Origin of the sequence: Compostibacter hankyongensis (genome assembly GCF_039541075.1) — a bacterium.
In the GTDB taxonomy this organism is placed as follows: Bacteria; Bacteroidota; Bacteroidia; order Chitinophagales; family Chitinophagaceae; genus Compostibacter; species Compostibacter hankyongensis.
The window spans coordinates 1-50,907 of sequence record NZ_BAABFN010000003.1 but is presented as its reverse complement, the minus strand read 5'-3'; the positions used below and the strand labels follow the sequence as shown (position 1 = coordinate 50,907).

34 protein-coding genes are annotated in these 50,907 nt (G+C 53.9%); 16 read left to right on the top strand and 18 right to left on the bottom strand.

The features are described from left to right. Positions 1–452 precede the first annotated feature (452 nt). Positions 453–2,942, top strand: coding sequence for a TonB-dependent receptor (locus ABD851_RS09055; RefSeq protein WP_344978292.1), 2,490 nt, complete (start codon positions 453–455; stop codon positions 2,940–2,942). On the opposite strand, the gene ABD851_RS09050 is transcribed toward ABD851_RS09055, so the two are convergent. Further along, complete coding sequence (locus ABD851_RS09050; protein WP_344978294.1) at positions 2,939–3,595, bottom strand: protein-L-isoaspartate(D-aspartate) O-methyltransferase; 657 nt, start codon at positions 3,593–3,595, stop codon at positions 2,939–2,941. The two genes, ABD851_RS09055 and ABD851_RS09050, sit on opposite strands and share 4 nt — an antisense overlap. A 98-nt stretch (positions 3,596–3,693) precedes the next feature. Between ABD851_RS09050 and ABD851_RS09045 the strand changes: the two genes are divergently transcribed. After that, positions 3,694–5,421 carry a phospho-sugar mutase gene (locus ABD851_RS09045; protein ID WP_344978296.1) on the top strand — a complete coding sequence of 576 codons (1,728 nt, stop codon included), beginning with the start codon at positions 3,694–3,696 and terminating at the stop codon, positions 5,419–5,421. A 2-nt stretch (positions 5,422–5,423) separates the two neighbouring features. Continuing rightward, positions 5,424–6,374, top strand: coding sequence for a DUF2279 domain-containing protein (locus tag ABD851_RS09040; protein WP_344978299.1), 951 nt, complete (start codon positions 5,424–5,426; stop codon positions 6,372–6,374). Between the two features lie 40 nt (positions 6,375–6,414). Here ABD851_RS09040 and ABD851_RS09035 read toward each other — a convergent pair whose 3' ends face one another. Then, positions 6,415–6,906 (bottom strand): phosphoribosyltransferase family protein, encoded by a 492-nt coding sequence (locus ABD851_RS09035; protein WP_344978301.1) that lies wholly within the window; start codon positions 6,904–6,906, stop codon positions 6,415–6,417. 115 nt (positions 6,907–7,021) lie between these two features. Here ABD851_RS09035 and ABD851_RS09030 point away from each other — a divergent pair, with 115 nt between their 5' ends. The 5 genes from ABD851_RS09030 to ABD851_RS09010 all read left to right on the top strand — a co-directional run bounded on the left by ABD851_RS09030 (position 7,022) and on the right by ABD851_RS09010 (position 17,054). Continuing rightward, a complete protein-coding gene (locus ABD851_RS09030) occupies positions 7,022–8,329 on the top strand; it encodes a 4Fe-4S dicluster domain-containing protein (protein ID WP_344978303.1) in 1,308 nt (435 codons plus the stop codon). Between the two features lie 136 nt (positions 8,330–8,465). Continuing rightward, entirely contained in the window at positions 8,466–9,266 is an 801-nt protein-coding gene (locus ABD851_RS09025; protein ID WP_344978306.1) for a (Fe-S)-binding protein, read from the top strand. Between the two features lie 168 nt (positions 9,267–9,434). Then, on the top strand, positions 9,435–10,418 hold the full coding sequence (gene pfkA / locus ABD851_RS09020; protein WP_344978308.1) for a 6-phosphofructokinase: 984 nt from the start codon (positions 9,435–9,437) through the stop codon (positions 10,416–10,418). Positions 10,419–10,493: 75 nt separating this feature from the next. Further along, positions 10,494–11,984 carry a pyruvate kinase gene (gene pyk / locus ABD851_RS09015; protein WP_344978310.1) on the top strand — a complete coding sequence of 497 codons (1,491 nt, stop codon included), beginning with the start codon at positions 10,494–10,496 and terminating at the stop codon, positions 11,982–11,984. 267 nt (positions 11,985–12,251) lie between these two features. Then, positions 12,252–17,054 carry a translocation/assembly module TamB domain-containing protein gene (locus tag ABD851_RS09010; protein WP_344978312.1) on the top strand — a complete coding sequence of 1,601 codons (4,803 nt, stop codon included), beginning with the start codon at positions 12,252–12,254 and terminating at the stop codon, positions 17,052–17,054. Positions 17,055–17,075: 21 nt separating this feature from the next. On the opposite strand, the gene ABD851_RS09005 is transcribed toward ABD851_RS09010, so the two are convergent. Further along, a complete protein-coding gene (locus tag ABD851_RS09005) occupies positions 17,076–18,278 on the bottom strand; it encodes a bifunctional 3,4-dihydroxy-2-butanone-4-phosphate synthase/GTP cyclohydrolase II (RefSeq protein ID WP_344978315.1) in 1,203 nt (400 codons plus the stop codon). A 274-nt stretch (positions 18,279–18,552) separates the two neighbouring features. On the opposite strand from ABD851_RS09005, the gene ABD851_RS09000 reads away from it, so the two are divergent. After that, entirely contained in the window at positions 18,553–21,837 is a 3,285-nt protein-coding gene (locus ABD851_RS09000; protein WP_344978317.1) for a TonB-dependent receptor, read from the top strand. Positions 21,838–21,989: 152 nt separating this feature from the next. Here ABD851_RS09000 and ABD851_RS08995 read toward each other — a convergent pair whose 3' ends face one another. Next, the gene (locus ABD851_RS08995) at positions 21,990–22,208 is read right to left on the bottom strand and encodes a hypothetical protein (protein WP_344978320.1); all 219 of its coding nucleotides are present in this window, start codon (positions 22,206–22,208) and stop codon (positions 21,990–21,992) included. Between the two features lie 150 nt (positions 22,209–22,358). On the opposite strand from ABD851_RS08995, the gene ABD851_RS08990 reads away from it, so the two are divergent. After that, a complete protein-coding gene (locus ABD851_RS08990) occupies positions 22,359–22,946 on the top strand; it encodes an RNA polymerase sigma factor (protein WP_344978322.1) in 588 nt (195 codons plus the stop codon). Between the two features lie 2 nt (positions 22,947–22,948). Beyond that, on the top strand, positions 22,949–24,034 hold the full coding sequence (locus ABD851_RS08985; protein ID WP_344978324.1) for a S1C family serine protease: 1,086 nt from the start codon (positions 22,949–22,951) through the stop codon (positions 24,032–24,034). A 3-nt stretch (positions 24,035–24,037) separates the two neighbouring features. On the opposite strand, the gene ABD851_RS08980 is transcribed toward ABD851_RS08985, so the two are convergent. From ABD851_RS08980 to ABD851_RS08940, 9 genes are all read right to left on the bottom strand, one after another. Then, positions 24,038–25,687 carry a UxaA family hydrolase gene (locus ABD851_RS08980; protein ID WP_344978326.1) on the bottom strand — a complete coding sequence of 550 codons (1,650 nt, stop codon included), beginning with the start codon at positions 25,685–25,687 and terminating at the stop codon, positions 24,038–24,040. A 320-nt stretch (positions 25,688–26,007) separates the two neighbouring features. After that, complete coding sequence (locus tag ABD851_RS08975; RefSeq protein ID WP_344978328.1) at positions 26,008–26,727, bottom strand: carboxypeptidase-like regulatory domain-containing protein; 720 nt, start codon at positions 26,725–26,727, stop codon at positions 26,008–26,010. Positions 26,728–26,770: 43 nt separating this feature from the next. Next, positions 26,771–28,399 carry an ABC-F family ATP-binding cassette domain-containing protein gene (locus tag ABD851_RS08970; protein ID WP_344978331.1) on the bottom strand — a complete coding sequence of 543 codons (1,629 nt, stop codon included), beginning with the start codon at positions 28,397–28,399 and terminating at the stop codon, positions 26,771–26,773. A 72-nt stretch (positions 28,400–28,471) separates the two neighbouring features. Next, entirely contained in the window at positions 28,472–29,176 is a 705-nt protein-coding gene (locus ABD851_RS08965; RefSeq protein ID WP_344978333.1) for an SGNH/GDSL hydrolase family protein, read from the bottom strand. Between the two features lie 206 nt (positions 29,177–29,382). After that, complete coding sequence (locus tag ABD851_RS08960) at positions 29,383–29,700, bottom strand: HigA family addiction module antitoxin (protein ID WP_344978335.1); 318 nt, start codon at positions 29,698–29,700, stop codon at positions 29,383–29,385. Positions 29,701–29,715: 15 nt separating this feature from the next. After that, positions 29,716–29,994 carry a type II toxin-antitoxin system RelE/ParE family toxin gene (locus tag ABD851_RS08955; protein WP_344978337.1) on the bottom strand — a complete coding sequence of 93 codons (279 nt, stop codon included), beginning with the start codon at positions 29,992–29,994 and terminating at the stop codon, positions 29,716–29,718. Between the two features lie 96 nt (positions 29,995–30,090). Then, positions 30,091–31,089: a DUF6528 family protein gene (locus ABD851_RS08950; RefSeq protein ID WP_344978339.1), complete on the bottom strand. Its 999-nt coding sequence runs from the start codon at positions 31,087–31,089 to the stop codon at positions 30,091–30,093. A gap of 146 nt (positions 31,090–31,235) precedes the next feature. Beyond that, positions 31,236–32,807, bottom strand: coding sequence for a RagB/SusD family nutrient uptake outer membrane protein (locus ABD851_RS08945; protein WP_344978341.1), 1,572 nt, complete (start codon positions 32,805–32,807; stop codon positions 31,236–31,238). A gap of 49 nt (positions 32,808–32,856) precedes the next feature. Then, the gene (locus ABD851_RS08940; RefSeq protein WP_344978343.1) at positions 32,857–35,940 is read right to left on the bottom strand and encodes a SusC/RagA family TonB-linked outer membrane protein; all 3,084 of its coding nucleotides are present in this window, start codon (positions 35,938–35,940) and stop codon (positions 32,857–32,859) included. A gap of 374 nt (positions 35,941–36,314) precedes the next feature. Here ABD851_RS08940 and ABD851_RS08935 point away from each other — a divergent pair, with 374 nt between their 5' ends. The 5 genes from ABD851_RS08935 (at position 36,315) to ABD851_RS08915 (ending at position 42,208) form a co-directional block, all read left to right on the top strand. Continuing rightward, positions 36,315–37,079 (top strand): DeoR/GlpR family DNA-binding transcription regulator, encoded by a 765-nt coding sequence (locus ABD851_RS08935; protein WP_344978345.1) that lies wholly within the window; start codon positions 36,315–36,317, stop codon positions 37,077–37,079. A 20-nt stretch (positions 37,080–37,099) separates the two neighbouring features. Further along, on the top strand, positions 37,100–37,477 hold the full coding sequence (crcB, locus tag ABD851_RS08930; protein ID WP_344978347.1) for a fluoride efflux transporter CrcB: 378 nt from the start codon (positions 37,100–37,102) through the stop codon (positions 37,475–37,477). Position 37,478: 1 nt separating this feature from the next. Then, the gene (locus ABD851_RS08925; RefSeq protein ID WP_344978349.1) at positions 37,479–37,835 is read left to right on the top strand and encodes a DUF190 domain-containing protein; all 357 of its coding nucleotides are present in this window, start codon (positions 37,479–37,481) and stop codon (positions 37,833–37,835) included. Positions 37,836–38,059: 224 nt separating this feature from the next. After that, positions 38,060–39,895 (top strand): glutamine--fructose-6-phosphate transaminase (isomerizing), encoded by a 1,836-nt coding sequence (gene glmS, locus ABD851_RS08920; protein ID WP_344978351.1) that lies wholly within the window; start codon positions 38,060–38,062, stop codon positions 39,893–39,895. A 90-nt stretch (positions 39,896–39,985) separates the two neighbouring features. Continuing rightward, positions 39,986–42,208, top strand: a complete 2,223-nt coding sequence (locus ABD851_RS08915; protein ID WP_344978354.1) for a DUF4954 family protein — start codon at positions 39,986–39,988, stop codon at positions 42,206–42,208. A 162-nt stretch (positions 42,209–42,370) separates the two neighbouring features. Here ABD851_RS08915 and ABD851_RS08910 read toward each other — a convergent pair whose 3' ends face one another. The 5 genes from ABD851_RS08910 to ABD851_RS08890 all read right to left on the bottom strand — a co-directional run. Then, positions 42,371–43,828 carry a sulfatase family protein gene (locus tag ABD851_RS08910; RefSeq protein ID WP_344978356.1) on the bottom strand — a complete coding sequence of 486 codons (1,458 nt, stop codon included), beginning with the start codon at positions 43,826–43,828 and terminating at the stop codon, positions 42,371–42,373. A 99-nt stretch (positions 43,829–43,927) separates the two neighbouring features. Continuing rightward, the gene (locus tag ABD851_RS08905) at positions 43,928–44,929 is read right to left on the bottom strand and encodes a DUF4838 domain-containing protein (protein WP_344978358.1); all 1,002 of its coding nucleotides are present in this window, start codon (positions 44,927–44,929) and stop codon (positions 43,928–43,930) included. A gap of 120 nt (positions 44,930–45,049) precedes the next feature. Continuing rightward, complete coding sequence (locus ABD851_RS08900; RefSeq protein ID WP_344978360.1) at positions 45,050–45,793, bottom strand: carbohydrate-binding family 9-like protein; 744 nt, start codon at positions 45,791–45,793, stop codon at positions 45,050–45,052. A 23-nt stretch (positions 45,794–45,816) separates the two neighbouring features. Continuing rightward, a complete protein-coding gene (locus ABD851_RS08895) occupies positions 45,817–47,553 on the bottom strand; it encodes a RagB/SusD family nutrient uptake outer membrane protein (RefSeq protein WP_344978362.1) in 1,737 nt (578 codons plus the stop codon). 9 nt (positions 47,554–47,562) lie between these two features. Continuing rightward, on the bottom strand, positions 47,563–50,907 hold a 3,345-nt coding region (locus ABD851_RS08890), incomplete at its 5' end, for a TonB-dependent receptor (RefSeq protein WP_344978364.1).

Here is a 50,907-nt window from a genome sequence, read left to right as displayed (position 1 = left end):
TTATTTTCCAAACTATTTCGTCAGCGTCAATGGCCAGCGGCCTTTACTCTTTATCTTTCACCTCTCACAAGACACCCTTCACCTTTCACCCTTCACCTTTTACCTTTCACCTTTCACCTCTCACCTTTTACCTCTTACCTTTCGCCTCTTACCTCTCACCTTTTACCTCTTACCTTTCGCCTCTTACCTCTCACCTTTTACCTTTTACCTCTTACCTTTCGCCTTTCGCCTTTCGCCTTTTACCTTTCACCCCCTCCCGGAATGTTAACAAATGTTAAGACCTTTCCACCCGGCATTTGCGGGCCTCCTGTCGGGTATGCTCCTTTCATCACAATATTTTATAACCCCTCGCCGCTCTGCACTATTTTTGTACTCCTTTTTCCCAAGCGGCAGGTCAGCCGCCGCGGAAAAGAAGACATATTGTCTGGTCATTGACGTCACAACAAGTTGCAATGCGCGAAAGAAAAATATTCCTGGTCGTAATCGGTTTATGGCTGTTATGTCCCTTTGTACTGAAAGCCCAGCAACCCGGCGGACCGGGCGGCGGAGCCCAGAACGGACACGCCTATGGAAAGGTGTTTGACGCCAAAAGCGGCAAGCCCGTCGGGTTTGCCACCGTCGGGATACTGCGTGCAGCCGATTCCGGAACGGTGACCGGCGTGCTCAGCAAGGAGAACGGCAGCTTCGATGTGGAAAAACTTGCCCCGGGCAAGTATCTTCTGCGGATAAACTTCGTCGGTTACGATCCGCTTTACAAAAGCTTCTCCATTACCCCGCAAAGCAGCGACAGGGACCTGGGCAACCTGAAGATCAGTCAAAGTACACATACCCTCGAGGAAACGGTGGTAACGGCGGATAAGAGCGCCTTCAACCTGGCCATCGATAAAAAGGTCTTCAATGTAGAGAAAAGCCTCGTCAGCAAGGGCGGCACCGCCACCGACGCGCTCCGGCAAGTGCCCACGGTGAATGTGGATGTAGACGGCAACGTCACCCTCCGCAACGGCACGCCCACCATCTTCGTAGACGGCCGGGAAAGTCCCCTTACGCTGGATCAGATCCCTTCCGATGAGATACAGGATATCGAGATCATCACCAACCCGTCCGCCAAATACGATGCCTCCGGCATGAGCGGCATCATCAACGTAATTCTGAAAAAAGACCGCAAGCCCGGTATTAACGGCATGGTTATGGGCGGCCTCAGCAACCAGCCCGAATACAACGGGGGGGCAAGCCTGAATATCTATAAAAAGCCGTTTAACCTTTCGCTGAACTATTTCGCCAACTACCGCAAACGTACCCATAAAGGCACCACCAGCCGGCAGAACCTTTCCGACGGCAGCTTCCTGGACCAGAAATCCGATGAGACCGGAAAGGGACCTTTCCAGGTGGGCCGGATCGGGCTCGATTACTTTATGGATAACCGCAATACCTTTAACATACAGGGCGCCATCGGCGGCGGTAACAATACCTCGGACGGAATGCAGTACAACACCTACAGCGGCTCCGGCAAGGTACCGGATTCCTCCAGCATACGCGACACCCGGGAAGACCGCACCTTTCATTTTCTCTCCGGGGAGCTCAACTATACCCATGATTTTGTAAAGGAAAAAGAACAGCTTACCGCCCAGGCCAGCATACGCAGATTCAAAGGTCCGGGTAGCGGCACCTACCAGACCACCTATTTCGGTGAGGAAGGCGAGCAGCTTCGCGATCCTTTCCTGCAGCAGTATGAAAGCGGGGGAAGCGCCACGCTGTATGATTTCCAGTCGGATTATACCAATCCCCTGCGGAACGGAAAAGCCAAGCTGGAAGCCGGAGTCCGGGCCCGGATATCCGACAGCCGGAATTACAGCACCATGAACAACTATGACGATAACGGCAAGGAATATGTAAAGGATCCGCTGGCTTCGTATGATTATAAGTTCCAGCAACGTACTTATGCCGCTTACCTAAATTACGCCGATAAGTTCGGCAAGTTCGGATATCAGGCGGGTCTGCGTTTTGAGCAGTATGAGAACGAAGGCAGAATGCTGGACAGCAATTACTCCTTTTCCTATAGCAAGCCCGGCTTCTTCCCCAGCCTGTTCCTGACACAACAGCTGGGCCAGAACGAGAACCAGCAGCTGCAGCTCAACTATTCCCGCCGGATCGAGCGGCCCGATTTCTGGCAGCTCTCTCCCCGGATCGATTATGAAGATCCGCAGAACCTGCGCCAGGGCAACCCCGAGCTGCTGCCGGAATACACCAACTCCTTTGAGTTTTCCTACAACAACGTTTTCGGAAGCACCAACCTGCTGGCTACCCTTTATTTCAGGAACACCAACAACCTGATCACCTCTTACGTAATACCGATATCCAAAGATACCCTGCTGAGCACCTATGTCAATGCCAACACCAGCAATACCTACGGTGCGGAGATCACGCTCAAGACAGCCCTCACCAACTGGTGGGACGTAACGGCCAACGTGAACGTCTTCCAGACCGATATCGATGCCTCAAAGATACAAAGCAACCTTTCGAACTCCGGCTTCAGCGGCTTCGGCAAGCTCAATTCCGAGACCCGGCTGCCCAAGAATTTTGTCGTGCAGCTCACCGGCGAATACGAAGCGCCCCGCGTGATCCCGCAGGGAAAGATCCGCGGAAACGGCTCTATGGATATCGCCCTCCGGAAAGATTTCCTGAAAAACCGGGCCGCCTCGCTGACACTCAGCCTCTCGGATATCTTCAACACCGAGCAAAGGTTTACCCATACCGTATCGGAAGGATACTTTATCCAGGACGCCACCCGTAAGCGGATGTCGCGGGTTTTCAAGATCAACTTCAGCTACCGCTTCGGAAAGCAGGACGTGGGTCTGTTCAAGCGCAAAGCCAAAACCAAGTCGCAGCAGGGTGGCGGGGATAACAATATGATGATGGATCAGGGCGGCGGAGATATGAACTAATGTCCTTTCCCGCTGAGCATGGGTACAAAGGAAAAATTATCGTAAGCTTCCTCCTCAAAATCATCATCTCCGGTTTTTGTGATCCGGAGCATCCGCTGTCCGGCGGCACCACCGACAGGAATTACCATCATGCCTCCGGTCTTCAGCTGCTCCAGCAGCTTACGGGGTATCTCCGGCGCGGCGGCGGTAACAATCACCCTGTCAAACGGGGCGTAGGTAGGCAGTCCCTCATAACCGTCCCCGTAAAAAAACTTGATAGTCGGGTAGCGGGTACGGAAAATAAAATGCTTTAGCTGTTCGTACAGCTTTTTCTGTCTTTCGATGGTATATACATGAGCGCCCAGCTCCGCCAGCACGCAGGACTGGTAGGCGCTGCCCGTACCGATCTCCAGCACCTTGTCAAAAGGCTTTACTTCCAGCAGCTGGGTCTGGTAAGCTACGGTATAAGGCTGGGAAATGGTCTGCCCCTCCCCGATCGGGAAAGCCCGGTCCTCATAGGCGATGGACTCGAAGGCCGTATCCAGGAAAAAATGACGGGGTATATGCTGGATAGCCTGCAGCACGGCTTCATCGGCAATTCCTTTCTCACGCAGACCTTCCACCAGCTTTGTCCGCATTCCCTTGTGCCGCCAGGTATCTTCATACTTCCTCATGGCGCAAAAATAGCAATTGGACAGGTATAATTTTAGGACATTCGTATGGGTATTCTCTTTTTTTGTCTTTATTTTACTCTGTAATCTTAAATAATCCCATGGAAGCAAATATTCAGGAAAAAGCACAACAGTGGCTGGACGGCCCTTTTGACGAGGCCACGAAAAGCGAGATCAGAAAACTGCAAAAAGAAAATCCGGAGGCCCTTGCCGACGCCTTTTACAAGAATCTGGAATTTGGTACCGGAGGTTTGCGCGGCATCATGGGCGCCGGCACCAACCGCATCAACAAATATACCATCGGCATGGCCACCCAGGGCTTTGCCAACTACCTGAAAAAATCGGTGCAGGGCGAGATCCGCATCGCCATCGCGCACGACAGCCGCAACAACAGCCGCAGCTTTGCCGAGATCACCGCCCAGGTAATGGCGGCCAACGGCATCCGCGTTTTTCTCTTCGAAAGCCTTCGCCCCACGCCCGAACTGTCCTTTACCATACGGCACCTGCGCTGCCACGGCGGCGTGGTCTGCACCGCCTCCCACAACCCCAAGGAATACAACGGTTATAAAGCCTACTGGAGCGACGGCGGGCAGCTGGTGCCGCCCCACGATAAAAACGTAATAGATGAGGTAAACAGGATCACTTCCCCCGAAGCGGTAAAATGGGAAGGACAGGCCGATAACATCACCCTTATCGGACAGGAGGTCGACGATGCCTACCTGGATATGGTAAAAGCGCTGTCGGTAAATCCGGACATCATCAAAAAGCAGCATGACCTGAAGATCGTTTATACCCCCATACACGGCACAGGCATTACCCTCGTGCCTGAGATCCTGAAGCGGTTCGGCTTTACCAGCCTGCACATCGTAGAGGAGCAGGCTACCCCCGACGGCAACTTCCCCACCGTGGTCTACCCCAATCCCGAAGAAGCCGAAGCCATGAGCCTGGGGCTGAAAAAAGCCGAGGAGATCGGAGCGGATATCCTGCTGGGAACCGACCCCGATGCAGACCGTGTAGCCGTTGGCGTTAAAAATCATAAAAACAAATGGATACTGCTGAATGGTAACCAGACCGCCGTACTGCTGTTCAACTACCTGATCAGCGCCCGCAAGCAAAAAGGGATCAGCAGCGATAAGGATTATGTCTGCAAGACCATCGTGACCACCGACCTGATAGACCGCTTTGCAAAAAGCCACGGTATCCGCTGCTTCAATGTGCTGACCGGCTTCAAGTGGATCGCCGAAAAGATCCGAGAGCATGAAGATGAGCTCAACTTCGTCTGCGGAGGAGAGGAATCCTACGGCTATATGATCGGCGACAAAACCCGGGATAAGGATGCCATATCGGCCGTAGCGCTTATCTGCGAGATGGCCGCCGTGGCCAGGGACCGCGGACAGACGCTTTTTGACGAGCTGATCTCCATTTACCAGAGAGAAGGCATGTACCTCGAAAAGCTGCTGTCTATCACCCGCAAGGGGCGCGACGGTGCGGCGGAGATCGCTGCCATGATGCAGCAGTTCCGGGAAAACCCTCCGCGGGCGGTCAACGGCTCTCCGGTTACCGCTATTTATGATTACCAGCTACAGCAGGCAAAAAATCCGAAAGACGGTACAACGGCTCCCATTACCGGTCTCCCGAAATCGAATGTCCTGCAGTTCCTGCTGGCGGACGGCAGCAAGATCTCCGCCCGGCCCTCGGGCACAGAGCCCAAGATCAAATTTTATTTCAGCGTACAGGACGCCCTGCCCGATAAAAGCAGATATGATGAGCTGGATGAGCAGCTGGCCGGCCGGATCGCGGCCATCATAGACGACCTGAAACTGCAATAGCGATGCGCCGCTGCCTGGAGGCCTGCCGTCGCCTGCGGCTCATTGCCGGGATCATGCTTTGCGGCTTCGCGGGCAGGGCGCAGCCGCTCTCCCCTCCCGATACGGTGGTGCCGGGCAGGGTATGGACGGTAGCCGGCGCAGGCATCGCCTTGTATGGCGGCTCCCTGCTGCTGCTTAACCAGTACTGGTACAAAAATTATCCCCGCAGCCATTTTCATTTTTTTAACGACGGTCCGGAATGGTACCAGATGGATAAAGCCGGACATGCATTTACGACGTATACCCTGAGTCGTTATGCCACATCGGTTTGGGAGTGGACCGGCATGACACCCCGAAAAAGCGCATGGATAGGGACCCTTACCGGATTTGGCTACCAGACCGTCGTAGAAATACTGGATGGCTATTCCGCACAGTGGGGGTTCTCCGCAGAAGATATGCTGGCCAATGCGGCCGGCGGCGCCCTGCTGGCGGCGCAGCAGCTGACCTGGGGAGAGCAGCGCATACAGCTGAAATTCTCCGCCCATACCGAATCCTACCGCCGCGATCCCGTATTGCACCGGCGTGCCGAAACGTTGTTCGGAGCCCCTTTTATGGAAAACATCCTGAAGGATTACAACACGCAAACTTACTGGCTGAGCGTCAACCTGCGCGCATGCCTGCCCGGAAGCAACCTGCCGCCCTGGCTGAACCTGGCCTTCGGTTACGGCGGCAAAAACATGTTTGGCGGACGGGATAACATCTGGACGGACGATGAGGGCATCCACCGCGACTACAGCCATCTTCCGCGGCTACGGCAATTCTATGTTTCCCCGGATATTGATTTTACCAAGATACACAGCCGCCACAAAGCCGTGCGCGTGCTGCTGCAGGTGCTCAATACGATCAAGATACCGGCGCCGGCGTTGGAGATCACGTCCAAAGGAAAGGCGCGCTTCCATCCCCTTTATTTCTGAAGCAGGGCGGACTGCACTGCCGCTCCCGCAGGGTACCGGCTCATGCCAGGTAAACCGTCCGGATGCAGCCGTCCCGGATATCCACAGAGATATGCTCCTGCAACGTGGTGGAAAGCGAATACCCGATATAATCCACCAGTACGGGAAATGATTTATGCATGCGGTCCACCAGCACCGCCGTCTGTATTTTCTCGGGCAGCTTTTCCAGCAGCGGCTTCATGGCATACAGCAGGGTACGTCCCGAGTTGGCTACGTCATCCACCACCACTACGGCCGTGCCGTCGAAGTCCGTCGCCGGCACCACCTTTACATCCAGCGGACGGTCCTTGTCCAGCTCCAGGGCAACGGTCCGGATGCGGAAGCCGGCGATCTCCTGCAGCACGGCGGCCAGCATGCCGGCCAGCACCGTTCCGCGGTCCGGAATACCGGCCAGTATGATCTCGGATTTGTCGCTGTTCCGCTCATAAATTTCATAAGCCATCCGGCGGACCTTCCACCGGATTTTTTCCTCGTCCAGGATAATTGTCTGCATAGCCGCAATATTATACATTTTCCGGTATAACGCCATCGTTATATACCGGCATCGGGTACCTGGTTTTTTGGGCTCAATGGACAATTCATGTAAATTAGCCCGGTAAACACAGACCATGCCTCTCCTACAGCAAGTTGCGTTTATCCTTCTACTGACCGTCGCCGTTTATCTGTTTGTCCGGAAAGTGCGGGAAATCAGGCGCAATATATTCCTGGGCAGCAGCACGATGCGCTCCGGATCGGAGCGGCAGCGCTGGCGTAATGTGCTGCTGCTGGCCCTGGGGCAGAAAAAGATGTTCCGGAAATGGATACCCGCCGTGCTGCACCTGCTGGTATATGCCGGCTTCCTCATCATCAACATCGAGATACTGGAGATCGTGCTCGACGGTATCCTGGGCACCCACCGGCTTTTTATGGTCCCGATGGGCGGCAGCTATGTTCTGCTGATCGGTTTTTTTGAAATACTGGCGGTGCTGGTCATCCTGGGATGCGTCTTCTTCCTGGCCCGGCGGAACATCCTTCGGATCCGTCGCTTTCACAGCCCCGAAATGACCCGCTGGCCCAGATCGGACGCCAACATTATCTTGCTTGCCGAGATCGTGCTGATGCTGCTCTTCCTGACCATGAATGCCGCCGACCAGGCCGCACAACGAACCACAAACCCCGGATTGCGGACCGGCACTTTTCCGGTGAGCGGTCTGCTCGCCACCCTGTTCGGCGGGTGGTCTGCCTCCGCCCTCCGGGCCCTGGAGCGGACCTGCTGGTGGCTGCATATTGCGGGGGTGCTGGCCTTCCTGAACTACCTGCCTTATTCCAAGCACCTGCACATCATCCTGGCTTTCCCGGCGGCCTATTACAAGCGGCTGACGCCTTCCGGCGAGATGACCAATATGCCGGCGGTACAGCGGGAGGTAAAGCTGATGCTGGACCCCTCCGCCGCGGCGGACAGCGCAAGCGACGCCCTGCCCGCAAAATTCGGGGCGCGCGACGTTGCCGACCTAAGCCGGAAAAACCTGATGGATGCCTACAGCTGCACCGAATGCGGGCGCTGCACGGCAGCATGTCCGGCCAGCCAGACCGGGAAGCGGCTATCTCCCCGTAAGATCATGATGGATACCCGGGACCGGCTCGAAACGCTGGGAAAGACAAGTCGGGACGCCAGCCCGCCTCAGGATCAGGAAAAGCTGCTCCTCGACGGCTATATCAGCGCCGAAGAGCTGAATGCCTGCACCTCCTGCAGCGCCTGCGTAAAAGAATGCCCCATCGGTCTCGACCCGCTGGATATCATCCTGCAGCTGCGGCGTTACCTGGTCATGGAGGAATCCCGGGCCCCGGCAGCCTGGAACGACATGTTCGGGAACATTGAGAACAACAGGGCCCCCTGGAAGTTCAGCCCCGATGAACGGGAGCAGTGGATAAACTGATTTGGTGATGTGCTGATGTGCTGATTTGGTGATGTAACAATGTGCCAATTTGAGGATGAAGCCACCCCAAAACATTTAAAACTATGATGAAATAAATCATCAAATTATCAAATCACCAAATTATCAAATCGACCCTATGCCTGTAAAGACAATGGCTGAAATGGCCGCCGCGGGCGAATCCCCCGAAGTGCTTTTCTGGGTAGGCTGCGCCGGCAGCTTCGACCAGCGCGCCCAGCGGATCACCCGGGCCTTCGCCGCCATCCTGAAAAAGGCCGGCATCCGCTTTGCCGTTTTGGGGAAAGAAGAAAACTGCACCGGCGACCCCGCCCGCCGCGCGGGCAATGAGCTGCTCTTCCAGCTGATGGCCCAGCAGAACATACAGACGCTCGACAGCTATCATATAAAAAAAATTGTCACGGCCTGTCCGCATTGCTTTAACACCTTAAAAAATGAATATCCCGCGCTGGGCGGTTCCTACGAGGTGATCCATCATAGCGTGTTCCTGCAGCAGCTGATCGACCAGGGCAAGATCCGGCTGAAGGAGGGCGGCGTTTTCCGGGGGAAAAAGATCACCTATCACGACTCCTGCTACCTGGGAAGGGCCAATGATGTCTACGAAGCCCCCAGACAGGTACTGAAAGCCCTGGATGCGGAGCTGGCCGAGATGAAAAGCTGCCGCAGCCGGGGCCTGTGCTGCGGCGCCGGCGGCGGACAGGCATTTAAGGAAGAGGAAAAAGGCAAGCTCCGGGTCAGCCAGCTCCGGGTCCGGCAGGCCGTGAGCACCGGGGCCGCCGTTATTGCCTCCGCCTGTCCCTTCTGCATGACCATGCTCAGCGACGGCATAAAGACCGAAAACAGGGAAGAGCAGGCAGAAGTGCTCGACATCGCCGAACTGGTGGTGCAAAGCCTGGAAGACGACCCCAATTTATTTGCATAAATCCGGTTCCAAAACTGTACTTTTGTGCCTTCCGGGAAGAAGGGTAAGCCGGCCCGCAGGGCATCAAAGGCCTTGTGCCACGGCAATGGACACGGAGAAAACAGGCTGGCGGACCAACGGGGATGTGCAAGACGAACCCGTGTCCCTCAAAAAGACAAACAGGTTCAAGTGAAAAAAGTAAAAAACATCGCGGTACTAACTTCCGGAGGTGACGCTCCCGGTATGAATGCCGCCATCAGGGCGGTCGTGCGAACAGGTATTTATCACAAGCTGAATGTTTTCGGGGTTATGTATGGCTACAGGGGCATGATCCAGGACGATATCGTGCCCATGGACTCCAAATCGGTAGCCAATATCATACAACGCGGGGGAACGATCCTCAAAACCGCCCGCAGCAAAGAATTCTTCACCCCCGAAGGGCGGAAAAAAGCCTACGAGAACCTGAAGAAACGCGGCGTGGACGGCCTGGTGGTGATCGGCGGCGACGGCTCCTTCAAAGGCGCCCACGTTTTCAGCCAGGAATTCGGCATTCCCTGCATCGGGCTCCCCGGCACCATCGACAAAGACATTTCCGGCACCGACTTTACCATCGGTTTCGATACGGCGGCCAACACCGCCATCAGCGCCATTGACAAGATCAGGGATACGGCAGATGCGCACGATCGTCTTTTTATCGTCGAGGTCATGGGGCGCGATGCGGGATACATCGCCCTGTACAGCGGTCTTGCCACGGGCGCAGAGCATATTATGGTACCCGAACGTCCTTCGGATATCGAAAACATCGTAGCGGCGCTGCAGGATAACGAACGGCGGAAGAAGCTGGTGAACATCATCGTGGTGGCGGAAGGCTGTCCCCACGGAAGCGCCACCGAGATGGCGGAAGTGGTCCGGAGGGAAATCCCCAGCTTCGACACCCGCGTCTGCATCCTGGGGCATATCCAGCGCGGCGGCTCCCCCTCCTGCATGGACCGCATCATTGCCAGCCGTCTGGGCTATGCGGCCGTAAAAGCCCTCCTGGAAGGTAAATACCAGAGCCATATGGCGGGTGTCATCAACAACGAGGTGCGGTACACCCCTTTCGAACAGGCCATCAAGACCACCGAGCAGATCGGGGAAGAATGGTTCGGTCTTTACCGCATACTGGCCAGCTGATCGATGGCCCCGCCGCACCCTGCAACGGGCTGCCGCCTTAAGATCATACGTAGTATAAACATACCTTATTAGATTATGACGAAATCACGCGATCTTTCCAAGTACGTCGACAAAAGCATGAACCATGCCGCCGGACGTTCTCACTCAGCCCACAAAACAAAAATCGTGGCCACCGTCGGCCCGGCCTCCAGCAGGTACGACCAGCTGCTGTCGCTGGTGCAGGCCGGAGTGAACGTCTTCCGGCTCAACTTCTCCCACGGCACTTACGAAGACAAACTGGAAGTGATCGGGCATATTCGGAAGATCAACCATACGGAGCCTTACAACGTAGCCATCCTGGCCGACCTGCAGGGACCCAAGCTGCGGGTGGGCCTCATCGAAAACAACGCCCTGCCCGTAGCGCCGGGGGACATCCTTACGTTTACCAACGAAAAATGCACCGGCACCAAGGAAAAGATATATGTATCCTACCCCAATCTGCATAATGATGTGAAGATCGGGAACAAGATCCTGATCGACGACGGCAAGATAGAAGTGCTGGTAAAAGAAGTTACGCCGAACAACGAGGTGAAGGTAATGGTGACCATCGGCGGCATCCTTTCCTCCAACAAGGGCGTCAACCTGCCGGATACGCGGATATCCCTGCCGGCCATGACCGAAAAGGACATCAAGGACCTGGACTTCGCCATCGCTCAGAAAGTGGACTGGGTAGCCCTCTCTTTTGTGCGGAACGTGAACGACATCGTAGGGTTGCGGGCCCGCCTCGAAGAAAACAAAAGCGATATCAAGATCATCGCCAAGATCGAAAAGCCCGAGGCCATCACCAATATCCGCGAGATCATCCTCGAATCGGACGGCATCATGATCGCGCGGGGCGACCTGGGCGTGGAGCTGCCCGTGGAGCAGATACCCATGATCCAGAAAAGCATCATTCGCAAATGCATCCACCGCGCCAAGCCGGTGATCGTGGCTACCCAGATGATGGAAAGCATGATGGAGCGCACCAAGCCGAACCGGAGCGAGATCACCGATGTGGCCAATGCCGTGCTGGAGGGCGCCGACGCCGTCATGCTCAGTGGTGAAACCGCCATGGGGCAGCACCCTACCTTGGTGATCGAAACCATGACCAAGATCATCGAAGAGGTGGAGAAAGAGGACATCATCTACAACCGTAACCTCACGCCCAAACAGCATTCCCCTTCCTTTATCAGCGATGCGCTCTGCTACAATGCCTGCCGCATCGCCGAGGATGTCAATTCCGACGCGCTGATCGGCATGACCCAAAGCGGCTATACCGCCTTTATGCTGAGCAGCTACCGTCCGAAGGCGCCGCTCTACATCTTTACCAAGGTACAGAGCCTGGTGAACCAGCTCAGCCTGAGCTGGGGGGTACGGGCCTTTTACTATGCGGAAGAGGAAAGCGTAGACGCCATTATTTTTGACCAGATCGAAATCCTGAAGGAACGCGGCTTTCTGCAGGAAGACGATGTGGTGGTCAACACCGGCAGCATACCCGTCCAGAAGCACATGCAGACCAATATGATCAAGGTCACCCGGGTGGAATAACAACTAATATTTCCCTGCGCCGCAACTCCCCGCAACATTGGTAAAGATTTTGCGATTGGTTACTTTTGTATCGTAAAATCATATCCCAAAACCAGCGGCCGCCTGAAAAGAACCCTCAAAATAATATCCATTGTCCTTTTTTCCATACTGGGACTACTGCTGCTGGCCACGGTACTGATCAATATCCCCCCCGTTCAGAACTTCCTGGTCCGGGAGGCTACCAACCGTCTCTCCCGTACCCTGCATACCCGCGTCAGTATCCGGCATGTGAGCCTACGGCTTTTCGACCGTCTCTCCCTCGACGGGGCTTACCTTGAAGACAGACATAAAGATACGCTTTTGTATGCGGGCCGGCTGGAAGTAGCCGTAAACGACTTCTTTTTCCTGAAAGCGAAAACCGACTTCCGCCGGATATACCTGAAGGATGCCGTTGTCAACCTGCGCCGCCATAAAGGCGATTCCACCTGGAATTACCAGTTCCTGCTCGACGTATTTGCCTCCCCGGATACCAGCGGCAGCCAGCCGCCTCCCAACCTGGCCCTGCGCCGCCTCAGCCTGGAAAACGTACGGCTGAACAAAACCGATGCCTGGCTCGGCCAGGACATGTTCGCCGATATCGGCACCCTGCAGCTCGATGCCCGCAGCCTCGATCTGCGGAAGCACCGCCTGCTGATCCATACCCTGAAGCTGGACCACCCGGTCTTCGTGATCGCAGACTATACCGGTTCCCGGCCTCCCCGTCCCGCAGCAGCTGCTTCCCCCGGCACTGCGCCTGAGGCCGACAGCTCCGGCGCCCTGCGCTGGAACCCGGACCACTGGGATATCCGCGTAGACAAGCTGGAACTGGCAAAGGGGGCTTTTGCCCTCATCAAAAAAGAACAGCCGAAGCTGAACAGCGGTTTCGACCCGGCCCATATTGCCGTATATGATATCAACGCCAGCTTCGACGACCTCCACTTGCGGGACGACTCCATCATCACCGGCGTCAGCCTCTCGGCAAAGGAACGCTGCGGCCTCCGCATCGATCAGCTGAAATCCCGCTTCAAGCTGTCGCCCGTACAGATGGAATTTGCCGACCTGGATCTCCGTACCAACCGCAGCCGTCTCAGGGATTACTACAGCATGAACTTCAGCGATTTCAGCGATATGAGCGATTATGTGAGCAGCGTGATCATGCGGGCCAACATCAAAAACTCCGTGATCTCCTCCGACGATATCGCTTATTTCGCCCCGGCGCTTTCTACCTGGAAAAAGGATTTTACCGTAAACGGCAATGCGGACGGCACGGTGGAGAACCTCAGCGGCACCTTCTCAGAGATCCGTTCCGGCGATTCCCGTCTCCGGGGCCGGATAAAAATGCGGGGACTTCCCGACATCAACGAAACCTTTATCGACTTCCATGCCGACGAGCTGCTCACCAACGGCCCCGATATACAACGCTTTTTTTCCGCAGTACAGGAACAGCAGACCATCGACCCTTCCCTGCTCAGCTCCATACGTTTTGAAGGCAACTTTACCGGCTTTATTCACGATTTCGTGGCTTACGGAAAATTCAACACCAACCTGGGCAACCTGCAATCGGACCTGAACATGAAATTCGGGAAAAATAACAGGGCCGTGGTCTATTCCGGGAACCTGTCGGCCGACCGGTTCGATGTCGGCAAGCTCTTCCACATCGCCCGGGCGGGCGCCGCCAGCTTCAATGCCAAGCTGGACGGACAGGGGTTCGACTTTAATACCCTGAATGCCCGGGTCGACGCCAATATCAGCCAGCTGGAGCTCAACGATTATACCTACGAAGGCATCAGCACGGCCGGTACCTTTAACCGGAAGCTTTTCAACGGCTCCCTTGCTGTGGCCGATCCCAACCTGGACTTGAATTTCGAGGGCGCCATCGATTTCAATGACAGCCTGCCCATCTTCAACTTCCGCTCTCTCATCAACCGCAGCAACCTGTATGCCCTCCACCTCACGCGCGACACGGTTACCTTCAGCGGCAGGCTGAACCTGGACTTCACCGGCAACAATATCGACAACTTCCTGGGTACGGCACGGCTGCGTGAAATCTCGCTGTACAAGAACAGCAACCGCGTGGAAATCGATTCGCTCTCCCTGCACTCCGACGTCGTGAACGGTGAAAAACAGCTTACCCTTGCCGGTAATGAAATAGCCGGCACCCTCCGGGGCCGGTTCAATATCCAGCATCTTCCCGATGCCGTGGGCTCCCTGCTGAACCGTTATTTTCCCCATAAGATAAAAAAACCGGAAGGTCCCCTCCTCCCGGAAAACTTTTCCTTCACCCTCTCCCTGGGGAAGGTGGAAAAGATGCTGCAGGCCGTATCCGGCCGCTTCAGCGGCCTTAACGACAGCTATATCCGCGGTAATATCAATACCGGCAGCGATTCGCTGACGCTGACCGCCTCCGTTCCTTCTTTCGGGTACGATCGCTACCTGTTCAAAGACATTGAAATCAGCGGACGCGGAACCGACAGCATGCTGGGCCTCACCACCACCATGCAGGGGGTATATGTGGGTGACAGCCTGTTTCTCCCCAATGCGCGGATCAGGACCGTATCCCATGCAGATACTTCTTATATCAACTTCAGGACAAAATCCAACACCTCCGGGAACAATGCGGATATCTATGCCCGCCTGATCACCCCGGAAGACGGATACAAGGTGAGCATCCTGAACTCCGAGCTGCTGATCAACAACAAGGACTGGCATATCCCCTCAGACAACGAGATCATCCTGCAAAAAAGATCCGTCAGCGTCAGCAACTTCAACATCTTTCACAACGATCAGAAGATCAGCCTCAGCTCCGAAAAGACCGATTCGGGCGCAGCCCCTGCTTTTCTGGTCAATGTGCAGCAGGTCAATATCCGGGATTTCACCCGCTTCTTCAGCGGCGACAACCGGCTGGAAGGCACCGTCAACGGGCAGTTTCGCGTGCTGGACCCGCTCAACAAGCTGCAGATCAGCGGGGGACTGAAAGCCGACCGCTTCCGGATCAACAACGACTCTATCGGTTTGCTCGAGACCCGCGCCGCTTATGACAAAGAAAAAGGCGAGCTCGAATGGAGCGTGGAAAAACAGGACGACCCGGCCCGTAACTTCTCCATGAAAGGCCTGGTCGGGCTTACGGCGGATAACAAGCAGCTAAAAGGAGAGTTCAACCTGAACCATACCGATATCAGCCTGCTGGGATCCTTCCTGGGCGACTATGTCAGCGAGTTCAGCGGCACCGGTACGGGACAGCTGTCGCTGGGCGGCAATACCGAAAGCCCGCTGCTATTGGGCAAGGTGCGAATGGACAGCGTGCGGCTTAAGGTAAACTACCTGGGCACCTACTACCGCTTTACCAACGAAACCATCACCTTTACCGACAACGCCATAGACGCCGGCTCGCTTACCCTGCACGACGACATGGGGCATACCGCCGTGCTGACCGGAAAAGCCACCCACCAGCATTTCAAAAACCTGCGCTTCGATTTCAGCGTGCTCGGAAGCAACTTTCGCTTTCTCAACACCACCGAAAAGGACAATCCCCTTTACTACGGACAGGTATTTGCCTCCGGCCGCCTGCATTTCTATGGCCCGCTGAACAATATGCAGATGGATGTTACCGTGGCGCCGCAGAAAAACACCCATCTTTACCTGCCGCTCTCCGATGCAAAGGATATCGGCAAGCATGATTTTATCATTTTCCAGCAGCTGGGCAAGGAAATGAAAAGCACCCAGTCCGGCAATGCCGTAAAGACCAACCTCACCGTTCACCTGAACGCCGTCATGAACCCGAACGCTACCATTGATGTGATCGTGGATCCCAACAGCGGCGACCGCATCAGCGCCCGCGGCAACGGCTCCCTGCAGATGAACGTACGGGTGGGGGGCGACTTCAGCCTCTACGGCAATTATGTGATCGAAAGCGGTTTCTACAACTTCTCCTTTCACAACCTGCTGAACCGCAAATTCCAGATCAACGAAGGCGGTACCATCACCTGGAGCGGAGATCCCTCCGACGCCAATGTCAACATTACCGCCGTATATCATGTGCCGGGCGGCGCTACCCTGTATGACCTGATCGCGGCCGACATGGAAGTCAGCGGCAGCACCATCAACCCCACTCCGCAGGACCGCCAGCGCGAAAAAGTGGATGTGCTGCTCAATCTGAAAGGATCCCTGAAAAAACCCGACATCACCTACGATATCCAGCTGCCCGAATCGGGTATCAGCACCAGCGTCTTTGCCACTGCCAAGCTGGTGCAGATCCGGCAAAACCCCAACGACCTGCTGACCCAGGTTACGGGCCTTCTTTTCGCGGGGCAGTTTATTCCTTCGGCCTCGGCTACCAGCGGGGGGGTGCTCCGCGCCGGCGGGCTCAGCAATGCCGGCATGTGGGTATCCTCACAGCTGAACGGCGTGCTGAACAACGTCTTCGGACGCCAGCTCCGGAACGCCGGCGTGGACCTCAACTTCAACTACAACACTTACTCCGGCACTGCCGGCGGGGAACAGGGCGATCCGCTCCAGCGTAACGACGTACAGCTGAACGTAGGAAAAAGCTTTTTTAACAACCGGGTAAGGGTGGAAGTAGGGCCTTCTATCGACTGGGGACGATATAACAATACCGCCAATAACCAGATCGGCTCCAACAGCTATTTCGCCGGGGATTTCCGCCTGGAATATCTCATTTCCCCCGATGGGCATTTCCGGTTCTTCGCCTTCAGCCGGAACAACTACGACGTGCTGCGCAACCAGAGTCTTACCCGCAATGGGGTGGGCATGGCCTATCGCCGGGAATTTGATGCGCTGGATGAATTTTTTGTCTCCCGCAGGGAACAGCGGTACCAGGATTCTATACGTGCGCAGCGTTTCCGGGAGCTGCAGGAAAAAGCCATGCAGGAAGATACTTCGCATATCGACAGTATCCGGCAGGCCGCACGGCCGGACAGTCTGCAACCCTCGACCAAGCCCCCGGGCGGCCTCCGGACATCGCCTATCCTCTTCAAGGACAGTCTGCCGGGCACGCAGCAGGCGCCTCCGGCGGATACCGCCGCCGCCCAATAAAGACGCAGAAGAATAAACCGGCTATCCCTTCAGGATCTCGTGCCCCATCTTGTCCCGTTTGGTCTGCAGGTAAAAGGCATTATGCGGATTGGGACATACTTCTATAGGCACATTCTCCACGATTTCCAGCCCGTAACCGCTCAGACCCGCCCGCTTTTTCGGGTTGTTCGTCATCAGCCGTATCTTGGTGATGCCCAGGTAACGGAGTATCTGGGCCCCGATGCCGTAATCGCGTTCGTCCATCCGGAAGCCGAGCTCCAGGTTGGCCTCGACGGTATCTTTTCCCTGCTCCTGCAGCTTGTAAGCTTTTAGTTTATTGATCAGGCCGATACCGCGTCCTTCCTGGTTCATATACAGCACCAGTCCCTTGCCTTCCTGCTCCACCATCTCCATGGCGGCATGCAGCTGCTCCCCGCAGTCGCAACGCAGGGAATGCAGGATATCTCCCGTAAAGCAGGAAGAATGCACCCGCAGCAGCACCGGCTCCCCTTCCTCCCAGTTGCCCTTCTTCAACGCCATATGGACTTCGCCGGTATTGAGCTGGCGGAAAGCAATAAGCTCAAAATTGCCATACTGGGTGGGCATCTGTACCCGGACCTCTTCCGCGATCTGGGTCTCCTTCTGCATCCGGTAGGCGATGAGGTCGCGGATGGCGATCAGCTTCAGATCGAATTTCCGTGCGATCTCCCGGAGCTCGGGAAGGCGGGCCATGGTACCGTCCTCGTTCATGATCTCCACCAGCACGCCGGCCGGCTCAAAACCCGCCAGGCGGGCCAGATCGATCGTGGCCTCCGTATGACCGGTACGGCGCAGCACGCCTTCTTTCCGGGCGCGCAGCGGGAAGATGTGCCCGGGACGGGCCAGGTCGTCCGGCCGGGTATCCGGGTCCACCAGCGACAGCACGGTCTTGGCGCGGTCGTGCGCCGAAATACCCGTAGTGCAGCCATGCCCCAGCAAATCCACCGATACGGTAAAAGGCGTCTGGTGGAGGGCGGTATTCCTGCCCACCATCATATCCAACCCGAGATGGTCGCAGATATCCTCGGAAAGGGGAGCACAGATCAGTCCCCGGCCGTGGTGCGACATAAAATTGATGATTTCCGGGGTCACATTCCGCGCAGCGGTGACAAAATCGCCCTCATTTTCGCGATTTTCATCGTCCACCACAATCACCAGCTTTCCCAGCTTAATATCCGCTATCGCAGCTTCTATAGTATCCAACATATCGTTAAAGTTAAAACGGCCTCCTGTAAGCCGAAGCAAAGGTATAACAATCCGGGCTATTGGTTTGGTTCACAGTAAGGTGAAAGCCAAAAGGTAAAGAGTAAAAGGCTCTCTTGCTGAAAATGCGCATTTTATGCATAAAAATCCCAGGCGGTCCATGACTACCGACCCATGACCCCGCCCCCAAACCCCGCAGTTCATAATTTGTTAATTTTTCACGCGGGGGTCGTGCCCGAATATTTCCGTTCTTTGTATCGGAATAAACTGCACTTTTATGAAATCGCTAAGAATTCTACTATTCGTTTTTTCCCTCCTTTCCTGTATGATTACCGCCTCCGCCCAGGTAACCACGTCTGCCATCAACGGCAGGGTCACCGGCGGTGACGGCTCCGGTCTCCCCGGCGCTACGGTAGTAGCTGTTCACGGCCCTACCGGCACCCGCTACGGCACCGTCACCGATGCCTCGGGTTTTTACAATCTGCCCAATATGAACGTGGGCGGACCGTACACGCTCAACGTTACCTTTCTGGGCTATAATGAATACAAGGAAGAAGGCATCAACCTCACCCTGGGTCAGACCTCGCGGTTCAATGTCAAGCTGACCGAAAAAAGCGCTACCCTCGGCGAAGTGGAAGTGAGGGCCGACCGTAATAATCTCTTTGACGGTAACCATACCGGCGTCAGCACCACCCTCAGCCGGCAGCAACTCGAAGCCCTGCCTACCGTGGGACGGAACTATACCGATTTCGTACGCATGACCCCGCAGGCCCAGATCACCAAAGACGGCGGCGGTAACCCGGGCGTATCCATTGCCGGCATGAACAGCCGCTATAATGCCATCACGGTAGACGGCGCCATCCAGAACGACGTGTTCGGGCTGGCCGGCAACGGGGCCAACGGCGGACAGATCGGCATCTCTCCCTTCGGCATGGATATCATCGACCAGATCACTATAAATGTCACCCCTTACGATGTAAAGCAGGGCGGTTTCGCCGGAGGCGCTATCGATGCGGTGACCCGTTCGGGCACCAATGATTTCCAGGGATCTGCCTATTATCTTTTCCGGAATGAGGACCTGGCCGGCAAGAAACCGACAGACAACCCCGACGAGAAGCCGGAGAAGTTTGCTCCCTTCAGCTCCAAAACTTATGGGCTGCGGCTCGGCGGGCCTATTGTAAAGGACAAGCTGTTTTTCTTTGCCAATGTGGAGATCGACCGGAGAGAAACGCCTCAGCCGTTCACCTACACCACCTATGCCGACGGCAAAGGGGCGGATGCTGCCAGTCAGGATGATCTCGCGCAGTTGATCGCCAAGCTAAAGGGATACGGCTATGATCCGGGCGGCTACGAAAGCAATACCGAGTCCCTGGACGGTACCAAGCTGTTTGCCCGTATCGACTGGAACATCAGCGACAAGCATAAATTTACCATCCGTCACCAATATACACACGGCAACAGCATCAGCCCCGCCAACTCCAGCGCCAGCAGCATTGCCTTCGCCAACGAAGGCATCGCCTTTCCTTCCACCACAAACGCTACTACCGCCGAGCTGAAAAGCCTCTTTAACAACAAGGTCTCCAACGATCTGCTCGTGGGTGTCAACATCGTGCGGGACGACCGGAAGCCTATGGGAAAAGAATTTCCCCATGTCGGCATCCAGAAAGAAGGCGTATACTTCGGCAGTGAGGAATTTTCTACGGCCAACCTGCTGAAACAGGACGTCATCACCCTTACGGATAACGTACAGCTTTACCAGGGCAAACATACCATTACCCTGGGTACGCACAACGAGTACTACAACATGTACAACGTCTTTATCCGTCAGAACTACGGATCCTATACCTTTGCCAATCTCGACGACTTCCTGAACGACCGGCCGGCTACGGCCTATAACCGCACCTTCTCTGCGCTGGACAACAAGACGGGCGACAACACCAAGGCCGCCGCCGAGTTCAAGGCCCTGCAGCTGGGACTGTATGCACAGGACGACTACCAGCTCAGCGAACGTTTTAAGCTGACCTTCGGTCTGCGGGCGGACATGCCCATCATGCTGGATCAGCCCGCCGAAAACAAAGATTTCAATGAAAACGTCCTTCCCAAGCTGAAGCTGCCGGACGGCAAAGCGGTCAACGCCCGCACCGGGGAAGCCTTCAAGGCGGTTCCGCTGCTTTCTCCCCGCATCTCGTTCAACTGGGATGCAGACGGAGACAAGACCACCCAGCTGCGGGGCGGGGTAGGCATCTTTACCAGCCGCATCCCTTATGTATGGCTGGGCAGTCCCTACAATACCAATGGCGTTACCCTCGGCGGCATCTCCTGGCAAAATACCGACAACAACGGGGATCCCATCCAATTCATTCCCGATTGGCAGCAGCAGCCCACCGTTACTGCCGCTCCTTCTGGCGAGGTAGACATGCTGGACCGCGACTTTAAGCTGCCCCAGGTGCTGAAAGCAAGCCTCGCTGTAGACCGGAAGCTGCCCTGGGGTATCGTGGGCACCCTCGAAGGCATCTACACCAAAAACCTCAATAACGTCCTGTACTACAATCTGCGGTACAACCCCAGCGGCAAGACGCTGACCGGTGAAAGCGGCGACCACCGCACGATCTGGCAGGATGTCGGCACCGGAGTGCTGCAGCACTATACCGATATCATGTACGTCACCAATACAAACAAAGGTTACGCGTACAACATCAGCCTGCAGCTGCAGAAATCGTTTGACAACGGCTTCTTTGCCAGCGTGGGATACACCTATGGCAGCTCGAAATCCATGAACGACGGACAGTCATCGCAAAACAGCTCTCAGTGGCGGGTACCGAATATCAACGGCAAGAACGATGTAAACCTCTCCTACTCCATCTATAACCTGGGCTCCCGCGTGGTAGCCGCTGTTTCCTACCGGAAGGCATACGCTAAACACTTTGCCACCACCCTTTCGCTGTTCTATAACGGCCAGTCCGGCGCACCGTTCTCCTACGGATACTACAATGCCGCCAAGAACCAAAGCGTTACCATGGACGGAGACTACGGCACCAGCCTGAATATCATGTATATCCCCAAAGACCGCAATGATATCAACCTCGTACCCTATACCGACAATAACGGGACCGTGCATAGCGTCGATGAGCAATGGGAAGCCCTGAACAAGTTTATTGAGAAAAACAAATACCTCAGCGATCGCCGGGGTCAGTATGCGGAAAAATTTGCCGCCCGCACCCCCTTCACCAGTATCCTGGACCTGCACTTCGCCCAGGAATTCTTTATGGATCAGCAAAACGGGAAACGCCATACCCTGGAGGTGACCTTTGATGTGTTCAACCTGGGGAACCTGATCAACAAAAAATGGGGTCGGATATATACCAACTATGCCGGCATGAGCTACGGCAATTACGGGCTGGTGGATTTCGCCGGTTTCGAAGCAGACGGCACCACCCCTACCTTCAACTATAAGGATACGCCCGCCAAATCGCAATACAAAACCGTGGCCAATATCGACGATATCGGGCTGCAAAGCTCCCGCTGGCAGGGCCAGATCGGACTGCGCTATACTTTTGAATAAGAAAGGCACCGAATACGAAAACCCCGGATAGCACAAAAAAACGGCCTGTACACGCGTACGGGCCGTTTTCTTTAGACCATCAGCGTCGGTTACCGGCAAAAAAAAACGTCCCGCCTGAGGGGGGACGCTTTTTATCTTTTCAGCCTTAAATATTACTGAGCAGCGGAAGTATCCGGTGCAGCTGCGCTGGAATCGGTAGCGGGAGCCTGGTCTGCAGGAGCCTGCTGATCCATCGGAGCAGTTTCTTCAGGGGCGGCATTTTCAATGGCGGAAGAGTCCTGATTGTCACCGGTACCGGTGCCTTGGTTACATGCGGTTGCAAACAGGCCAAAAGCCATAGCAAACAGACCGACTTTGATCAGATTTTTCATGATACTTTGTTTTTACGTTTAAGATTTGGAAATAAGTAATTTTCAAATTCTATACCAGTTTATACGTAAATTGGGAAAAGGTAACCCATCTTTGTAAAAAATTTTTTCGGTTATTTTGGGTTACCATTATCTTTAAAGTGTATTAAATAAGTGAATAAGGACGTAAAGGGCGGGCTTGCTGAGGACCGGTTGCTGCTGAGAAACATGATGCAGCAGGATGAAGATGCTGTGGAGTCACTGTATAAGGATTATTACCCCGTGGCCCGGCATCTGGTGGTCAGCAACAGCGGAACGGAAGATGATGCCAAAGATATTTTTCAGGAAGCGCTCATCGTCCTCTATGATAAAGCAGCCGATCCGACCTTTGAGCTGCACAGCCGCCTCAAGACTTACCTGTATGCGGTATGCCGCCACCTCTGGCTGAAGCGGCTTCACCAGGATCAGCGCCAGGTACGGCTGACCGAGACGATGGAAGAGCAGGTGCCTGTGGAGGAGGCGCTCCTCAAACATGAAGAGGCGGACCGGCAGTTCGAGATCATGAACGAAGCCCTGGTGGCGCTGGGAGAGCCCTGCCGCACGCTGCTGGAGGATTATTATCTGCGGAAATCCTCTATGCAGGAGATCATGGAGAGATATGGGTATACCAATACCGACAATGCCAAAAACCAGAAGTATAAATGTCTGATGCGTCTGAAAAAAATCTTCTTTTCACAATATAATACCCAGCAGGAGGAATAGTGATGAACGACCTAACTCATTTGCTGCATAAAATAGACCGCTATCTGAACGGTCAGATGAACGAAGCGGAAGAACGGGCCTTCGAAGCCCTGCGCCGTGACAATGGCGACGTGGAAAAGGAATTCCATGAACAGGCTGCTTTCCGCAGTATGCTGCAGGACCATGCAGACCGGAAGGCTTTTATACAGAAGCTGCATGCAGCAGAGGAAAAAATCACCGCCCACTCCGGCATGCGCTCCGAAAAAGGGAAAAACAACATCTTCCAGCTTTCACGCCAGGCATGGCGCATGACCGGTATTGCCGCAGCGGTGGCAGTGCTGGTAGCCACCGCCGCGCTTTGGATCACCGGCGGCTTCAGCAACGATTCCGGCAGCACCTATATGATCCTGCGCCGTGAGATCGACAATATCAAAAAGTCCCAGACCGCCCTGATGAAGGACTTCAATTCTTCCCATACCCGCCCGCCCGCCGATCCCGGTTCCTTCGGCGGCACCGGCTTTGCCATATCCTCCGACGGCTATATTACCACCAACCGCCATGTGATCCGCAATGCCGATTCCGTGTATGTGCAGAATAATAAAGGGGAAGCCTATAAGGCCAACATCGTCTACCAGGATCCGGTAAGCGACCTGGCGGTGCTGAAGGTGGAAGATTCCGCGTTTATGCTTCCCGCCCTCCCTTATACCCTGGCCGCCCGCAGCGCAGATATCGGCGAAGACGTCTTTACGCTGGGCTTCCCGAAAGACGATATGGTTTACGGTAAAGGCTATATCAGTGCGGAAACCGGCTTCGAGGGAGATACCTGCGCCTATCAGATCGCCCTCACCGTAAACCCCGGCAACAGCGGGGGACCCCTCATAGATGATCGCGGCAATATCCTGGGAATCGTCAGCGGCAAGCAGACCTCGGCCAACGATATCGCTTTCGCCATCAAATCGCATTACCTGAAAAGCCTGATCGACAGCATCCCGGCGATGAACCGCAAATGCAGCATCCTGCACAGGAGCACCAATTCTCTCCGCCTCAGCCGGGTGGACCAGATCAAGAAGCTGGAAGATTACATGTTTCTGGTAAAGGTCTATAACTAACGCTTACAGGGATACGCCTCTTTTCCAGGGGATAAAATCATCCTGCCCCAGGGCCATGGCGCGGGTAATATGCTCCCCTCCCGCTACCCCGATCAGGTATTCGAGGATGGCGATGCCTGCTTCTTCCACTGTTTGTTCACCGGAGATAATACCTCCCGTATCGATGTCGATGATATCCGGCATCCGCCGGGCGAGGGCATGGTTGGTGGCGATCTTCACCATGGGCGATACGGGATTGCCGGTGGGTGTTCCGAGACCTGTGGTAAACAATTGCAGGGTACAGCCTGCCCCTCCCATACCGGTTGTGGCTTCCACATCGTTGCCTGGCGTGCAGAGCAGATTCAGCCCCGGCCTGACGGCATATTCGGGGTAATCCAGCACATCCGTTACCGGGGAAGTACCCCCTTTTCGCGCTGCCCCGGCCGATTTAATGGCGTCGGTAATCAGCCCGTCCCGGATATTTCCCGGCGAAGGATTTTTATCAAACCCCGACCCAACCGCTTCCGCACGGTGCGCATAAGCCGTCATCAGCCGGGAAAAACGTGCGGCGATATCGTCGTTTACACAACGGTCGATCAGCTCCTGCTCTACGCCGCAGAGCTCGGGAAACTCGGCCATCACCACCCGGGCTCCCAGGGCCACCAGCAGGTCGGCGCAATGGCCGACAGCAGGGTTGGCCGAGATGCCGCTAAAGCCGTCCGAGCCGCCGCATTTTACCCCCACCGTAAGCTTGCTGAGCGGCGCAGGCTTACGCTGCTGCTCGTTTATCACGGCAAGGCCGAGAAAAGTCTGCCGTATCGCTTCGCTGATCATGGCAAACTCGCTTCCCCACGCCTGCTGCTCAAAAAACAAAAGCGGCTTGTCAAAATGCGGGCTCCTCTTGGCGATCTGCGCTTTCAGGATATCGAACTGGGCATGCTGGCATCCCAGGCTCAGCACCGTGATGCCGGCCACATTGGGGTGTACGGAATAGCCTGCCAGCAGACCGCAGAGATTGTTGGCATCTTCCCGGGTACCGCCGCATCCGCCTTCATGAACGAGAAATTTAATGCCATCCACGCCCGGGAACAAACGGTTACGGCCGTACGATGCCCGGTTATCGGCAAAGGTCATCTTCCGGATCGCCTCCGGATCATGGGCATCCTGCCAGGCGGCAGCCATTTCACGTACCTGCATCCGGTAGATATCCGGCTGGGCATATCCCAGCTCTTTCAGGAAGGCATCCCGGATGATCTGTATGTTCCTGTTCTCACAAAAGACGAGAGGGATCACCAGCCAGTAGTTCTGCGTCCCTACCTGCCCGTCGCTGCGGTGATATCCCATAAAGGTGCGGTCCTTCCAGCGGCTGATATCGGGAGGCTGCCAGTGGTAAGTTTTGGTCCGGCGTCCGTAATGCTGTGCAGCATGCTGCACGTTGTGCACCGTCAGTAACCCGCCGGCAGAGATGGCCTCCACCGTTTTCCCGACCAATACGCCGTACATATATACATCCTCTCCCGGGGCAAGAGCCCGGACGGTAAACTTGTGCTTTTGCGGAATATCCGCCGCCAGGCGGACGCTTTGGCCGTCCAGCGCAAATTCCGTCCCTGCCCTCAGATCGGCCAGGGCCACCCGTACGTTGTCCCGCGGATGTATCTGTAATACCCTTTTCATCCGTTAATCTTGTTTTTTTTACGGTCGGATGACTGCAAAGCTGCATCGAGACCTATCATAAATCAACTATGAGCCATATAAACCCCGCACATCAGCGCGCTCCCCTGCCATAAATATTAGCGCATCCGTTTCGTAAGTATCCCTGCTCATTTAATGCCTGTGCTTATTTTAAAAGCAGACCGGTTTTCCTGGGTAAATTTTAAAAAACCGGGCGGCGTATGTTGATTGAAAATTATCAATTATACATTTTATTTTCACCCGTATACTCCGGGCTGCCGCACTGCGCCGGCCCGGCAGGATAAGATACGGTACAGGATGGGTCAGCGGGTTTTCCGGATATAATCTTCGTACTGCTGCTTTATCCAGGATTGAAATTCCAGATCGGAGGATATACGGGCGAACCCGTAGGGAGGTCTCCGGGCCTGCATAAAGGCATGCAAGGCGTCTCCGCTGAGACCGGTGAGGCGGGTGACCAGATCGGCGGTATAACGGCTGTCAATAAACGCATTTTGTTCAAACACTGCATATTGCTCCAGAAAACGGCGCTTCTTTTTTTCCGCCGCCCGGGTGAAGGGGTGCAGCACCAGTCCGAAGCCGGCATCATTGTTCTTGGGCGACCGTTCGTTATCCACCAGCTTCACCGGCGGCTTATCCAGGTATTCGTGAAAAAGCTGGCGCCGCTGCAGCGAATCGCGCTGGTAATCGGTAAGTCCGCCGATTTCCACTTCGGGGAGCTCCTGGCTGCTGACCTCCAGATAGATATCTGTCGGAGCGCTTTCCGTTCCTTTTATCGTAAGGCTGTCCGTTTTATAACCCAGGTAGGAGAAAAATACCTCGTCGCCCTTCCGTGCCACGATATGATAATTGCCGCCCTGATCCGTCATCCCCAGCGTACCCGCTGTTTTATTAAAGACGGTGGCGGGATAGAGGACGCGATCGCTGCCCTTCTCCAGCACCCTGCCGCTCAGCACCGTCTGGGCGGCTACCGGGCATACCCCTCCAAGCAGAAGAGCTCCTATCAGAAATGCATAAATTCTCACGGCTACATTTATAACAATTTTGCCCGGGAATGGTTGAGGAGCGCTACCGGTAGAGCTCTTCCTGCAACGCCTTTACCCGCTCGTCCGCCAGGTATTCATCAAAGGTGCACAGGCGGTCGATGATGCCGCCGGGGGTCAGCTCTATCACCCGGTTTACCACAGTCTGCAAAAAAGTATGGTCATGCGAGGTGAGCAGCACAATGCCCTTAAACCCGATCATGGCATCGTTAAAGCTCTGTATGCTTTCCAGGTCGAGATGGTTGGTGGGCTCATCAAGGATCACCACGTTGGGGTCCTGGAGCATCATCCGGCTGATCATGCAACGTACCTTTTCCCCGCCGCTCAGTACGCCGGTTCTTTTATGGACCTCATCGCCGCTGAACAGCATTTTGCCCAGGAAACCGCGGAGAAAGGGCTCATCCACGTCTGTCACATGCGGAGGCACATACTGTCGGAGCCATTCCATCAGGTCGAGGCTTTCGTCGGTAAAGTAAGGCGCATTGTCATTGGGCAGGTAGGCCCGGGTAACGGTGCCTCCCCATTCGTATTTGCCGCCGCCGGGCTCCTGCCGGCCGTTGATGATCTCAAAAAAGCTGGTCAGGGCAAGGTGGTTACGGCTGATAAAGGCGATCTTGTCCCCCTTGCTGACCGAAAAGCTGACGTCTTTGAAAAGAGGATGTTCGTCCTGGTATTTTTCCAGCTTCTCCACGTTGAGGATGGCATTGCCCACCTCGCGCTGCTGTTTGAAGATAATACCGGGGTATTTACGGTAAGAAGGGGTGATCTCTTCGATGTTGAGCTTCTCCAGCGCTTTTTTCCGGGAGGTAGCCTGCCGGCTCTTGGAGGCATTGGCGCTGAAGCGGGCAATAAACTCCTGCAGGGCGGCGCGCTTCTCCTCTACCTTCTTATTGCGGTCGGCCAGCTGCCGGGCCATCAGCTGGGAAGACTCATACCAGAAGGTGTAGTTGCCGGTGAAGATGCGGATCCGGGAGCGGTCCACATCGGCGATGTGGGTGCAGACCTGGTCCAGGAAATGGCGGTCGTGCGACACCACGATCACGATGTTCTCATAATCCGCCAAGAAGTTTTCCAGCCAGCCGATGGTGCTTACGTCCAGATTGTTCGTCGGCTCGTCGAGCAGCAGGATATCGGGATTACCAAAGAGCGCCTGTGCCAGCAGCACCCGCACCTTCAGGTTGCCGCTCAGCTCTTTCATCAGGATGTTGTGCAGGCCTTCCTCCACGCCGAGGTTTCCCAGCAGGGCAGCCGCATCATTCTCGGCCGTATATCCCCCCATTTCGCCAAAGGCCGCTTCCAGCTCCCCTGCCCGCATACCGTCGGCCTCGGAGAAATCGGGCTTGGCATAGATGGCGTCCCGCTCCTGCATAACCTTCCACATGGGCTGGTTGCCCATCAGCACGGTCTGCAGCACAGGCATTTCATCAAATTCAAACTGATCCTGCTTCAGCACGCTCATCCGCTCGCCGGGGGTGATCTCCACGGTACCCTTGTTGGGCTCCACCACGCCGCTGAGTATCTTCAGAAATGTAGACTTGCCGGCGCCGTTGGCCCCCACCACTCCGTAGCAGTTGCCTTTGGTGAAGTTAAGGTTGACCTCTTCGAACAATACCCGTTTGCCGAAGGAAAGCGTAACGTTTTTTACACTGATCATATCCTGCCTTGCTTTTTTTAAGGCTGCAAAGGTACAAAACAGGACAGACTTTGCCGGGCAGGCCGGCTTGTTTTATCCTTTTATGGTTTCCAGCCAGGCATGCGCCATCAGCGCGTCGCCGGCGGCGCCGGGATGCACCCCGTCCGGCGTCCAGTAGCTGGCGGGAGCGGACTTCTGGGCCTGGTCATAAATATGCTGATAAGGAATAAAGGCGGCGCCAAAGGAATCGGCTATCTCGCGGGCAGCCTGCTGATAGCCGGTAAAGGTGGGGAACCAGCTGTCATCCACGGCTTTTACTCCACGGACGGCGTAGGGCTCCCCGATGATCAGCTTTATATCGGGAAATTGCTTGCGGGTACGCTCCAGGAGGGCGCGGTAATCGTCGCGGTAGGTTTGCAGCGTTCCTTTATATCCGCCGGTGAGGGTATGCCAGTAATCGTTCACCCCGACCAGGATGCTCAGCACGGTAGGCTTCAGCGCGAGGCAATCCTCCTCCCAGCGGTCGGCCAGCTGGAACACCTTGTTACCGCTTATACCGCGGTTGTATATCTGCAGATGCTTCCCGGGGTATTTGTACAAGAGCTCCGATCCTGCGATGAGGGGATAGCCGGGTCCGAGCCCGCTGTTGCTGTTGGCATCCTTCGCATTGCGGTTTCTGCCCATATCGGTAATGGAATCCCCCTGGAAAAGCACTACATCATTGTCGGACAGGGTTATTTTTTTCCCCTTCTGCTTGCTGAGCGCAGCCGAAACGATGCCGGGAATGCTAACAGCCATCGTGCTTCCGATTGCCGTCTTTTTAATAAAACTCCTGCGATCTTGTATCATGAGGCGATAAATCTTGAATGTTTAAGAAAAGAATATCCCACCCAAGATACAAATGAAAGAAAAAATTTTCGAGGAAATTTGAAGTCAGCCGAAAAAGAAATACCCTCTCCATTTTTGAAAAATAGAAACCGGAGAGGTAGCACAAGTTGCATGGCCTACAAAGCTGCAACCGCATTTCTCCAAAACACCCGAATACTTCCGGTATCCACTTTCTTTCGGGCCTGGAATAGATCATAATATTCCTGTGTCCGCAGCCAAAATTCTGGAGTAGCTCCCAAACCGGTTGCCAGTTTTATAGCCATTTCCGGTGTCACCCCCTGCCTGCCGTTGATGATGGCAGATAGCGTCTTGCGTGTGGTTCCCAATCCCTTAGCCACTTCCTCAATAGAAAGCTTCTCGCTGGTCTCTTCGCGTATTCCCTCAATCGTCTCCCGAATCAATTCACCGGGATGCGCAGGATTATACATGGTCATATCTTTATCCTCCTTTTAGTGGTAATCTATATAATCTACGTCTTGTGCATTTTCACCTTCGAATCGAAATATGATTCTAAAATTCTTATCCACCTTTACCGCCCAAAAGTTTTTCAAATCGCCTTTGAGCTGATGGAATCCATATCCTGGTACGTTCAGTTCCTCTGGAGTTGCAGCTGCATCCAAACGAGTCAGTATCAACCGGATTTTACTAACGTGGCTTGCATTTAGCTTGGAAACATCTCCTTTTTCATAAAATCGCTTTAATCCTTTGTGCCGGATGCTCCCAATCATATTACAAATGTAACTCGTAACGTATCAAGTTCCAAAATTAATTTTAGCCGGATCCGGATATTTGTGTGGCAAACTTATCGAATAATTTCGCCTGTCTCAGGGTACGCATATTTTTAGGTCTGTATTGTCCCCGTAGCTGAAGGTATTCTGCAGGAACCAGCGAGCTTTATAAATCTTCAGGCCAGCCTCGCTGAATACCGTATTCCCCTCACGGTCCAGCACCTCGTCGGTCCACCACTTTTCTTTGGGCAGGATGATGATCACGGGAAAACCTTCCGGACCGGAGCTGACGCTTTTGATATTGCGGGTATACTTCCCGGCTACAGGCGTAACAGACCGGCCGGCGGGATCCACCCGGTAGGTATCCTTCAGGGTGGTCAGCCAGAGCAAATCTTTTCCGTAAACGGGAAACAGGTCGTGCGCGTCCGTATCCGGCAGCATAAGCGAATCTGCGCAGGTCAGGTCCGGTCTTTTACAGTTTCCGTTGTACCGGAAAGCATAGAGCTTATTCCGGGCGGCCGACCACAGCAGCTGTCTTTTTTTATCCCATACCACATTGTGCGCAAACGGCAGGGGAATGACTTTGCGGTAGATTTTCCCGGGGGATGAGAGGGTATCCACATGAAACAGCACCAGCCGGTTGTCTGTGCTGGACGCCGTCACAATATTGCCATCCGGCAGCAGCTCCGAGGAGTGCGGATTCTTACCGGCATGGGCGTAAAACACGGCCCGCTTATCTGCAACACGGACCAGGGCCACACCTCCGCCGGACGCGTTGAGCAGGATATATCTGTTGCCGTACACCGGCTTGGCATCATCGGGGGTTGAAAACCAGCCGGTGTCTTCCGGACGTATTGCAGGGTCCAGGCTGGCATGCCAGCTCCAGACAATACTGCCGGTCTCCGTATTCACAATGTCGATGCCGTGGCTGCGCTGTTCGGCGATGACGATACATTTTGTACAGTCCCCCAATGAAGCAGTATCCCCGGAGGGTCCGGCATCTCCTGCGGAATGACCGGTACCCCTACCGCAGGCGGCGGCCAGCAGCAAAATGCCCGTCAGCAGGTAATGGAAAGATGTAAATTTTTTTTGCATGTGCACAATATCGGTTCAATACAAGAAGGGCCGGTGTCCTTTCGGAACCCCGGCCCAAATATAGGAAGTCCGCTGTTCAAGATCGAAGTGTTAACATTTATTTATTCGGCATTGAACCTTAGACTTTAAACTTCAGAGCTCAAACCTCAATACCCAGGATTCTGTTCCAGCTTGGGATTCAGGTCCAGCTCACCCTGCGGGATGGGCCACCAGTAGTCCCTGGCCTTGTTAAATTTCCGTTTCTGGATCTCCTTATGATCATAATTGTAGATCGGAGCATTCAACACAGTCTCGGCAATTTTCCAACGCCGCACATCATTGTAATAAAGGGCTTCCCCTGCCGTCTCTACCCGGCGTTCGTGCCGGATGGCCTCCCGCATCTGGGACTGACTTTGCCCGGATGCAATAGCAGGCATATGTACACGCTCCCGTATTTGGTTCAGGGAGGAGAGGATAGCGGGATTCCCGGGATCCGATTCGTTCAATGCCTCTGCATAAGCCAGGAGGATATCGGCATAACGCAGTACGATGAAGTTGGTAAAAGACTGGCCGGCTTTCAGATCAGCCAGATCTTTCGGGGGCGCAGCTGAATCATAGATACAGTACTTCTTCATGGCAAAGCCCGTTTGTTTGTAGTACTTCGGCGTGGCTTCTTCTCCTTTGAACGGAGCTCCCGGGTACACGATCGTAGCCTCAAGGCGGGGATCCCGTCCTATGTAGGGCGAATCCGGATTATAACCGGAAGTGGGGTCGGTGATGGGTTTCCCGCTTTTCATTTCATAGGCTTCGGCAAGGTCCAGCAAGGGCGCATTGGAATTATACTGGCTGTTGATCAGGTCAAACGAATTGCCCTCATCCGGGAAGATAAATTGCACATCAAAGATCACTTCCTTGTTGTTTTCATTGTCGGGAAGGAAAAGCGCCCGGTAGTTATCAAACAAGCCATAACCGGCCTCCGGGGCCAGATCGATCACCGCTTTGGCAGCATCCGCCGCCTTTTTCCAACGACTTGCGTCGTTTTTGTCGTTGAACAGCGGACTGGCTTCATACAACAACACACGCGACTTCAATGCCAGAGCAGCGCCTTTGGTAGCGCGTCCCAAATCCCCGGCTCCGTATTTGAGCGGTAATAGCAGGGCTGCACTGTCGAGATCTTTGATCACCTGGGCTATTATCTCCTCCCTGGGCGTCCGGGGCAGATTCTTCTGGGCCGGAGGATCGGGAGGGCCAAGGATCAACGGTACATCACCCCAGTAGGTCTCCAGCTCAAAATAATAGAGGGCACGCAAAAACCGCGCTTCTCCCTTCATACGGCTCATAAGGGCGGAATCCATATCCGGCACCTCATTCACCTTTACCAAAAAAGTATTGCAACGGCCGATGCCCTGGTAGCAGTGATTCCAGCGGGTAGGTATAATTCCGTTGTCACTGGCGGCAAGCTGACCATTGGCAATAGAATTAAAGCCACTGGTATTACCATAGCTGTAAGCATTGGGAGAGGCCGCATCTTCCAGGAGTGGGGTGGCATCTCCTCCAAAAAGCCCTGAATAACTGAGGACAGAATAACATCCGGAAAGCGCCGCATTGGCTGCAGCTTCTGATTTCCAGAAATTACTCTCCACATATTTATTGTCCGGAGAAGTATCTAATAAGTTGGTATTGCAGCTGCTCGCCACTATGCCGGAACCGGCAAGGAGCAGAACAAGTATCCGTTTCATAACTGTTCGTTTTGATATGCTGTAATGAGATCCGCTCATATACTGTTGTTTAGAAACTTACATTTACACCGCCGCTGAAGGTCTTCAGGTTGGGATAGTGATATAGCGAGCTGTAGTTGCTGATCGTTTCGGGGTCGAAATCCTTATACTTTGTAAAGGTCAGGAAGTTCTCGGCATTCAGGAACACGCTGAGCTGTGCGATCTTCACCTTGGACAGCCATTTCTGGGGCAGTGCATAGGCCAGCTGGAGGCTTTTCAGACGAAGGTACGCTCCGCTCTGCAGCCAGAAATCAGACTGCAGGAAATTGTCCTTTCCGCCGGTGCTTTCCGTGACGATCGGAAGTCGGGCATCCGGATTATCCGGGGTCCAAGCATCCGTCAGCCATTGCTTCGTAGCCCCGGCACCGTTATTAAAGGGATAGGCAATGTTGCCGACCGGATATACCTTGATGCCGGCAATACCCTGGAAAAAGGCTTTTAGGGAGATGCCCTTATAGCCTACATTCAACCCAAAACCGTAAGTATACTTGGGAATAGCAGAAGATTCGTCGATGATCACCCGGTCGTCCCCGTTGATGATATTATCCCCGTTTACATCCTTATATTTCAGGTAACCGGGACGGGTAGCCTCACTTTGGTAAGCGTGTGCATCTACCTCTTCCTGGGTCTGGAAGATGCCTTCAGATACCAGCAGGTAATGGGCATCAATGGGATGACCGGCCAGGGTGATGGTGGACAGGTTGGTCTGTTCATCATACAGTATCTGTCCACCCAGGTCGATCACCTTGTTCTTGTTATAGGAGATATTACCCTGCACGCCGTAGTGGAATGCCCCTATCGTATTACGATACTGCACCGCCAGCTCATAGCCGGTATTGTCCACCGTCCCTACATTCTCTTTCGGACCGGTCAATCCTACCTGGGAAGGCAGATCTACGGTGCGGAGGATATCTTTGGTCCTCTTCTTATAGACATCAGCCGTGATATTGATCCGGTTCTTCCAGAGATCGACATCCAGACCCAGGTCGTAATCCGTGGTAGTCTCCCAGCTGGTAAGAGGATCCGAATAGGCTGTAGCAGCGGCACCCGGGGCCAATACCCCGCCGAAGCTATAGTCGTGATTCAGTGTAATGCTGTTTTCGTAGCTATACAGGTCAACCGCCTGGTTCCCCAGCTGTCCTATGGAAGCCCGCAGCTTCAGCAGATCGATGAGGGAGGACTGGAAAAAGCTTTCCTTATCGATGCGCCAGCCGGCGGAGGCAGATGGGAAAAAGCCCCAGCGGCGGCCCGGTGCGAAACGGGAAGACCCGTCATACCGGAAGGTGGCCTCGAACAGGTATTTGCCATCGTAGTCGTAGTTTACCCGGCCGAAATAGGATTCCAGTACATCTTCATTAGTGTATCCTGAAATGGCATTCCTGACAGAGCCTGCATCGAGGGCTGTCAGCGTCGCATCCAGGTATCCGATCATTTCGGCGGCAAACTGCCCGTGATCAAAATAGTCATAGCTGGCCCCGAGCATCACGGCCAGATTGTGCTTCCGGGCAAACTGCCGGTGCCAGTCCAGCGTGTTATAGAAATGGATATTCATGTCATTATAATCCGTATTGGTGGACCGGGGCGCGGTGGCGGGGCTGTTCCAGTTGGTAGCTTTCCCGGTCTTGGGATTATAATGCTTCACCTGGGGGGTGAATTTTTCCTGCAGACCGTCATATTTGTCTACCCCGAAACGGATATTATACGTAATATCCCAGGGCAGCTTGTACTCGGCAAAAGTAGTGGCCAGGAAACGCTGTACCACTTTATGAAAATAGCCTGTTTCGGCGATCATCCTGGGGTTCTCAATGTTATTGCGACCCGGGGTGGACAGCCAGGAGTCCCCGTAACGGCCGTCTTTGAGCGTATCGGTAAAGATGGGCAGCGCGCGCATCAGGTCCTTGAAGAAATCTCCTCCATCACCGCTGTAGTAGGGCTCATTATAATACCGGTAATAGCCGTTAAAGGTAAGCCCCACCTTCAGCCGCTTGCTCACATTCAGGGAGGTGTTCAGCCCCAGAGAATATTTCTGCTCCTTATCGTTGGGCCCGATGATGATCCCCTGCCGGTTCAGAAAGCCCAGCGAAAGCCGGTACTGGTAGTTATCCGAGCTGCCCGAGAAGCTGAGGTTATGCTTCTGGATACGACCTTTTTTCAGGGCAATATCGAACCAGTCATTGGCCGGATAGGTAAAGGGGTCGGTCTTCATACCCGCTTCGTATTCGGCAATTTCCTCATCGGAGTAATTCGGTATCTCTGTACCTCCATTCAGCACCGCCTGGTTTTTCAGCTTCATATAGGCGATGGGATCCCAGATCACATCGGGCATGATGGTAGGCGACTGCACCCCATAATAATAGTTGTAATTCACATGCGACTTCCCGGCGCCGGACTTGGTAGTGATCAGGATAACCCCGTTGGCGGCACGGGAACCGTAAATCGCGGCGGAGGCATCCTTCAGCACGGTGACGCTTTCGATATCGTCCGGGTTCAGCTCATCGATGCTGTATTCGATTCCGTCGACGAGGATCAGGGGGTCGTTGCCGCTAAGGGTGCCCATACCCCGGATCCGGATCTGGGAACGGTCCAGCCCCGGCTGGTTCTGCCCCAGCTTCAGGAACATGCCCGGCATACCGGCCAGGGCGTTACTGGCGTTGGTGGTAGGCTCGCCAGCCTTCTCCGACATATCCAGGGTAGAGATAGCCCCCGTCAGGTTCACTTTTTTCTGGGTACCGTAGCCGACAACCACCACGTCGTTCAGCTCGCGGATATTTTCCGCCAGGGAAATGGTGATGTCGGTCTGACTATTTACCGGCACTTCCTTATTAAGATAGCCGACATAGGAAGCTTCCAGCACGGCATCCGGCGCGGCGCTGAGGCTGAAATTACCATTGACATCCGTGACCGTTCCGTTCTGGGTCCCCTTGACATGGACCGTCACCCCTGCCAGGGGGGTCTTGTCCTTTACGGCAACTACCCTTCCTTTCAGCTGCTGCTCCTGCGCGTGGGTTTCCAGAAAAAGACAGCAAAGCAGCAGGCACCCTACCAGGTATCTGCCACCTGCTTTCCACCTGTGTAGCATAGATTTTCTCTTCATACATTTTTCTTTTTTAGAAGATCTTACAAAATGCGGAACACCCGAATTCCCGGTTTTACCGCAATATTTTGGTATATACCAAAATATTTCTTTTACAAAGGAAAACTTCGCAAATGTGAAATATAACGAAAGTAAAAGTAATTTCATCAGATCGAAAAAGCAAATTCTTTTTAACTTTTTTTTCACTTTTCTTCGAACTATCTGATGATGAAGGCCTAACAGACACAAAAACAAACTTAGGGAAAGCACCTCCCGGAGGGGAATGGGAGCACTTCGGTCCTCACGCCTTATATTATCTTCGGATTATTGGGAAAATCTTCTTATTATTATCCTCCGTGCCGGTTCCGGCACAGACAAGCGCATATCCGCCGTTTATGATCAATATCGCCGAACGTCACCAGACTATTCTGAGCAAGCTGAACCAGGAAGGATTTGTAAAGGTGCTCGACCTTTGCCGGGAGCTCGATGTCTCCGCAGTAACGATACGAAAGGATCTGAAATTACTGGAGGACAAGGGTTTGCTGTTCCGCTCACATGGCGGAGCCGCCCTGCACAACCCTTATACCACCGACCGGCCCGTCAACGAGAAGGAAAAGATCCGCTCCTCGGAAAAAAGCCGTATCGGAGCCGCCGCCGCTCCCCTGGTAACGGCCGATGATTCCATTATTATTGCTTCCGGCACCACCGTGCAGGCCATGGCCAAATACATCCAACCCCAGGGCCGCCTTACCGTTATCACCGCTTCGCTCAACGTGGCCAATGAGCTCAACCACCATCCGGAAATCGAAGTCCTCCAGCTGGGCGGTATTCTCCGGAAAAGCTCTTCCTCGGTGGCCGGTCCCTATGCGGAAAAGATGCTGACCGATTTTTTCTGCAGCAAGCTTTTTCTGGGGGCGGACGGTATCGATCTCGAATTCGGGATCACCACCACCAGCGCCATGGAAGCCCACCTGAACCAGCAGATGATGGCCGCCTGTCAGAAAACCGTTGTCCTCGCCGACGCCTCCAAGTTCGGACGACGGGGTTTTGGTAAGATATGCGAGCTGCAGGACATAGACCAGGTGATCACCGACAACGCCGTGTCCCCCCATATGATCAAATCCATGGAAGACGCCGGCATAGAAGTAACCATAGTCTGAAACAGATAACTGCAATTCTGATGATCAAAACATTCTTACTCATAGGCACCGGCGGTTTCCTCGGCAGCATCGGCCGATATCTTGTGCAGCAGCTGGTATTCCGGCGCTTCCCTTCCTCCTTTCCCTTCGGCACCCTGCTGGTGAACATCACCGCCTGCTTCCTGATCGGGCTGGTATACGGTCTGTCCGAAAAAGGCAATCTGCTGTCTCCCGAATGGCGGCTGTTCCTGGCCACCGGCATCTGCGGAGGCTATTCCACCTTCTCTTCCTTTGCCTATGAGAATGTTGCCCTGCTCGGCGACGGGGAAATACTGTATACCTTTCTCTACACCGCCGTCAGCATCCTCATAGGATTCCTGGCGGTATATGGCGGCATCGTCCTCGTAAAATCATACTGATATGGAAATGCAACCCGACGGAACGTCCACCCTCCTGCGCATCTTCATCGGCGAATCGGACAAGAGCAGCCACAGCCCCCTGTATGAAGCGCTCCTTTTTGAGGCCAAGAAGGCGGGCATGGCCGGCGCTACTGTCCTGCGGGGCATCATGTCCTACGGCGCCAGCACCCGGGTACATACCGCCAAGCTGATCGATATTTCGCAAGACCTTCCCATTATCGTAGAAATCGTCGACCGGGAAGAAAAAATACAAGATTTCGTAGCTACCGTCCATCGCCTGATGGATGAGGCGGGCTGCGGCGGCCTGGTCACCCTGGAAAAAATCCGGGTGCTGTACTACCAGGGGCGGAAAGAATAACTGAAAGCCCGACAATAACAAAACGATATAAGACGTAAGGCGACCTCCTGTCCCCGGCTCACCGCTAACGGTTATGACTATTTTGTAAACTCTGCCGGTTCCCGGATGGTTTGGGCATTTTTTTTGATATTTGCAGACGAATCGCCGGAACAGGAAGCCCTGCACAGGATGCAGCTGCTCCTGAACCTGCCTCATCTTAATCACCAACTAAACCGAATACGCTTATGTGTGGCATTGTCGCCTATATCGGACAACGGGAAGCCTACCCCGTCATTCTGAAAGGATTGAAACGACTGGAATACCGGGGCTACGACAGCGCCGGAGTGGCCCTGCTCAACAAAGGACTGCATATCTACAAGAAAAAAGGAAAGGTTGCGGAGCTGGAAGAGTATCTCACCGGCAAGGACATGCATGCGCATATCGGCATAGGCCATACCCGCTGGGCTACCCACGGAGTACCGAGCGACCGCAATGCCCACCCCCACAGCTCGGGCGACGGAAGGCTGGCCATCGTACACAACGGCATCATCGAAAACTATGCGCAGATCAAACAGGAGCTGAGCAACAAAGGCCATGTGTTCAAGAGCGATACCGACACCGAAGTGCTGATTCATTTTATCGAAGAGATCCGCAAAAACAACAACTGCCCGACGGAAGAAGCGGTAAGGATCGCTCTTAAACGCATTGTGGGGGCCTATGTGATCGTGATACTCGACAAAGACAACCCGGACACCCTCATTGCCGCCCGGAAAGGAAGCCCCCTGGTAATCGGTATTGGCAAAGGAGAACATTTCCTGGCCTCCGACGCCTCGCCCATTGTAGAGTACACCAAAGAGGTGGTATATGTAAACGATTATGAGATCGCTATTATCAAAGCAGATGAGCTGATCCTGAAAAACATCGCCAACGAAATACAAACCCCCTATATCCAGAAGCTGGATATCGAGCTGGCCGCCATCGAGAAAGGGGGATATGATCATTTCATGCTGAAAGAGATCTTCGAGCAGCCGCATACCATCTTCGACTGTCTGCGGGGACGCCTGGATGCGGCGGAAGGCTCTCTTACCCTCGGCGGCATACGCGAGTATGCGGAGCAGCTGAAAAATGCACAGCGCATTATTATTATTGCCTGCGGTACATCCTGGCATGCCGGGTTGGTAGCGGAATATATGATCGAGGAGCTCTGCCGCATCCCGGTGGAAGTGGAATATGCTTCGGAATTCCGGTACCGTAATCCCGTCATCAATCCCGGGGATATCATTATCGCTATTTCACAGTCCGGCGAAACTGCCGATACGCTGGTGGCCATAGAAAGCGCAAAGGCGCAGGGGGCCGTTATCTTCGGCGTCTGCAATGTGGTGGGTTCTTCCATCGCCCGCGCCTCTCACGCCGGCGCCTATACGCATGCCGGACCGGAGATCGGGGTGGCCAGCACCAAGGCCTTCACCGCCCAGCTGGCCGTACTGGCCCTCATCGCCCTGAAGATAGCGGAAGAAAAAGGCAGCATTACCCAGAAACGTTTCCTCCACCTGCTCACCGAGCTGGAAGATATTCCCGAAAAAGTAGCGCTGGCCCTGCAGCTGAATGACCAGGTTCGCAGCATGGCCGAGAAATACAAGGACGCACGGGACTTCCTCTACCTGGGCCGCGGATATAATTTCCCGGTGGCCCTGGAAGGCGCGCTGAAGCTGAAAGAAATATCGTATATTCATGCAGAAGGCTATCCTGCGGCAGAGATGAAGCATGGCCCTATTGCCCTGGTAGATGAAACGCTGCCGGTAGTGATCGTGGCCACGCGCGACAGCTACTACGAAAAGATAGTATCCAACATCCAGGAGATAAAAGCCCGCAGCGGAAAGGTGATCGCCGTGATCACCGAAGGCGACGAAACCATCCCCGGCATGGCCGACGATGTGATCGTCGTTCCGGAAGCCGACGAGCTGGCGGCGCCCCTGGTCAGCGTGATTCCCCTGCAGCTGCTGGCTTATCACATCGGGGTGCTGAAGGGTTACGATGTGGACAAGCCGCGGAACCTGGCCAAATCAGTGACCGTGGAATAGATAAAACGAACAGGAATATAGCGCCCGCAGCCAGGAGGAAGCTTTTCCTGTTCTACTTAGAATCCGCTAACGATCCTATAAATCCCCCCGATGAATAATATCGTCAAGAATCCGTTAAATAAATTAGGTTACGACTTTATCGACAAGCAGGCCCTTCCAAAGGGGAAAGACGAATATTATATCCGCAACCGGCAGAACGGAACCCGGCAGTACCGCCAGCTTTCCGCCCACGAGATCGAAACGCTGGTCCGCAACTACAATACTTCGGACGACTGGAACAAGGTGCTGGTGGCCGATGCCTTCGATGCAGACCTGGTCAGCCACTGCCAGTTTCACGGCCTGGTGCGCATCGGCAAGCTGGAACCTTATTACCTGGAATTTAAAAACCTCCGCCTGGCTGTAGGGTTATACAACAGCACCATCTCCTCCTGCGACTTCGGGGATAACGTCGTTGTACACAACGTCAACTATCTCTCTCATTACATCATCGGCAACGAGGTCATGCTGGCCAATATCAACGAGATGGCCACCACCCCCTATGCAAAATTCGGAAACGGCATCCTGAAGGAAGGCGAAGAAGAAAAAACCCGCATCTGGCTGGAGCTTTGCAATGAAAACGGGGGGAGGCGCATCCTGCCCTTTGAGGACATGCTGCCCGGAGACGCTTACCTCTGGACCCGCCATCGCGATGACGACCTGCTCATGCAGAAATTCCGCGAGTTCACCGAAAAACAGTTCGATACAAAAAGGGGGTACTACGGTACCGTAGGCGACCGCTCGGTGATCAAGAACTGCAAGATCATCAAAGACACGGCCATCGGATCGGACGCCTATATCAAAGGCGCCAACAAGATCAAGAACCTGACGATCAAGAGCAAGGCCGAGGCCAATACCCAGATCGGAGAAGGATGCGAGCTCGTCAACGGCATCGTGGGCTACGGCTGCCGTATTTTTTACGGCGTAAAAGCGGTCCGTTTTATCATGGCCTCGCATTCCAGCCTGAAGTATGGCGCACGGCTGATCAACTCCTACCTGGGCAACAACGCTACCGTATCCTGCTGCGAGGTGCTCAACTCCCTGATCTTCCCGGCGCACGAACAGCACCATAACAACTCTTTTCTTTGCGCCGCCCTGCTGATGGGACAAAGCAATATGGCGGCGGGCGCCACCATCGGCTCTAATCATAATTCCCGGGGAGCAGATGGGGAGATCATTGCGGGCAGGGGGTTCTGGCCCGGTCTCTGCGTAAGCCTGAAACACAATTCCCGTTTTGCCACCTTTACGCTGATCGCCAAGGGCAACTACCCTGCGGAACTGGACCTCCCCATCCCCTTTTCCCTGCTCATCAACGACGAATCCAACGACCAGATCCGCATCATCCCCGGCTACTGGTTTCTTTACAACATGTATGCCCTGTCCCGGAATTTCTGGAAATATGCGGACCGGGACAAACGCACCGGAAAGATACAGCTGCTCGAATATGACTACCTGGCGCCGGACTCCGTGGAGGAAATGTTCCAGGGACTGGAGCTGATGGAATACCATACGGGGCGGGCATGGCTGAAAAGCCGGAAGAAGGAGAACGCAGACCCCGGCGTCAGCGAAGAACACAGGGCAGCCGTCTGCCGTATCGGAAAGGATATACTGCTGCATCATCCCGAAAGGCTGGACAAGCTCACGGTAACCATAACGGGGGTGGAAAACTCCGGCCGCCCGGCGGTATTGTTAAAACTTGCCCGGGCTTATCCCGTTTTCCGCAGGATGATTTTTCAATACGGTATACGCGCCTGTATGGATGCGGTGGAACAGCAAAGCATCACCGGCCTCGCCGAGCTGAAAAAGATCATGCAGAAAGCAAAGCGCAGGCAATGGACCAATGTAGGCGGACAGCTTATGCCGGCCGATACGGAAGCCCAGCTCCGTCAGGATATCAAAAGCGGAAAGATCAAAGGCTGGACAGAGCTGCATAACGCCTATATCAAACTGGGCCGGCAGTATCCCCGCGAAAAACTGCAGCATGCCCTGGCCTCGCTGCGGGAGATCGCCGGCATCTCCGGTATGCCGGATGCCGCTCTTTGTAAAGAAATGCTACAGGAAGCCGTCAGAAACCAGGAATGGATCAGCGAGCAGATCATCAACAGCCGGAAAAAGGATTACACAAACCCCTTCCGGAAGATGGTGTATGAAAATGAAGCGGAAATGGAACGGGTAATGGGACCGCTGGCAGAAAACGGTTTTATACAATATACCCGGCAGGAGCTGAAACGGTTTAAAAAGACCGCCAGCCGTGTCATCAAAGTGCTGAGTCAGTAGCCTTCCGGCATTCGGGACCTTCTTCATTATTTCTTGTCAAAGCCGGCGTATGCCACCGGGTCAAACCGGGTCAACCAGCAATCGTTGCCTGCCGGCAATCCTCATCCATATCCTGTCGGTAATGCCGGGGTCGCACCAGACCCGGCCCGGTAAAGAGGCCGGCTATAAGCGACCGGGGGGACGCCTGTTTTTGCCTTTCCTGCCGGTAAGATCATCTCCCAGGTCTTCCCGGGCCTCCTCAGCAAGCTGCTGCAGCTGCGTCACCACTTCGGGATGCGCGGCTTTTACATCATAGCGTTCTCCCGGATCGCGGCGCAGATCGTAAAGGGCCAGCCCGGTGGAATCCTTGTGCATCCTGCCGGGCCATCCGTCCTTTCCCGGAAGCTGTCCTTCATACGAATGATAAGGGTGTGGCAGGATCAACTTCCACGGTCCCTGCCGGACGGCCTCCAGGCTGTTCAGATGATAATAATAAAAAAGATGGTCGCGGGGGTTGGCGCCGGGATCGCCTTTCAGCAAAGAAAGGATATTCACGCCGTCGATCTTATTCGCAGGCAGCGGCGCGCCGGTAACCGCAGCCAGGGTGGGAAGCAGGTCAATGTTGGCCGCCAGCTTATTGCAGACCGTCCCTTCCGGTACCCTCCCCGGCCAGCGGATGATGGCAGGCTCCCGTTGCCCGCCTTCCCAGGTAGTGGCTTTTCCCTCACGCAGCGCGCCCGCCGATCCGGCATGATTGCCGAAAGTGAGCCAGGGGCCGTTATCGCTGGTGAAGATGAACAGCGTATTATTTTCCATGCCATTTTCCTTAAGCGCCTTCATCACCTGTCCTACAGACCAGTCTATCTCCATCATCACGTCGCCGAAAAGACCCTGTTTACTTTTCCCTTTGAACTTATCCGATACGCCCAGGGGCACATGCACCATGGACTGTGCAAAGTAAAGGAAGAACGGCTGTGTTCTATGATGGTTGATGAATTGCACCGCTCTTTCCGTATACCAGGTCGTCAGCATGCTCTGGTCGTCCAGGGTACGGATATAACGAACCACCTTATTGCCGTCTATCAGGGGAAGCGGGGGCCATTTGGCGCGGGGACTGCTGGTATCCTTAAAAGGCTTTCCGTCGTATCCCACCGGCCACATATCGTTTGAGTAAGGCAAGCCAAAATAGGTATCGAAACCGTGCTGCAGCGGCAGGAATTTCCGGGCATCGCCCAGGTGCCATTTCCCGATGATCGCCGTGGCATATCCTTTTTTCTTCAGCATACCGGCGATGGTCTCTTCCCGGCCGCTGATCCCGATGGGGGAATGCGGCATCAATGCACCATGGAAGCCGATGCGGTTGGGATAGCAGCCGGTCAGTATTGCTGCCCGCGAAGCGCTGCAGATGGGCTGAGCGGAATAAAAGTTGGTGAACCGCATCCCCTGGGCAGCCAGCCGGTCGATGTTCGGCGTGGTATAGCCGATGCCGCCATAGGCGTCCACATCCCCGTATCCCATATCATCCATATAGATGAGCACAATGTTGGGAAGGGAAGCCGGCCTGGTTTGCGCCTGGCAAGGCGCCCATGCGGCCATCAGCAGAAAAAAAGAAAAAAGGCGGATCAGGATCGGTGACAGCATAACAATTGATTAGGACTTATGCTGCCAAATATACACAACGTTGCCTATTCTTTTTTGCTTTTTTGCGCATGCGTAAACCCATTCGCCTGCAGACCGGGATCACCCGGCTTTCCCCGACAGTATCTGACCGTAAGACCGGATGAAACCAAGGTCCCCATACATCTTTTTGTATGTAGCGTCAATATATACGGCAAAGCTGGTGATATTTGTAACGCCCATCTTTTCATATGTCTGCACATCGCTGCGACATACTTCCGGATACCACGAGAGCTTTACCGGCGGCTTTTTCCATTTGCTTTGCAACGAGTCGTCCAGCCAATATTCAAGTACCTGGACAGTTCCTTTTGGGAATACCTCCAGATTAGCCGACAAAAGATCCAATGTCTCCCCATGCGAGATGAACCTGTTCTTACCGGCTATCTTGCCTATCCCGCCGGCCGACCGGTCGGTAAGCGGCTTCGCCCAGTCTCTGTATATCGGGGCAAATTCAAGAAAGATCCCTTCTGCCGGTTTGACCTTAACGGGAGGGATAATTGTATTCGCATAGGCAAGATGCGCCAGAGACGCATCCGGGTATTTTTTTCGCAAACCTGATACAACTGCATTCTCAATGATCAGGGCCTGCTCGGAATCGGAAAATGGCCGGCATTGCTCACAGCGGCACATGGGCTCACCATCGTCTATCCAGTAAAAATACCTTCCCGTAGTCGCGCGAAGCACATCTGCATATTTAAGCGCATTCTCAACTATCAGATCCAATGCGCTCTTCGAGTGAGCACAACAGTTATAATCGCCCACCCGGATCCCCTGATCGTTCATCCTGAACATATCCGGATTTTTTGAAAAAAGGCTCCTGGGCAAGAGATCGTGCATGGAGTGAAGCTCGTGCTCAACCTGAATATGATATTTTTTGCAATCGGACAGGAACTGCTGCCCCTTCTCCGATGTGATAAAACGGGCCACCTGAGAAGGAGTTACATGGGTTCCGATGGTCGTCAGCCCTGCATCAAATGCCAGCTTTGGCCAATCCAGCGTAAGCAGGTCCTCAACAGAAAGCACAACGCCCCGGGTCTTAAGCTGACCCGGGGTCCAGGCGGGCATTCCTCCCCTGACCAGTTTATCAGTGAAAAACAGGGCGGGCAATAAGACAAGTGCGTCCTTTACAAATGTTCGCCTGTTCAACAAATTATTCCGATCCATAATTAAAGTATTTATCGTTTTTTATTGATCTTCCCCGAATTGAAAAACACCGAGGGCAGAAGGTATATGAAAGTCAGGCGTATCCACCTGCGGGGTTTTCCAGGTAAACCAGGTAAACCCGGTATCGGTTCCGCCTCCCTTTTTGTCGGCCCGGAATATACCGGCCCTGATGCTTCGGCCTTTAATGGAAGCTGAGCGGGCGAGCCGTTTAAAAAAGCGCAAGGGTAATCTTCCCTCTATCGAATACCCATTTTCATGCCGCTGCGACCGGATGTCCGCCCCCGGCATATTCCAGTCCGAATCAAAAATCCGGTAATAAGAAGCCTGGTAATCGAGTACCCTGGCCTCCGGGGAGATCTCCATGCAGTAGTAATCATGCATATTCGCATCGGCGGAAAAGAACAGCTCCACCCGGTCTCCCGCTGCCACTGAATTCTCGTCTGTGTATTTGGCTACGACCGGGGTGGTGTCTTCAACTTTAAACGAAAAATAGAAATAATCCCTGCTGAAGCAGGCCCGAAAAGAGGTATTATCCCCTTTATCATTCTCCCAGGTAGCATGTAATGGCCTTATCACCACACACTTTCCCCAGCCGGGTTCGTCTGCCGTGCCGTCGATCCGGATATCCGTTTTTTCCAGATATCTGACCGGATAATAGATCGGGGTATCCTTATCTCGCATAGCCAGGCCGGAAGCATCATACGCATAGGACGGTCCCCCGGCGGACCAGGAAAACAAAAGGATCAAAATAAGTGCCCAACGCATATCGTAATATTTAAGTTTTACTATTATTTTCTCGGCCAGCCCGGATTTTGTTCCAGTTTTTCATTGAGAGAAAGATCATATGCCGGTAACGGATACAGATAATCCCTTTCAATATTGAATCCATATCCGTTCGGCAGCGACTTCTGATACGGATCAATATAACCATCCTCATCTACATTGATGTTGATATTATCCGGATAATCGCGGGCGATAAACCTCGCTCCTTTGGCTCTTTTATGTACAATAAGCCTATGCGCGCTCCAGCGGCAAAGATCATTGTATCGATAGCCTTCGCAGGCAAGTTCTACTCTTCGCTCCCTCCGGATCTCGTTGATCACCGGGGATAATTCCGGAAAATCCCAGCCGGGATCGGAAGCGATGTCTGCCAGTTGAAGGGCCGCTACCCCTGCTCGTTTCCTCAGCAGGTTGATGCTACGGTCGATATCGGACTGGGTGATCGTCCCCAGTTCTGCTTTGGCCTCTGCAAAATTAAGCAACACCTCCGCATACCGGAACAGAATAGCGGCGGTAGTAGAGGTAAAATCAGCCTGCTGCAGTGTTTTATCCGGATAGGCGCCTTTCTTGATCTGATACCCCGTAACATCCCGCGAATCGCCGCCCAGGTTAATTTTTGCTTTACCAAATACTGACAACGTATCACCGCCTCCGGAGAAATCAATGGTAATAGGATCGCCCGGAACAAATATCAACTGCCGGAGACGAAGATCCCTGTTTTTAACTACCTGTAAAAGACCGCTGTCTCCACGGTAAAGGCGGCTGGAAGAAATAGGTCGTCCGTCCGTACAGAGATAGCTATCCACCAATGATTTGCTGATTCCGGTATTGCCCGCAATGATTGAAAGGTACCGCTGGCCGTTATGGGTGAGCAGGCCTTCTTTATATTTTCTCCAAAAAATAATCTCCGGATTCCCGCTCAGATCCGATTGATTAAAAAGCAGATCGTAGTCGGATTCCGGATGTCCGGTATTATAGATGGCAAACTTTCCACTTTCCATCAGCTGTTCCGAAGCATCCAGTGACTGCTTCAGGTATTTTCCGGGATCGCCATCTGTGATCCCGAACACCGTTCCCGCGTGGTACTTTTCCCATGTCCCTTCATAAAGAGCTACTCTCGATTTAAAAGCCAGAGCCACCGACCGGTTCACCCTGTTCACCGGGGCCTGGCCGGCATCTTTTAAAAGAATGATGGCGGAATCGAGGTCCGAAAGAATATGATCGGCGGTGATATTTCTGGGCTGCCGCATGCCATACAATTCCGGAGAATTGGTTTCCAACGGCTCGTCAATCCACGGGAGACCTCCGAATTGTTGAAACAATTCAAAATAAAACCAAGCACGGAAAAAATAGCCCTCTCCAAGGAAATGCTGCTTGTCCCCCTCAGCGCCATCTTCGACCGACGAACTGCTGCTTAGGAAAACATTGGCAGCCCTCACATTCGTCCAGTCCCATCCTCCTCCGGATACCGGCAGTACGGTCAAACCGGCCAGATGCGTATTGTACAGCCCCGGCACCATATTGTCACTGTTATTATCGATCCAAAAGGGCCCGGCATCATGCGTCCCCCATCCGGGAAGCGAAGCATATAAGGTATTCAAATAAGTTTCCATGTCGCTTGTGGTCTTCCAGAATTCAACCTGGGAGATCTGGTCAAGCGGCTTTCTATCCAGGAAATCCTTTTCGCAGGAGGAAAAAAGAAATACCAGGGGAAATCCTATGATACAAATAATTATCTTTCTCATAGAAAATTTTTAAAAGTTCACATTCAATCCGAAGGATATTATTTTCGACAGCGGGTATATCTTTCCTTGTCCATATGTGCCGGATATGCCTTCCGGATCAAACATTCCTTTTATAGAAGAAAAGGTCAGCAGGTTTTCGGCATTGACATAAACACGGGCGCCTTTAACCGATATTCTTCGAAGCAGCGATTCAGGGAGCGTATAACCTACCTGGAGGGATTTAAGCCGCAGATAAGCCGCGTTCTGGAGATACAATGACGATATCTCCCGGTTCTTGTTGCCTTCGCTGCTGAAATAAGGTCTCGGATAATAGGCCTTCGGATTGTCTTCCGTCCAGTAGTCCAGATGTTCCTTGAAAGTGCTGTTTTGCCATACATCTCCCAGCTGTCCCCAGAATACATTGGCGGTATTGTTAAACCAGACGTCCTGCTTTCCTATGCCCATCCAGAACATGGAGAGATCAAATTGCTTCCAGGACATGCCAAAGAGAAGAGAATAAGCATACCGCGGCAGTGAATTCCCTATTATTTTTAAATCTCCGTGATCATCTACAGTCCGGTTGCCATAGTTGACGATGCCATCGCCGTTCAGATCTTCATACCGCACATCTCCGGGATACCAATTCGCATAGATAATGGATTGATCGGCATGGCCCTTCACCTCCTCCTCCGACTGGAACAGGCCGCGGGAAGCATATCCCCAGATATCCCCTTCCCGCATCCCGGCATAGTTGCTCGACAGCGTTTTATCCGGATTATTCCATTTTGTGATCACGACCTTGTAATCGGACAGGCTGGCCTTCAGGTTATAGCTGAAATTATCGCCTATCCTGTCCTTCCATTCCACTGAAGCTTCCCAACCGGAATTTCTTTTAGCGGCATTATTCTCCAACGGCACAGCCGTCCCCAGTACGGATGGCAGCGGGTATGATGTGCCGAGCATGTTAAGCACATCTCTTTTGAAATAGTCGAATATCACATTCATTCTTTCTTTCAACAACGCTGCATCGAACCCCAGGTCGAAAGTCCTCACGGTTTCCCAGGTAAGATCCGGACTTGTAATACCGGGCATCCCGACGCCGACCGGCATGTTATCCCCAAGTATCCATCCGACCTGAGGAGTTACCGGCATAATGGGTATGTACAAATAATTATCCACGTTCTGATTACCTAAAGATCCATAAGAGCCTCTCAGCTTGAAGTAGCCGATGTAAGGTTTTATTCCGGACCAGAACTTTTCTTCGGAAATGCGATAGGCGGCAGACACAGAGGGGAAGAAACCATATCGCTTATCTTCAGCAAATTTCGAAGACCCGCTGCGACGGGCATTCACCTCGAGAAGGTATTTATCCCTGAAGTTATAGTTGAATCGAAAGAATGCTCCAACGGTAGACCAGTGATAAACTTCATCGTCTGCACTGACATCGCCGGCAGCGGTTGAAATGGACGGCACATTATCCGTAATCAATGTATTCCGTAAAGCATAGAGATTGCTTGCAGACTGATATTCACGTTGATAGCCCAGCAACAATTTAAGCTGATGATATTTTATCCTTTTTTCGTAAGAAGTGGAAATATTAAAGGTCCAGTAATTATCCGTATCAAATGTTTTGGCTATATCATTTGGCGTACGGGTATCAAAGGCCACGTAGGGGTCACCGTTAGGTCCGTGGGCATACACCAGCGCATGATGAGCAGCATTGGTATTGTTTCCGTTTTTCCAGGAATAATCTCCCTTGATCAGCCAATCCTTCACCGGCTCCAGCTCGCCTTCCGCCCGAAGCCACAAATCGTTGTTGGTATAGACATCCCGTCCGCCGTGCTCATAGACATTGATCCTGGACATCTCGCTGTATTCACCGTTTGGATAAACGACCGGGTCAGTGGGATATCTGCGTGTAAGATCGTGCCACATTACATCCCGTTCCAGGCCATATCCGTCATTCGGATAATCGGATTTGCTTCTCGTAAATTTGGTCAGGAAGTTAACCCTCATCCATTTTGTAATCTCGGTATTGATCTTCGCATCTATATTGTAGCGCTGGTATTGCTCATCGCCGTAACGCATTTGACCGGACTGGTCATAAAACCCTGCAGATACATAATATGACAATCCGTCCCGGCTGCCGTCCATGGACAGGTTATGCTTCTGACGAAAGGACCATTTCTTTACCAGGGCATCGTACCAATTGGTATTGGCATTGGCGTTTTCATGTTTGGCCCACTTATTAGGATCGAACGGATCCGGCACTGTTCCGGGCGTATTCCGCGGATCCTTCATGAACGCCTCAATCCGCCCGATCACTTCGTCAGAAAAGATCGGGGCCATTCCCGCATTTTTCGCTGCGTCATTCCAGGCCTTGGCAAATTCAAGCGAATTGGCGGGTTGAGGCAATACCGTTGGCGTTGCCCATTCCATATCGGTATGATAAGTGAAATTGGGTTTGCCGGAGGTGCTCCTCCCCTTTTTTGTAGTGATGAGAATGACGCCATAGGGCGCGTTAGCGCCATAGATCGCTGCCGACGCCGCATCTTTGAGAACAGAAACGGACTCGATATCGGCGGGGTTCACCTGGTTGATATCCATGGGCATCCCATCTACCAGAACATAAGGAGACCCCATCCCCCTGATATTAAAATTCATCGTCGCGCCGGGCTCTCCCCCGGAGCTATTCGTACTGACATTTAAACCCGGAGACAAACCCTGTAGCGTCTGGGCTACGTTTTCCTGGGGGCGGGTGGCAATCATTTTATTATCGATAGATTCGACGGCTCCTGTAATATCGCTCCTTTTCTGGGTGCCATATCCCACGACTACGATCTCATTCAGACCGGTACTGGAAGGCTTCAGTACCACGTTGATATGGGAACGTCCGTTTACCGGCAACTCCTTTTTGTCATAGCCCAGGTAGGAGAACACCAATACGGCATCAGCAGCAACGTCCAGGCTGAATTTGCCGTCGGCATCGGTGACCGTTCCGGCGGTCCCGCCTTTCACCTGTGCCGTCACTCCGGACAACGGATTGCCCGAGGAATCGGTGACCCTGCCGGATACCGGCTGTTGTGGCAACGGCGGCATCCTGTCTGCCGAATCCCGGGTCAGAGAACGGATCACTACCGTCTTGCCGATCACCACCCAGGAGAGCGGCTGGCCTTCCATACAGCGAGCCAGCGCCTCCTCCAACGTCGCGTTGCGGAGATCCACCGTCACCCTGCGCGAAGGACGCATTAACGACTCGGCATAGGCAAACGTATAGCCGGTCTGATCCCGAATCTCCGAAAACACCTCCTCCAGGGAAGCATTTTTCTCCGACAGGCTGATCCGCTGTCCGGACACCCTGGCACTTGCATGCAG

Bases quoted from the DNA above. Each gene is read 5' to 3' on its own strand.
- ABD851_RS09055 (WP_344978292.1), top strand. From the start codon at position 453: ATGCGCGAAAGAAAAATATTCCTGGTCGTAATCGGTTTATGGCTGTTA.
- ABD851_RS09050 (WP_344978294.1), bottom strand. From the start codon at position 3,595: ATGAGGAAGTATGAAGATACCTGGCGGCACAAGGGAATGCGGACAAAG.
- ABD851_RS09045 (WP_344978296.1), top strand. From the start codon at position 3,694: ATGGAAGCAAATATTCAGGAAAAAGCACAACAGTGGCTGGACGGCCCT.
- ABD851_RS09040 (WP_344978299.1), top strand. From the start codon at position 5,424: ATGCGCCGCTGCCTGGAGGCCTGCCGTCGCCTGCGGCTCATTGCCGGG.
- ABD851_RS09035 (WP_344978301.1), bottom strand. From the start codon at position 6,906: ATGCAGACAATTATCCTGGACGAGGAAAAAATCCGGTGGAAGGTCCGC.
- ABD851_RS09030 (WP_344978303.1), top strand. From the start codon at position 7,022: ATGCCTCTCCTACAGCAAGTTGCGTTTATCCTTCTACTGACCGTCGCC.
- ABD851_RS09025 (WP_344978306.1), top strand. From the start codon at position 8,466: ATGCCTGTAAAGACAATGGCTGAAATGGCCGCCGCGGGCGAATCCCCC.
- pyk (WP_344978310.1), top strand. From the start codon at position 10,494: ATGACGAAATCACGCGATCTTTCCAAGTACGTCGACAAAAGCATGAAC.
- ABD851_RS09005 (WP_344978315.1), bottom strand. From the start codon at position 18,278: ATGTTGGATACTATAGAAGCTGCGATAGCGGATATTAAGCTGGGAAAG.
- ABD851_RS09000 (WP_344978317.1), top strand. From the start codon at position 18,553: ATGAAATCGCTAAGAATTCTACTATTCGTTTTTTCCCTCCTTTCCTGT.
- ABD851_RS08995 (WP_344978320.1), bottom strand. From the start codon at position 22,208: ATGAAAAATCTGATCAAAGTCGGTCTGTTTGCTATGGCTTTTGGCCTG.
- ABD851_RS08985 (WP_344978324.1), top strand. From the start codon at position 22,949: ATGAACGACCTAACTCATTTGCTGCATAAAATAGACCGCTATCTGAAC.
- ABD851_RS08980 (WP_344978326.1), bottom strand. From the start codon at position 25,687: ATGAAAAGGGTATTACAGATACATCCGCGGGACAACGTACGGGTGGCC.
- ABD851_RS08970 (WP_344978331.1), bottom strand. From the start codon at position 28,399: ATGATCAGTGTAAAAAACGTTACGCTTTCCTTCGGCAAACGGGTATTG.
- ABD851_RS08965 (WP_344978333.1), bottom strand. From the start codon at position 29,176: ATGGCTGTTAGCATTCCCGGCATCGTTTCGGCTGCGCTCAGCAAGCAG.
- ABD851_RS08960 (WP_344978335.1), bottom strand. From the start codon at position 29,700: ATGACCATGTATAATCCTGCGCATCCCGGTGAATTGATTCGGGAGACG.
- ABD851_RS08955 (WP_344978337.1), bottom strand. From the start codon at position 29,994: ATGATTGGGAGCATCCGGCACAAAGGATTAAAGCGATTTTATGAAAAA.
- ABD851_RS08950 (WP_344978339.1), bottom strand. From the start codon at position 31,089: ATGCAAAAAAAATTTACATCTTTCCATTACCTGCTGACGGGCATTTTG.
- ABD851_RS08945 (WP_344978341.1), bottom strand. From the start codon at position 32,807: ATGAAACGGATACTTGTTCTGCTCCTTGCCGGTTCCGGCATAGTGGCG.
- ABD851_RS08940 (WP_344978343.1), bottom strand. From the start codon at position 35,940: ATGAAGAGAAAATCTATGCTACACAGGTGGAAAGCAGGTGGCAGATAC.
- ABD851_RS08935 (WP_344978345.1), top strand. From the start codon at position 36,315: ATGATCAATATCGCCGAACGTCACCAGACTATTCTGAGCAAGCTGAAC.
- crcB (WP_344978347.1), top strand. From the start codon at position 37,100: ATGATCAAAACATTCTTACTCATAGGCACCGGCGGTTTCCTCGGCAGC.
- ABD851_RS08925 (WP_344978349.1), top strand. From the start codon at position 37,479: ATGGAAATGCAACCCGACGGAACGTCCACCCTCCTGCGCATCTTCATC.
- glmS (WP_344978351.1), top strand. From the start codon at position 38,060: ATGTGTGGCATTGTCGCCTATATCGGACAACGGGAAGCCTACCCCGTC.
- ABD851_RS08915 (WP_344978354.1), top strand. From the start codon at position 39,986: ATGAATAATATCGTCAAGAATCCGTTAAATAAATTAGGTTACGACTTT.
- ABD851_RS08910 (WP_344978356.1), bottom strand. From the start codon at position 43,828: ATGCTGTCACCGATCCTGATCCGCCTTTTTTCTTTTTTTCTGCTGATG.
- ABD851_RS08905 (WP_344978358.1), bottom strand. From the start codon at position 44,929: ATGCCCGCCTGGACCCCGGGTCAGCTTAAGACCCGGGGCGTTGTGCTT.
- ABD851_RS08900 (WP_344978360.1), bottom strand. From the start codon at position 45,793: ATGCGTTGGGCACTTATTTTGATCCTTTTGTTTTCCTGGTCCGCCGGG.
- ABD851_RS08895 (WP_344978362.1), bottom strand. From the start codon at position 47,553: ATGAGAAAGATAATTATTTGTATCATAGGATTTCCCCTGGTATTTCTT.